This is a genomic window from Mesorhizobium sp. M0189 (assembly GCF_040322135.1).
Lineage (GTDB): Bacteria > Pseudomonadota > Alphaproteobacteria > Rhizobiales > Rhizobiaceae > Mesorhizobium.
In genome coordinates this window covers 388490-446160 of the sequence record NZ_JAMYSW010000005.1, presented here as the reverse complement: position 1 = coordinate 446160, position 57671 = coordinate 388490, and the positions used below count along the sequence as shown (strand labels likewise).

The window sequence follows — 57671 nt, the reverse complement described above, 5'->3', positions numbered from 1 at the left end:
CGCCCGCAATGGCCGCATCGTTCATGCTGTCGAGGATGTCAGCTTCGATGTCGGACGCGGCTCGACGGTCGGGCTGGTCGGCGAGTCCGGCTCCGGCAAGACCACCGCCGGGCGCGCCATCCTCAGGCTGGTGGAGCCGACCAGAGGCAAAGCGCTGTTCGACGGCGTCGATCTGTTTTCGCTGTCCGCACGTGAAATGCGCGGCTATCGGCAAAAGCTGCAGATCGTGTTCCAGGATCCATTCTCCAGCCTCAACCCGCGCATGCGCATCGCCGCCATCATCGGCGAGGCACTCGACGCGCGCGGCTTTCCGCGAGGCAAGCGACGTGCCGACAGGGTCGCCGAACTGCTGACCCTGGTCGGCCTGTCGCCTGATCACGCCACGCGCTACCCGCACGAATTCTCCGGCGGCCAGCGCCAGCGCATCGGCATTGCACGCGCGCTCGCCGTCGAGCCGGAATTCGTCGTCGCCGACGAGCCGGTCTCGGCGCTTGACGTGTCGGTGCAGGCGCAGGTGCTCAACTTGCTCGGTGAGTTGCAAAAGCGGCTCGGCCTGACGCTGCTGTTCATCGCGCATGACCTCTCGGTGGTCGAATACCTTTGCGACGAAGTGGTGGTGATGTATCTCGGCCGCGTCATGGAGCGTGGTCCGAGCCGTCTTCTCTACGCCGCGCCGCGGCACCCATACACCAAGGCATTGCTGGCGACAGCACCCGTGCCCGACCCGACCCGCCGACGCACTCACGTCGCCTTGCGTGGTGACATTCCAAGCCCGATTGACCCGCCTTCCGGCTGCGTCTTCCGCACCCGCTGTCCGGACGCAATTGCTGCCTGCGCCGGGATCATTCCGCCCGTCGACGATATCGGCGGCGGGCATCACGTGGCCTGCATCCGGCACAACCAAAAAACGATCTGATTGGAGTTTGTGTATGACTTTTTCCGAGCTCATGAAGCGACCGGAAAGCACGCCCTACGACCGGCTTTTGGCGCTTGGAATAACGCTGCCCGAGGCGCCGCCGCCGATCGCCAATTTTGTCACACACGTGCAGGAGGGCAAGCTGCTGTTCCTGTCCGGCCAGGGGCCGAGTGAGGCCGACGGCCGGGTCTATACGGGCAAGGTCGGTGCCGACGTGACCGTGGATCAGGCCTATGCCCATGCGCGGCTGACCGGTGTCAACCTCATTGCCGTCATGCACGCAGCGCTCGGCGATCTGTGCCGCGTGCGACGTGTGGTAAAGCTGTTCGGCATGGTAAACGCCACGCCGGATTTCGCCGATCACCCCGCAGTGATCAACGGCTGCTCGGACCTGCTCATTGACGTTTTCGGCGAGCGCGGCACCCATGCCCGCTCTGCGGTCGGTCACGGATCACTGCCGGGAGGGATCAGCGTCGAAATTGAAGCCGTCATCGCCGTTGATTAGTCGCATCGAATAGTCGGAGCACAAGACCATGCCTGTCGAAGATATCCGCAGCCAGTTGGGCCTCAGGCCCGTCATCAACGTCTCAGGCACGATGACCTCGCTCGGCGCCTCCATTGTCGTTCCCACGGCTGTCGAGGCTGTGTCCGGCATTCTCACCGAGTTTGTCGAAATGGCCGATCTGCATCGCAAGGCCAGCGCCGTGATCGCCGAATTGACGGGCGCGGAGGCCGGTTTCATCACCGCCTCCTGTTCCGCGGCAATCAGCCTGGCCGTGGCGGCCAGCATGACGGGCCCGGACCTTGCCGCGATCGAACGGCTGCCGGATACCGCTGGACTGAAAGACGAGATCGTCATCCAGTCCGGCCACATGGTCAGCTACGGCGCACCGATCGAACAGGCGATCCGTCTCGCCGGCGCCAAGGTCGTGCCGGTCGGTCAGGCGACCAGCGCCTCGGCGTATCAGCTCTCAGGCGCTATCACCGAGCGCACTGCTGCAGCAATCTACGTCGTGTCGCACCATGTCGTCGAGTATGGGCAAATCCCGCTGAAGATGTTCGTCGAAACCGCCCGTGCACGCGGGGTCCCGGTCATCGTCGACGCAGCGTCCGAATACGATCTGGCGGGCTTTCTCGCCAGCGGAGCCGATCTGGTGCTGTATTCGGGTCACAAATTCCTGGGCGGCCCGACATCCGGTATCGTCGCAGGCACGAAGGCGCGGGTGCGCGACGTCTACTTGCAGAACCGGGGCATCGGGCGCGGCATGAAGGTCGGCAAGGAAGGCATCGTCGGTGCGCTCGCTGCTCTCCAGGCCTGGAAAACGCGTGACCATGAGGGTATTCGCGCTCGCGAACGCCGAGCGCTCGACTGCTGGGCGCAAGCACTCGAGGGGCGGCCTGGCGTCACCGCCGCTATCGTACCCGACCCGACCAGCAATCCGCTCGATCGCTTGAAGGTGTGGGTGAATGCCGCCGAATCGCGCATTACAGCCTGGGATCTGGCCGACCGGCTGGCAGCTGGCAATCCGCCGGTGGTCGTCCGCGATCATGAAGTCGAGCACGGCTATTTCTTCCTCGATCCATGCAATTTGCATCCCGACGAAGAATTCATTGTGGCGGCACGGCTTGCCGAGGAGCTTGATGGCGCGCGCAAGTCGAATGCGATCATCGCCACACCATGGAACGAGCGTCTCATGGCCCGCGAGGCTGCGATCCTCAACTGGCCGGATTGAGGCTGGCTGTGGTAAATGCCCCGGCTGCCTTACAGTGCCCGCAAAACCGAGAATGCCATGCCCACGATAGCGCCCGACCTGCACCTGAACCCCGCCGAAGACCCGCGGGAACCCCGCCGCTCGCGCACCAGCGGTATCGACCGTGCGCTGCAGATACTCGACTATCTGCAAAAGCAGGGGCGGCCAGCAACTGCATATGAGATTGCGCACGACATCGGCGCCCCCCTGTCGACGATCTACGTCATCGTCGACGATCTGGTCGAAAAGGAACTGCTGGACCGCAAGGACGGCGGCCTGCTCTGGCTGGGTCCGCGGCTCTATCAGTACGGCCTGACCTACGCTCGCACATTGGACCTGCTCAACGTGGCAACGCAGGAGATGCACGAACTGGCTCAGAGTTCGAAAGAGACGATCCAGCTATGCGGCCGTGACGGTGACCATATGGTCGTGCTTGCGATGGAAGAGGGCAAAGATCATTTCCAGGTTACATCTCGCGTCGGGACCCGGACGCCGCTGAACTGGACCGCGTCGGGTCGGCTGCTCGTCGGCCATTTGCCGGAAGCCGAACGCCGCGCCATTTTCGCTCGATCCGCGATCGCATCTCCGACCGGACGCGCCGAGACGGACGAGGATGTGCTCGCTCGGGCGGCCGCCACAGCACTGGAGCAGGGCCTGTCGATCCAGGCTGGTGAATCTGACTTTTCAGTTGCCTGCATTGCGGCTCCCATCCGTGACAACCAAGGAGCCTGCCGTGCCACGATCTCGATCGTCGTCCCGGATGTGAAGCTGAAGCAAAAGAACCCGGATTTGATTACGATGGTCAAGATCAGTGCGCGCCGCATCGAGTCGCGGCTCGGTTGGCGAACCGACCGGCCATAACGAACGCCCGGCGCGAGTTGGCAAAATCACGGGATGGTGCGTTTCTGCACATCCCGCTCACCGAACCAGAAATGATCCCATTGGGCTCAGCAGCCCGTCCAGACGAAAATTTGACGCATTGAACCGACGGGCGCCGAGTCTCCAGCCGTTCCAATCAAGCCTGCGCTCGCATCTTCAAGCTGGCCGATCTGGTGGTTTTCGGTGCCTGACAGGCTTGAGCAGTGAAACGAGAATGTGCTCTCTGGCCTGTTGATCAGACGCTCCCGTCGTCAGGCAACCGAGTACAGCGTCATCGCTGCATCAAAGCCGCGCTGACCTCTCGGGTCGAGGGCTGCCCTGATCCCCAGGGATCCGGGGCCCCGTGCGGTGTGGCCGCGCGCGCCGAGCCTCGCGTCGCCGAAGAGGCCCGAGGCGATGTCGAAGCCCAGAGTGTACATGCCGGGCGGCTCTGCAGTGCGGGCAGCCTTAAAGGCATCCGTCGAGGTCTTCTCCGCGATCTTCGCGCCGACGGTCGCGAGGCCGAGTTGCGCATTCCGGGCGACAATGAAGAACGCTGAATCCTCGCAGCCAACGCGCTCGTCAGCATCAAGGCCATCCATGAAAAGCTGCTTTCCCGGGCCCCATAGCGTGTCTGCTCCGGGCATCGCGACGCCAATATCAAACCCGGTCTTGGCGGGGCCGTCTGGCTCTAGTTCTCGCATCCCGCTCAACAACGCGTCGCGGCTGACCATCATTTTTCCCTTGTCTGCATAAACGCTTTTCAGCCCCTTCGCGCCTTCCGGAAATGGATCGGGCGTCAGCCCTTGCGGGAAACGCCGGGCCGGCGTCTGCTTCGCGGCGAAATCAACCGGCAGGCACGCTGTTTTAGGATCGTTGATCGCCGCGGCGGCGGCTTGCGCGATGATGTCTATATCGACTTGGAAACCACGGAATGCCTCCTGAACCATCTGCAGGGTTGTCGGTGCCGTGAAGGTGAACTTGCCTGGATTGAGCGTAATGAAGTCCATCAGGTTCATCTGGTCTAGCCGGCTGCTGCGCTCCTTCGCGCACTCAACCAGAACATCCTGGGCTTGCCGGACCTGCGCTGCGTTCGGCGGGATCGGTCCATCTGCGATGGAGATTGGAGCTAGGGTGACGAAATAAGGAACGGCATTGGCGTTCGGATCGGTCTGGAATGCGTTCAGCCATTGCTGGAGAAGCCCATACATCTGGCTGGGATCCGTTACGTCCCCCATGATCAGATTGATCGGGCCGCCTTCGTGGTAGACGGTCGTGCGCACGTCTTCATGGAAATGCCTCTGCCATTTTCATCTTGGCGTCGGCAGAAAACAGCCCGTAGGACCCCGACAACTCCATCGAAACGGCTTGGGCCTCCTCGGAACTGGCTGTATCCATCTGCAGGACGGCCAGGAACATCCCGCCGCGTCCTACCCCGTTCACGAACATGTTCCCGTAGCGTGATTGGAAGAGCTCGGGATTGCTCGATATCGCCGCCGCCGAGCCGCTCAGCTTTGGTTCGTCGATGCCGTGAAAGGGCAGCGTTACTTTGGCGGAGATGAGCAGGAACAGGGAACTGCTCTGGATCTTGGAACTTTGGGCGAAGTCAAACCTTCCGGACGCGGAGAAGCACCCGCACCCGCCGCTCGCTTCGACATTGATGCTCAGCGACTTTTCGAGTTCGGCGGTGGTGTGAATACGGCGTATGTCGAATGAAGATATGGACCCCATTGCATCGTCGACGCCGGAAAATGCGCCATCGACGACATGACCCATCGGACTACCCGTCGCAAGATCGACACCTTTTCCATAGTCGTAGCCGGGAGAGTAAGGTACGGTTACTTGAGTAAGCATTTCAATCTCCTGATGGGCCTATTGGCATTACTCTTAAATAAACCAGTTCAGCAGAGTATAATCTGCATGATTCTATCTGGCCGCCAGAGTGCAGTCTAAGGGGCTAGTTGGCGGCGTCCTCCCCACATTCCTAGCAGGAAGGCTCAAGCGTCGTCGGGAGGCGCTACCCCAAGCCATCTGTCGAGTTCCCGTTTCGGAACCAAAATTACAGGGCCGGGCGCTCCGCCCCGGGAACAGCTCCCAGACGTCTTTGATGTCCATGACCTTCTCTGCAAGGTCTTCAAAGAACGGTCCGACCGGAACCGATCCATGCATGTCAAGAAGCTCGATCGGAACCGGATCGCTCGCCGAGCTTGAGTTCGGAGCAGTTCCTGGCGCGGAGAGGCCACCCTCGCCGGAGGCACCAGACATCCAAGGCGGAGCAGGCGCGATCCTGCTTCGAGTGCGGATCGCGCATGCTAGAGCTAGTCTGATACGGATTGGACGAGGATGGTGATGTCGTAACTGGCATCCGCGCCCTGCACGTTTTTCACGGTTTGGAAATCCATGATCGCGGACAGGTCGATCATCCCTATCTCGTCATCGCCTGAAAGGTCGGTCTCGATAATATTAAGGTAGAATTCACCGGCTGGAACGATCTGTTTGATGTCGAGATTGTAGTCGTTTCCCGGAGTGAAGGATCCAATCGGGAAGCGAACAGGACCCATCACTCCAACAAGGTCGTCAGAACCTGTATAATCGTTCGTCGAATGACATTTGATGCGGCTTATGTTCAGTGAGTAGGGACGCATGGTCATTGCTCCATCAACTTGTTGCGAGACGGAATGCTCACCTGCCCGAGCTTACGAATGGCTTACGGGGTGGTCACGGCCCGCTGCTTTCTGCTCGCTGAGGTGTTGTCGGCGACCGTGGACATCACCCGATGCCTGTCGCGCGGTCAGTCAATCCGGTAAATGACGTAGTAGGCCGAACCCTCAATCGCTGAGCGGGCGATCTTGGCGATTGGACCCATGCCTTGTTCTTCCTTGTCCATGGTGACGGAGCCGAGTGGATCGTTGCCATTAAGAGGGCCGTCTTCATCCCAAAGAGAGAGATTCTGGCTATACTCGAACGGCAGCACGAGGCCAGGTTCGAACGACTGGTCCGCATTGACTTCCCTGGTGGCTCCGGGAGAGGGCCAGACAGCGTCATCGACATTGCCTTCAGTCCCGGTGGTGATGAACAGGTTGTCCGGATCGGCCCGTATGGCGTCGATCGCTCCAAGAACGCTTGGCAGTGACTTGATCCCGTGCAGCAGGCTGCCGGCGAAGTCGTTCTGGATGAATTGCGGCGTCAGGCCCATGATGGCGTCGACTAGCGCCTGGTTGGCCGCGAAGTCGGTTCCGGTGGCGGGCTGGACACAATAGATGGTTTGAACGGTTGCGGTCGGCATGGTTTCCTCCATGAGTTGGAACGATGCCGACAGTGACCGAGCCGCGCTTACGTTTGGCTTACATGCTGAAATGACGCGCACCCGGCCCATCATCTGCTATAAGAGTGCAGCCTGGTGGATCTGGATGCGGCGGTGCACGGCGGCACGATAGCAAAACTTTCAATGCCAAGACCCGCGGGAATCTCGCGGCGGCCGCGCATTGCTGCACTGGTCGACAGGTGCCTGGAATCCGGCATGTGCTGGATTGCTGCCCCTGGCGGATACGGGAAGACCACCGCAGTCATCGATTACCTCCAGGAAAAGCGGGCTCCGCATGTCTGGTATCGCGTCGATGACGAGGACCAGGATATCGCCCGGCTGTTCTACTATCTGGCGATGTCGCCTGGGGCGCGGGAACTCAGCCTTCCTGTTTTCGGAACCGAATATGCGGAGGATGCTGCTGCATTCGCGCGTCTGTTCTTCCGCGCTTACTTGGCGCAGATGGTGCCGGACACGGTCATCGTCCTCGACGATATTCACCGTGCCGATACACCAGAATTCCGCGAAATTCTGGCTGTCCTGCTGCGGGAATTGCCCAACACGGTCCGGTGCATCTGCATATCGCGTACACTGCCTGGTGGGGGCGTGGCCGAACTCGCGCTCGCAGGCAAGCTGCCGGTCATCGGCCAGACGGCACTGGAATTCTCGGAGGACGAAGCACGCTGCCTCGTCGGTCTCAGGGAACCAGGCCATGAGAAGGGGATCGAGGTCGCCGCCGCCAAGGGGTGGGCGGTCGGCCTGGTCATGATCGCCAACCAGAAATCAAGTACCCCACAGTTGATGAGCGCCATGCCTCTGGGGCAGGGAAATTTCCAGGAGGTGGTCGGCAGACTGTTCCTGCAGAACGTTCCAGGCGACGACCAGAACACCCTGTTGAAGCTTAATCTGCTTCCCGAAATCAATTCCGGTCTTGCCGACGCCTTGCTCGGACCCAGAGTCGGCGGCCCGGTGCTGGAGCGGCTCTTTCAAATGCAGCTGTTGGTCACCCGAACAGGCCTCAGAGGCGGAGGATTCCAGTTCCACGACCTCCTGCGCGACTACCTGTCCAGGCTCTTCGAAGCGCGGCTGCCGCCGGAAGAGCAGGCAAGTTTGCGCGAAAGGGCAGCTCGGGTCCTGCGCGACGCAGGATTGGTCGACGCTGCCGTATCGATGGCTCTCCAAGCAGAAGCCTGGCCGCTTGCCCGCGAGTTGGTCATCGAGCACGCCGAGGCGATGCTGTCCCAAGGCCGCAGGGCTACCTTGATCGAATGGGGCACCAGATTTCCTGCTGAAGAACTGGAAGGCTGGCTTCTCCACTGGATCGGGGCCGCTCACGTTCCTGACGACGCCGCAGCCGAGCGATGGTTCTCACGGGCTTGGGAGGCGTTCGAGAAGGACGGCGATTTGCGGGGGCAGTGGCTGACCGTAATCCGCGCCGTGCTCGTAAAGACAAGCAGCTGGCGGACGCACGGGGGCCTGGACGGGTGGACGCGAAGGGCAGCCGCCATCCTTCGCGGGAGGCAACCCGATCTTGTCCCGAGAGAGCGGATGCTGGTTGGTGTCGGCATGTTGCGCGCGGTTGACTACGGCGAGGCCGACGAAGAGACCGCACAGGCAGGAGTGAAGATCGCCGACGAGCTCCTGCAACAGCTGTCGAATCCGACTGGTGAAGTTCCGGTTGACCTGAGATTGCTTGCCAGTGAAGCCCTTGTTGATCATGCGGTCTGGTCAGGGCGGCAGGACATCTTCGAACAGGCGGTCGACAGCGTCGCTTCCGAATTGAACGACCCGAAGGTGACGCCTTGGGTGCTTGGCATGTGGTTGGTCTCTTTCGGCGCCGCCAGCGGCAGGTATTTTTCATTCTCGAGGCGCGGGTTTCCATATGCCTCGGCCGAAGACGCCCTTCGCAAGGCAATCGAGATGGGCGAGAGGGAAGCCCTGAAAAGCGTCGAGTTCAGCGGTCTCTACCATCTCCAGCTGCTGCTCAAGCTGCGCAATGATTTCGCCGGCTTCGCAGATCTCGTGACAAGGCTCGGCGAAATCGCGGACAGCCGCTTCACAACTCAGGTGGCCGTAGTCGCAGATTGCCGAGCCGCCATGCATGCGCGGCAAGGCAGCTTCGTCGAAGCCTACAGGGATTGCGACACGTTCATGACCGCGATCGAAGAGGCGAACGAGCCGATGGTCGAGCGCTGGCCGCATTATGTCACCAAATTCCAGGTTCTTCTCGCCGACAGAAGACCGGCTGAGGCCGCCTCGCTGTTGGCAGATGTCGTCGATCGGCTGGACGGCGGCCCGCGGGAACGGGTGAAGATTTGCATTCTTGCCGCTGCCGCTTTTGAAGAGAAATGGAGGGGCGGAGCCGCTTATGAAGAGAAACTGACGGAGTTCATGGCAGCCCTGAGGGCCGTCAACCCGTCTGCAATCCTACTCAACCTGCCCGATCTCCTCGCCGAACTGCTGGCGGATGCACTTGACCGCGGAATTGAAGCGGATCTCTGCCATTCGGTCATTCAGACGCGGCGTCTCGTCCCGCCAATGAGACGGCCTGCTAAATGGCCATGGCCACTGAAGATCTTTGTACTGGGCGGCTTCAGGATCGAGCTCGACGGAACTCAATTCGATCTCGGATCGAAATCGCCGACGCGTGCCCTCGATATCCTGCGGGTTCTCGCCCTGGCGCGCGACCAGACCTGTCCCCTCGAAAGCATTCATGACTGGCTTTGGCCCGATCTCGACGGGGATCAAGCCAAACCGGCGTGCGAGCAAGCCCTTCACCGCCTGCGCAAGACGCTCGGCAAGGGCGACTTCATCGTCCAGAGGGAGGGGCGGATCAGTCTGCCCCCGGATAAGGTGTGGGTCGACCTTGCTGATTGGGAAGCCCGTCTCAACCGCGGTCTTTCCAGGAAAGGGGATACGACAGCCCCCGAAAAGGAACAGCTTCTGGCGAGATTCCCCGGCCCGCCACTGTCACCGGGTTCTCTTCCGTCTTGGGCGATACCGGTGGCCGACAAGGTTCGGGACGGCTATATCGACCTGGCGATCAACGTCGGAAGACATTGGGAGAATGCCGGAGAAGGTTTCCGGGCGCGAGAAGCCTATCTGAGAGCACTCGAGTACTACCCAGATTCGGAAAGAGTGTACCAAGCCCTCATCAGGGAACGTCTGTCCAGCAGTGATCCTGCCGCAGCTGTAGACGACTTCTCGCGCTACGAAAGGGCGGTTGGAGCGAACGGGGAATACAAATCCTCACACGTGATCCGCACGCTGGTGCGTCCGTATCTGAGATCTTGAACGCCCAAACCCGTAAGCCATCCGTGAGCTGCGTCTTGCCAGCGTGCTCCGAACCTCTTCTTTGCACGGCCCGATAACTTCACGGGCAATCCCAGGTCGATCGTGTGCGGGGCGGTTTTGTCTAACCAGCAATCCGGGATCGGAAACACTGAGAGACCGGAGCGATAGACTCTGCGCTTGGGCAGCGTACCTGCGTGTCCCCAGCGGCGTTCAAGACTACTCGCGCTGCGAGCGGGTGATAGACCGGCGGAACCGGGCTTTCGATGCAATCCACTTGCGTGTGGTTTCTTCCAGAGCGAATGAATCCAAAAAATTTCGATCTGTAAGCCATCCGTAAGCTGCGGTCAGAGAAACTCAATCCGTCGAAAACAAACAACCGCTTCGTCCGGCCCCTCGAGGGGCTACCCCGCTCGCGAAACCGCGCATGCAAGCAGCCCGATGAGGATCAAAACATGTCTACATGGCAGGATAGAGCATACCGGATATTAAATCTTTTCGAGGGTTCGGCCGACGAAGCTGGCGACCGGACCTGGCAGATTATGAACCACGTTCTCGACGAGAACAATCAGGACGACTACATCAGCAGAGACTTCTACAACGTCCAGCAGACCGCAGGCGGGCTGCCGGAAGGCGTCAGCTTCGAAGTCTTCCTGTCAGCGGTGTCCGGTCATGTCAGGGACGAGCTGCAAGGCGGAAGCTTCGACGAGGGGCTTGGCGATGATGACATTCGCACGGCAGGCCTCTCTTTCGACGACAACATTCGCCGGCATATCCGGTTCCTCAACGGAGTGGTCCACCAAGGCGCTCCCGGCGAGGTTCATCTCGGACTATGGGAGAGAATTCTGCAGGCCCGCGACAATGGCCGGAGTATCCACTCGCTGTATCACGATTACCTTGTCGATGCCTAGCCGGCTCAGACACTCACGGGTTTTGTCACAGGCACAGGTCCGCGGGAAGCCATCGCCCTAGTGACGCGTGCCCGGAAGGCACAGCCGCAGACTTCGGCTGGGAGATGCTCGGCAGCCAAGGAGGCGGCTGGGCCCGGCAAGGGCATTCCTGACCTGGTGATTGTCTGCTCGGCCGATGTCTGAACGAGACGTAACTTGCTCTTGGGCCAGGGCTCCCGGATCGACGGAGCGCGGGCCTTGCACATCCGCAATCTGACGTTGGTCTTTCCCCGTCCGCGTGACGATCCATGGTCCAACGCCGCAACAAACAAGGAGAGTTCTCATGCCTGGTAACGATCTTCAGGTCACCGGCGGCATCACGCAAGCACTGCTTGACGCGCTGAACCAGATACACACCGCCGTTGCGGCCCAGCTTGTGAATCCCGACGGCACGCCGTCTGGCTCGGCAGTCTACATGCACCTTCCAGTCGGCCAGCCGATCGACCCGAAGATGTATGCCAATCCCTGGACGCCCGCCGGCGGCAGCGCCTACGGCGCGGTTTCCACCACGGGCGCTTTCTCAGCACCACCCGCTCCCCCTTCTGCCGGAACGCCCGCGACGCCGGCCGGTCAGCTGGCGGCAATGCCGGCACCAGATCCCAGGCTGCAATTGGCGATCAGCAGCGCCTTCAACACGGCTCAACGGGTTGACGACATGTTGATGGTCACCAACAAGGGGGTTGCGGTGTCGTGGCCCCAGCGAACCGTCAGTATCGAGTATTTCACAGCCCTGGCCGGCATGCAGGCGGAACCGATCCCTGAGCCCTCGACCGATATCAAGAAACGCATCGCCGATGCCCAGAAGACATTGTATCTGATGGATGCCGACGGCAATTTTACCGGCTATACGCCGCGCCACACCGCCTACAGACACAACCAGAAGGTGCTGGCAGATGCACGCAGCGAGTTCGCGCTCGCTTACTCCCAAGCCATGTCCGATCCTATCCAGGGACAGGCATGGCCGGTCACCAGCGCCAGATACCAGAACGCCGTCGACCAAGCCTATAACGACTTCAAGGATATGGGCGGGCAACAGATCGACGACGCGATTGCAACCCTTCAGTCCGTCGGCGGCAGCGCCGCGGCCGCCCTGATTGCCAAGGCCCGCAAGATGTACGACGAGTATAGCGTTGGTCTCGGTGGCGCCGTGGCAATCAAGGTGCCGTGGTCGTATATCGATCCGGTCTCCTGGTGGGATCACACCAACCATGACTTCGGGGTGATGAAAATCACCGCCACATCGAAACAGTACCAGGCGAGCGGTGGCGGCGGCCAACACAGCTTCGGACACAGTTTCTACAACAACGAGTCGTCATCAACATCGGGCAGCGTCGGCTACAGCGTTCTGGGTTTCGGCGCCTCAGCCAATGCATCGCACAGCGAGACCAGCCACAACGACGGTTGGAATGCCGACCAGTCCTCCTGGCAGTCGCATCAGGACAGCAGTTCTTCGGCAACTGTCACATTCGAGTGGTTCATGGCCAGCATCGAACGGCCATGGCTGCTTGGCGACCTTTTCCACATGGACGGCTGGTATCTCGCCGGTCAGAAGAAGAATGCGATCAGCGACGGGACCATCGAAGGTCAGATCGGCGACGTGCCCAAGCTGCTCCCGATGATCCCGAAGGGTTTTCTGATTGTTCGAAACGTGAAGATTACCGCTAATTCCTGGGGCAGCATGGGCAGCGCATTCCAGAGCGCCGTCGACAGCGCTAGCGGACACACGGAAAGCAGCTCCACCTCCTATGGCGGCAAGGTTGGTTGGTGCGGTATCGGCGGATCGGTCCAACATTCCAATTCGGACAGCAGCGGCGCATTCAGCAACCAGCACGATGCATCTCAGGGTTTTTCCTTCAGCAGCAATGAACACGGTGGAACGCTTGAACTTTTCGGTTCGCAGATCGTCGGCTGGGTAGGCCAGATACAGCCGGCCGCACCGCGCAAGGACGACCCTGCACTCAGCGCCGAAGTCGTGGCCAACCCTGCGACAGCCGCCAATGCCGGAGCGCCTGCGATACCGGCTGACGCGCCCGCTGCTCCGCAAGGCTGAGGTGTCCCTGTGAGCACGAACAGCGATCAGCTCGCGATCCTTGGCCAGCAAGTGGTGGACACGTTAATCGCGACCTACAACCCCAACAATGACCCGTCGTTGGCGCTTGCCATTCATCCGGGGCAGGCGCTAGCCGATGGCATCGTGCAAAATGGCGTGACCAATCCGCTGCGGCTGTCGGAGTGGCTGGAAGACCAGTACGACTACCCGCTATGGCTGAAACGGTCCGATGCCTCCTCCGTTTCCGCCTCGTCTGTCGGCAGTCTTACCGCCAAGTCTGCCTATTTGGCGATGATCCCATGGGCGCAACCGGGGGTTCCGGTTGATGCTCCTTCCTATGCGCGCATCGCCGCGATGGTTGCCGAGGCACGAAAAGATATCGGGGACAATCCCGATGCGCTGCCATTCAGCTGCGAGCCGACAGATTTCGCCGAGCCCAGCTGCACGGCCTGGCATGTCTTCGATCAAAGGATATCCCGCACTACCGCAACCACGACCGAGACACCCGGCGCCATTAAGGCAAATCCCCACTTATGGAAGATGCGAGTGTTGACAAAAGAGGTGGTGTCGAACCTCACCGCAGTTTCCGAGGCGGTCGAACGGCGCAAGGCATTTGCCGCCGAATTAGCTGTTGTGCCAAGGGTTGAAGCGGTCAGAAAGCTGCGCATGCAGCCACATCTCACGGACTACGCTACCCAGCCAGTCGAGTTTCTCGGTATCCAGGATGCAGCAAGCACCGCGGTCAATCTGAGCCAGTTCAGCGCGAACCATCTGGGTGGCCTCACCGCTTCGCCGCTCCACGCCCGGGCGCTGGCCGCTACCCTGCCAACATTCAGTCGAATTCGCGCTGCCCGGCGACACTTCACAGCCGAGGCAGATCACGTCTCGCCGCCCAGAGAGCAGCCAAATGCTTCCAGCACGCAAATGCAGTTGGACACCTCGCTCGTGAACCGATTGGCCACAATCCAGCTTCACGATCTCATTAAAAACCCGGTCGTAACGGAGGTAACTACCTCGGACAGTGAACTGCATGTGCATTTCGAGTATTGCATGCTCACCATCACCCGGCGGATCGCCGGCACGAGATGGTGGCATCCCGACCTCGTCGACGAGGAGGATTGGTACGTACCGGGAATGAAGCGCGGCGACATGATCAAGGCTTCGACCGACGAGACCTATGCGCATTGCCTGCCTCAGGGCCTGCTTCTGGTTCGTAACGTGGAATTCAGCGGCTCGTGGACCGCCGAAGCCCGCACGACGATGCAAAACGCCGTCTCGTTTCTGGGTCCCTTCCTGATGCAGGCGCCAACCGGCTCTACATCCAGCACGTCCGACCTCGAACAGATAAGTGTGCTTGGCGTGGGCGTTCAGGTAATAGGCGAGCTTTGCTTTCCATTGCCGCCGCTCCCGCCGATGGATGATCCGGCGGAATTGGAACGTCCCGTTGTCTAAGCAATCAACGACGCTCAATGAAGACGGTAAGTGCGTTGTGGCCGGGCCGGACGAGGTGTCCCAGGCACCGGTATCATCGCGTGCACTCTGCGGTGCTGGCACGCTGCGGACTGTGGGCAAAGGTGGTCGCGGGAGCGCGCTGCCGCCTTTGCCATACCCACCGGAATACCGGTTCCGGCCTCGCTGCTGCGGCTGAACGAGCGGAGCCTATCCCGAACCTTCGCGCGCCGATTTTTACTAGCTTCCCGCCAGCGACAATCCACGGGCGCGCTCGCATAGCAGGGCAAGCAATTCGCTGCGCCTGGCTTCCGGCGTGTCGACGGGCAACACGAAACAAAGCGTCTTGTTGATGGCCCCGTCGCCATCGCGGATGGGCGCGGCCATGCACCAGGTGAAGCGGTCAGCCAGAGCGGCGGTCTCGCTGAAACCTTGCTGGCGCGCCAGAGCCACATCGCCGAAGAACTCGGCTGGCGCAATGACGCGGCCGTCGGGAAGCTTGTAGTCGCCAGGCGGAATGAAGTCCTGTATTTCCTGCGCGCTCATATGGCCGAGCAGCAGCCTTCCGGACGCCGTCCACGGGATCGGCACCTCGACTCCGACATCGCTTGAAATCCGGAACGGGCCGGGCGAGTCCCGGCAATCAAGGACGACGTATTTGTTCCCGCGCAGGCCACACAGTTGGACGGTCTCGCCCGTCTCCGCGCCTAGTCTGTCCAGGGTTTCGATGATGCGTCGATAATGGGCATTATGATGTGAGTAGGCCCAGCCGAACAGATGCATCGCCTTTCCGAAATAGACATAGCCTTCCGTCCCGACGTTCTCGAGCATTTCGGCTTCCAGCAGGCTGTTGACGATCTCATAAGTGGTCGAACGCGGCGCGCCGATCATCTTGGCGATATCGCCGACGCGCATCGGCGCGCGCTGCCGCAGAAGCGCTTCAAGCAGCGTGATGACGCGGTCAATCCCGCGGCGCCGTTCGCCATTGCGCGGCTCGGCGCGGACTTCCCTTTCGATCAAACCAGTGACGCCATCGCTCATGTGGGCCGCACCCCGCGCAAAATCATTTCGGCCCTCGTCTCAAGACGCTTGAAAGATGTCAAGGCTCAGTCTAGCATCCCATCTGTCCGATATACAGGCCTCTTGTCTGGAATATCGGACAATAAAGAGCCAGGCGCAGAGAGTCCTGACGAGAAAAAGGGCGGTTTCCGAGATGCGGCAACCGGCGGGTTTTCTCGTCTCGACCCCGCACGTCCAGGCATAACCTCAGAAGGGAACAATCATGACCAAATCATCGTTTTTCGCATCCGCCAGCGCCCTTTGCCTCGGTCTTCTCCTCAGCGTTGGCGCCGGTTCGCAGGCCAACGCCGCCGCTAAATGCATCAAGGGCGACCGCAAGGCGCCGTATACGATCGGCTGGGCCAACATCTATTCAGTTCCGACCTGGATGAAGCAGACACAGGGCACGATCGAAGCCGAAGTCGAAACTTTGAAGAAGCAAGGCTTGGTCGACAAGCTCGTCGTGACCGACGCCCAAGGCGACGCCAACGTCCAGATTCAGCAGATCCAGTCGATGATCGATTCCGATGTCGATGCCATCATCCTGATCGCTGGCTCGTCGACCGCGCCGGCGCGCGTGCTGGCGGACGCCTGCGCCAAAGGCATCGCGATCATCAATTTCGACAGCCTCGTCGACACCGACCAGGTGACCGCCAAGGTCAACACCGATTCCTCACAGTGGGGCGATCAGGCGGCCAAGTTCCTGATCGACGCCATCGGAGGCAAGGGCAAAATTCTGATCCTCAATGGCCCAGCCGGCGTTTCGGTCAGTGACGACCGGCGCAAAGGCGCCGATGCCGAGCTTAAGGCTCATCCCGATGTGAAAGTGCTTGCCGAAACGAACACGCCCTACAATGTCGCGCCCGCCCAGGAAGCGGTCACCAGTCTGCTTTTCGCCAATCCCGAAATCGACGGCATCCTGTCGCTCGGCGGCGCTCTGTCGGCGGGTGCCGTGCTCGCGCTCGACAAGCAGGGTCGCGACCAGGTGCCGATCACCGGCGAGAATGCGCGCCAGTTCCTCGAACTGTGGAAGGAAAAGGGCTTGAAGAGCTGGGCGACGATGCAGCCGAACTGGCTCGGCGCTTTCGCCACCTACACCGCCGTACAGGCGCTGGACGGCAAGGATGTGCCGGCTTTCGTCAAGATCCCGCTGCCGGTGATCGACAATTCCAACGTCGACGAATATCTCGCCCGGGCTAAGGATTTCCCGGCTGACGGTTACATCTATTCGCCGTTCGATGAGGATCTGTTCAAGAAGCTGCTGGCCCAGAAATAAGCCTGAAGGGTTGCAACATTGACAACCACGGCTACGCTTCTCGCCGCGCGGGGGGTGTCGAAGTCCTTCTTCGGCAACCCCGTCCTGCGCAACGTTTCCATCGCTCTGCAGCCGGGCCGCGTGCATGCGCTGCTCGGCGAGAACGGCGCGGGGAAGTCGACGCTGATCAACCTTTTGTCCGGCGCCCTGCGCCCGGACGGCGGGGCGATCGAGGTTGATGGACGCCCGGTATCGCGCATGAGCCCCGCTCATGCGCGGCATGCCGGGATCGCCGTTGTCCAACAGGAACTCAGCCTGACGGCCAGCCTCTCGATCGCCGAAAATATCGGGCTCGGCGCCTATCCCAAGAGATTCGGCTTGGTCGATTACACGGAACTTGCCGCACGGGCCAGGGCCGCATGTGATCTTGTCGGCCTTCGCGAACCGCTGTCTACGCCGGTGGGGCATCTGTCACTCGGCCGGCGTCAGATGGTGGAGATCGCCAAGGCGCTCTACCGGCGGCCGCGCGTGCTCATTCTCGACGAACCCACCTCATCGCTATCGGCAACCGAGACAAAAACCCTCACGGACTTGCTGGAAAGGCTTCGGGCCGAGGGCATCGCCATTCTCTACATCTCACACCGGCTGAACGAAGTGATGACACTGTGCCAGCATGTCACCGTACTGAAGGACGGCGCCTGCACGGCGGACCGCTCGCTGGAAGAAACTGATGCCGCCGGGCTGGTGCGGCTGATGGTCGGCCGCGACCCCGGCGATCTCTTTCCACGATGGCAGCCTTCGCCATCGCCAGCCAACGCCATCTCGGTTCGTAATTTTTCGGCCGGCCTGATGCGCGACGTCGATCTCGACATCAGGACAGGCGAGGTGCTTGGGATCGGCGGCCTGGTCGGGCAGGGGCAGGAAGATCTGCTGCTTGGCCTCTACGGCGCGATCCCGGCTAGGTCGGCATCCGCGACCGTAAACGCTGCTTCGGGTCTGCCGGGCGGCGTGCCGAAAGCCAATGCGCTCGGCCTCGCCTATGTCCCGGCCGACCGCAAGCGCGAAGGCCTGCACTTGATCCATCCCATCATCACCAACATGATGCTACCAGCCTTCGCAAGGCTGCCGGCGTTGAAGCTGCGCAGCCGGCGTGCCGAGCGCGATTTGGCGAGGGGACTCGCCGCCCAGCTTGCCATCAAGGGCGACCTCGATCGCCCGGCGCAGGCACTCTCAGGTGGCAACCAGCAGAAAGTCGCGCTGGCGAAATGGATGCCACACGATCCGCTTGTGCTTCTCCTCAACGATCCGACGCGCGGCGTCGATGTCGAGACCAAGCGTGAGATCTACATGATGCTTCGCAATCTCGCTGCCGCCGGCAAGGCGATCGTCCTGCTCAGTTCCGACACACCCGAACTGGTGCACCTTTGCGACCGCGTCGCCGTGGTCCGAGAAGGTCGCATCAAGGCCATGCTCGAGCGCGAGGCACTGAGCGAGGAAGTCATCGTCTCCGCCGCAATGGGCGCCGAACAGCAGAAAGTTGCGGCATGAGCACGGTTGTATCCTCAAGCCAAGCCGGCGCCCTCTACTGGCGAGTTCAGCTGCGCCGAAATGTTGGCGTGCGCAGCCTGTTTGCCGTGGTTCTGGCGTTCCTCGTTGCCTACGGCGTGTTGTTCCCCGGCCTCTTGACGGCGTCCGGCTTCGCCAAATTCACCCAGAGCTGGTTTCCGCTGGCGCTGGTCGCGATGGCCCAGGCGATCCTCATGCTCACCGGCGGCATCAGCTTGGCAATCGGCGCAATGGTCAGTCTCGGCGCGGTAATCGCCGCGACGACGATGATCGGGCCGCTGGGCGTAGCCGGCGGCACCGCCGTGGTGGCGCTGACCGGTATCGGCATCGGTGCCGCGACGGGGTTCATCGTCGTGAAACTTCGGTTGCCGGCCATCGTGGTGACGCTCGCCGGCTCCTTCATCATCGGCGGTGCTGCGTTGCTCATCCTGCCGAGGCCGGGCGGCGCCATTCCGGAGTGGCTGTCGGACCTGCTTGCCGGCAACACGCCGGCGGCATTCGTGTTGCTGGTGCTCGTCGTGCTTTTGTGGAAACTCTATCTCGCCACCCCGCTTGGGTTGAGCCTCTATGCCGCCGGTGAGAATCCGGTCGGCGCCTATCGCTCCGGCGTGCCGGTCGACGGCGCGCGGATCGCGGCCTATGCGATCAGCGGTCTGCTTTGCACAGGCGCCGGCCTGTTCGTCGCCGCGCAAACGGGTTCGGGCGACCCGGTCATAGGCACAGCCTTCACGCTGAATTCCATTGCCGCCGCGGTGCTCGGCGGAATCGGCTTCCTCGGCGGCCAGGGCACGATGCGCGGCGCGCTTGCCGGCAGCCTGCTGCTCAGCCTGATGATCAGTGTCATGTTCTTCCTCGGCTTCACGCCAGTTGCTCAGTATGTCGCCCAAGGCCTCATCATCATCGGGGCGGTCGCCATCCCGCAATTCCGCAAGGTGCAGCAATGACAGCACGGAAAGAGAGCGCGCGCGGCGGGCGGGCGTTGACGATCCTGCGCAGCCGGCCCTTCCTCACGGTCGCTATCGTTGCCGCGGTGTGGATCGCGGCGAGCTTCGCTTCACGTGGCTTCGGCGCTTATGGTCATTTGCGCTATTTGGTCGAGTTGGGCGCGGTGATCGGCCTGGTCGCGGCGGGCCAGACCTTCGTGGTGATTGCCGGCGGCATTGACCTTTCCGTCGCGGCGATCGTCACGGTCAGTGCCGTCAGCCTCCCGCTGCTCTCATTGCAGGCGGATCCGACCGGGCTCACAGCCGTTCTTGCAGTACTTGCGTTGACGACCGCGATAGGTCTCGTAAACGGGCTGGGCGTGGCGCTGTTGCGCGTTCATCCAATGATCATGACACTGGCGATGGCGACATTCCTGCAGGGCCTCCTGATCATCATCGCCGGCGGCAGCGCCGTGACCGCCGAGAACCCGCTGGTCAGCTGGCTCGGCAATGCGCGGCCAGCCGGTATTCCGGCAGGCGTGCTTTTGTGGGTGGTCATTTCCGTGATCGTTCTGACCACGATGCATGCGACATCCCTCGGCGCCCGGATTTTCGCGATGGGCGCCAATCCGCTTGCCGCGGCGCTGTCCGGAGTTTCCGTCGCCTCGACCACGCTCGCCGTCTACGGCATCAGCGGCTTCTGTTCGGGACTTGCCGGTGTGTTGGTCCTCGGCATGAACGGCCAAGGCTATGTCGGGATAGGAGATCCCTATCTCCTCGCGTCGATTGCCGCCGTGGTGCTCGGCGGCACCTCGATACTGGGCGGGCTCGGCACCTATGCCGGTACTATCCCCGGCGCGATCCTGCTGGTCACGATCACGGCGCTGATCACCGTCGTCAACGCATCGCCCGGCTGGCGCAGTATCCTGTTCGGGTCGCTGATTCTGGGGCTGCTGCTTCTCTCAGGCAGGGAGCAGGCCCGCCGATGAAATATCGTGCAGCCGGTAGATACGCCTTGCGTTGCCGAAGAACAGCGCCGTTTGCTCGTCCGCGGAAAGCTCTCCTGCAATGGCTTTGAAGCTGTCATATACTGCATCGAATGACGCATGCAGGCCGGCGACTGGGAAGTCACTGCCGAACATCGCTCGCTGCGTACCGAAACAGTCGATGCAATGCATGACAACCGGCTTCAGGCTGTCGAGTGTCCAATCATGATCGTAGGCGACCAGATCCGATATCTTGATGGCAGCGTTGTCGCACTCCGACAAAAGCCGCAGCCCTTCGCGCCACACCCGCATGCCGTCTGCATCGCGATCGATCGGGCTGCCGCAGTGGTTGAGAACAAAGAGTTGGTCCGGAAAGGCCGCTGCGAGGCGCGCCGCACCGGGGAGCTGGCGCGGAAACACCATCAGGTCGAAAACCAGCCGGTGGCGCCCAAGCAGGGACAGGCCGGCACGCCAGGCCTGATCGTCCATGATGCCGTCACGGGCAGCAAAACGGCGGGCAGGATCCGGATCCCAGCTCAGTATGTCGCGCACACCGACGACACGGTCGAATGCCGCCTGCGCCTCGACCAGCGCCGGCGCTTGGCGGCTCGCCAGCGGTATGTGAACAACATAACGGGCGGCCACGCCGCGCGACTTGTCGAGCGTTTCAAGCCACCGCGTTTCGCCGACGCATTCATCCCCGGTCCAGCCGGCTTCGACATGGACGGTTGCGACGACATTGTGCCGGCCGGCGTCGCGCAAATAATCTTCAGGAAGGTAGTTTCGCCGCAAGCGGCCAAGCTCCCCCAGACCGCCGCGTTCGCCAGCCGTTGTGGCCAGCCAGGGGTGCCGGCTGAGGCCGAGATCCCAAAGGTGATGGTGGGCATCGATGATCGGTCCGCGGTAAGGTGTTGGCACGCATCTCTCTCATGGTGTGGCCGGAATCGGAAATCGATCCGGACTTCATCCTGTAAAGGAAGGACTAGCATCGGATGACCGAAAGCTCACCCGTACTGTTGCTGGCGACCCGAGAAAATTTCCTGCTCGATGACCGTATCCGCGGCGTGCCGCCTGGCACCCTCGGCTTGGACAGCAGCCTTGTCGCATCTGAGCGCTGGCATCCAGCGGATGGGCGTATGTCGTTGCCGGTGTTGACCGTCGACGAGGGGGCCTTCATCGCCAATCGTGACCTGTTCCTGCGCTATGCGCGAGAGCAGGGCGCCGTGATCGCCCCGCATGCCAAGACCCCGATGGCGCCTGATCTTGCCCGGTCCCTGATCGAGGCCGGAGCATGGGGCACGACCGTCGCCGACATAAGGCAGGCCACGGTGATGCTCAGAGCCGGACTCTGTCGGCTGATCATCGCCAATGAGGTCGGCGGACCAGGTGGTGCGAACCGGCTTGCGGTTCTTGTCAGCGCCTGGCCAAGCGCTGAGTTCTACGTTTTCGCCGACTCGATCGCCGCCGTGAATGCGCTTGCCGAAGCCTGGCGGGCCAATGCGAGGCTGCCGCCATTGCGCGTGCTCGTCGAACTTGGTGCGGGCAGGGCAGGCGCCCGGACCACCGGCGAAGCCGAGGCGATTGCCGACGCGATTGTAGCAGCCGGCGGCCGGCTGCTGATCGCCGGCGTCGCAACCTATGAAGGTGCCGCGGCGCAGCCCGATCCTGACCGCACCGATGAGGCGATATCCGCCCTGCTGACAATGACAGCCGACATGTTCCTGCGGCTCCGCGCCCGCGTCGGCGGCGACACCCCGCTGATTGTCACGGCAGGCGGCTCGGTCTACTTCGACAAAGTGGTCGCAGCGCTTTCGCCTCTCGTTTCTAGGGACAGCAGCGCGACGCTGGTGCTGCGCAGCGGCGCCATCTTCTTCCACGACCATGGCGTCTACGACCGCTCGCTCGGCACACTCGACGCCCGCGAGGGTTTTGCAGTCGGCGGCTTCAATGCGTCCGCACGAAATTCGTTCCGTCCGGCTTTGCGCCTATGGGCCGAGGTACTGTCGCGGCCGGAGCCCGGCCTTGCGATCTGCGGCATGGGCATGCGCGACGTGTCGTTCGACCAGGGCTTTCCAATGGTCCTGACCATCTTTCGTGCCGGCAAGCAGCTGCCGATAGCGCGTGCCGAGGTCTTCAAGCTCAACGACCAGCACGCCTTCCTGACAATTGCGTCGGGCGACGACATTGCCGTCGGCGACACCGTTGAATTCGGCATCTCCCATCCCTGCACCTGCCTTGATCGCTATCGCGTGATCTTTGGCGTCGACGCGGCCGGGTATGTCAGCCACGCCTTTCCCACCTATTTCGGCTGACCATCGTCGCGCTTTCCAAAAAAAGAACGAAAGGATCCGATATGATCAAGTACTTCCAATCCGGCTCCCGCATGTCGCAGGCGGTCGTCTATGGCGGCCTCGTGCACATAGCGGGCCAGGTCGCAGACGATCGCAAGGCCGGCATCGAGGGTCAGACGAGCGAGGTACTCTCCAAGATCGAGGCGCTCCTGGTCGAGGCCGGCAGCAGCAAGTCGAAGCTCGTGGCGGTCAACATCTTCCTGCCGCAGATTGGCGATTTCGACGCAATGAACAGTATCTACGATGCCTGGGTGGATTCCGCCCGTCTGCCGGCGCGTGCCTGCGTCGAGGCGCGTCTCGCTGATCCTGACCTCCGCATTGAGGTCACCGCCGTCGCGGCTGTGTGAACCGCCGCCATGCACACCGGCATCAGCCATTCGCTCGATTTCGATCGGGACGGCAAGACGCTCAGCCATCTGAGCATCCCGTTCTCGATAGACCGTTCGCCATATTTCCAAATCAAGGTCCCGATCTGCCTCATGCGCAATGGTGAGGGTCCGTCGCTGCTTCTTATGGCCGGTAATCACGGCGATGAATATGAAGGCGAGCTGTGCTTGGCAAAGCTGGTCCGCCGGCTCGATCCAGCGCGAGTCAGGGGCCGCGTCACCATCCTGCCGATGGCCAATGTGCCGGCGGTGATGGCCGCCAAACGCTGCTCGCCGCTCGATGGCGGCAATCTCAATCGCGCCTTTCCCGGAGATCCGTCGGGCACGCCGACAAGCCGGCTCGCCAACTTTCTCGAGACAGACCTGTTCCCCCGACACGACATCGTCTTCGACATCCATTCGGGGGGCACTTCGATGGAACATCTGCCGACTGCACTCGTCGAGCGCAATGCCGATCCCGAGCGCCACAGGCGCGGGGTGGAGCTGATGCGGGCGCTCTGCATGCCCTATGGGTTCGTGGCCGACAATGGCCAGGCCTCGCCGACCTCCATGGGTGCAGCGCGCCGTGCCGGCGCCATCGGCGTCAGCGGTGAGTTCGGGGGCGGCGGCACCGCCACGGTCGACACGATGGCGATCACCGCTCGCGCGATCGACAATCTGCTGATTGCACTAGGCCTGGTCGACGGGCCAGTTGTTGGCGCGGAGTCAATGCATTCGATGCCGACGCGACTGCTTTCGCTTTCGCGGCATAGCCAAGGCCTCTACGCCGCCCGCCGCGGCTGGTTTGAACCCGCCGTGAGGGTTGGCGACAGCGTGAACGCCGGACAATTGGCTGGCTGGTATCACGATCTCGAAAGGCTCGATCTTGCCGAGGAAGCCTTGCATTTTGCCGAAAACGGCATCGTGCTTTCGCGGCGGCTGCATACAATGTGCGAGGCAGGAGACTGCCTCATGCAAGTCGCCGAACCCGTAGAAACCTAAAGGGAAAACGCACGGCGTCTAGCTGCTGCGCCACTCTGGAGAACTGAGGATATCTTATGCAGCTTTCCATGTGGACCTACCCCTGGGATGTCCAGGATCTCGGTTTCGAGATGGTCGAACGCGATCTGGTCGAACGCGCGGGACTCAACATGATCAGCCTTGCTGCCTCGTATCATGCGGGACGCTTCCTTCAGCCGCGCAGCCCGCGCCGCAAAGCCTATTTCCCGGAGGACGGCACGATCTACTTCAAGCCAACCGCCGCGCGATGGGCCGACCTCGCAATTCAGCCCAAGGTGGCGGACGTGATCTCGCAGGGAGGCGACGTGCTTGGCGAGCTCGTCCGCAGACGAGACGCCAATGGGCTCGGTGTTTCGTGCTGGACGGTGTGCCTGCACAACACCCGCGCCGGCATGCTTTATCCGCAGGTGGTTACCCGAAATGCCTTCGGCGATCCCAATTATTACAACCTTTGTCCCTCGCATCCGGATGCGCGCGCCTATGTTCGCGCGCTGGTCGCCGACGTTACGCACACCTACAAGCCGGACAGAATCGAGCTCGAAAGCCCGTCATTCATGAGCTTCGCCCACGAATATCATCACGAGAAAGACGGTGTCGGGCTGACCGCGGAAGATGACTTCCTTCTGTCGCTGTGCTTTTGCCCGTCCTGCCTCGCCCGCGCCGCTTGTGCCGGCATTGACGGCGAGGCGGCGCGCAAACTGGTCAGAGGGTGGATCGTCGAGACCTGTGATCGTGCCGTTCCGGCACCGCGTTTTCCGGACTTTCCGAACGGTAGCTTCGATACCTTCCAGCCCTGGCCAGAATTATACGACTTTCTGCTGTGGCGGTTCGAGCCGGTGACCAGCTTGGTTGCCGAGCTGCGCGACGTTGCCGATCCGGGCACACGTGTCCTCATCATTGACCTGAAGGACGGCTGGTTGGGCGGCTGCGATCTGGCGGCTCTCGGCCAGGCTTGCGACGGCGCGATCCTGTGCGCCTACGATATGCAGGCCAGCGATGTCGCAGATCTGATGGCCACTGGCCGTGCCACGCTCGGAGCAGAGAAATTCCTTGGGACCGGTTACCGGCTGTTCCATCCGGAAATGGCAGGCCCGGACATTCTCGCCGCCAAAGTGAAACCGGCGCTGGCGGCGGGCGTCGATGGCATCAATTTCTACAATTACGGCCTTGTACCTGCCGCACGCCTCGATTGGGTGAGTGCCGCACGATCTGTGTGAACAATCGATCCACTGCCGACCCAATAGGCCTAATTTTGCCTCGAGCATTGCGCGTAATGGAGAGGCGTTCGGAGGACTTCCCGCATGGATTCTCGCATTGCTTGGCCGGCGGCCAGCAGCCTAGCTGAAAATCGAGGCATGGCTGTGAGGGCCACGCGGGAGGGAGGCGGGTTATACGGTGAAGCGCATCTTCCAATTTATTCGCTCTAGCGCATATTGAAATCTATCTTCTGAGCGTATATCTCATAGCTGGAGAGGTACGCTGTGGACCAAATCGCCCGAACGCCTAAGCAACTCGGAGATGCCATCCGCCGGCGGCGCCGCAAGCTCGGCCTGAACCAGGCCACTGTCGGGGAGCACACGATGCTACGCCAAGCGACCATCTCGGCCGTCGAGAATGGAGCGCCCGGGACACAGCTCGGAACGCTTTGCGACATTCTCGCAGCGCTCGACCTTGAATTGGTTGTCCGCTCTCGGACCAGAGCAAAGTCGACCGAGATCGAGGACGTCTTTTGATGGCTCGTCCGCGGCGGCACCTCCCGCTCAACGTCTTCTTGAACAGCCGTCTCGTCGGGCGGCTGAATAGACAATCCAGCGGCGCGATCGATTTTCAGTATGATCCGTCCTGGCTTGCCTGGGAGCATGCGCTACCAGTCTCGCTATCTCTGCCCCTACGTGAAGATCGCTATATCGGTGCACCCGTCATTGCCGTGTTCGACAATCTCCTGCCCGACAGCATCCCGATTCGCCGCCGTATGGCTGAGCGTGTTCATGCCCGAGGGATAGACGCCTACGACTTGCTTGCCGCTGTCGGACGGGATTGTGTCGGCGCACTGCAATTCCTGCCGGATGATGTCGAGCCGGGCCCCGCCGGTATTGTCGACGGCAAACCCGTTGACGATATCGAAATTGCTCGTCTCGTCCGCGATCTGGCATCGGCCCCCCTCGGGCTGGGCGAGGATGAAGATTTCCGGATCTCGATCGCTGGCGCTCAGGAAGAGACTGCGCTCTTGTTCTGGAAAGGACGTTGGTACAAGCCGCTGGCGACGACTGCTACAACGCACATCCTCAAGCCACAGATTGGACGCTTGCCAAATGGCATCGACCTTTCCTTCAGTGTTGAAAACGAATTTTTCTGCCTCAAGATGACAGCCGCCCTGGGACTCCCGTGCGCCGTCGCCGCAATCGAGGAATTCGAAGGCAATCGCGTGCTCGTAGTCGAACGTTTCGATCGCCGATGGACGAGTGACAACCGTCTCCTGCGCTTGCCCCAGGAAGACTGCTGCCAGGCTCTGTCTGTGCCTCCGTCGCTGAAATACGAATCCGATGGCGGGCCTGGGGTTCCGGCTATCCTTGGTCTGATGAAGGGAAGCGACCAACCGGAGCTAGATCAAGCTGCGGTTCTGAAGGCCGTGGTCGCCTTTTGGCTGCTCGGCGCCACAGATGGACATGCCAAGAATTTTAGCGTCTTTCTTTCTCCCGGCGGCCGGTTCCGCATGACGCCGTTATATGATGTGATCTCAGCGCAGACCAGCCTTGATGCGGGACAGATCAGGCGCAACAAAATGAAGTTGGCGATGGCTATAGGCGACGCACGCCACTACCTTATCGATAGCGTCATGCCGCGCCATTTCATCCAGACCGCCGCCAAGGCAGGAATTGGTCCAAAACCCGTCACAGCGATCTTTGACGAGCTGCGCCAACGGGCGCTAGCGGCAATCGAACTGGTTTGTGCATCGCTCCCAAAGGGTTTCCCTTCGCAAGTCGCAGATGCCATTGGCAATGGGGTCAAAGCTCGCGTGCGCAGACTGGAAGAGGTGTGATGCTTAAGATCGAGGCACAACCAGACTGATAGCCATTGGGACGTCCAAATGATCTTCTTTTAGCAGCAGCAACGCCGCGCGGGATGTAATCAACCCACGGACTTGCCAGCCTGTAACTTTCTGACCAGGCCGATCAGCTGATCCAGGTCCGCGCGTGTAAGCGCAAGCATCTCCGCAGGGGGTTTGTGATATTCCCTTGTCAATTCCTCAATGGTTGCAACACCCTTGGCCGTAAGCTTGACACGTTTGACACGGCGATCGCTTGGCGACGGAACCCGTTCGGCGAGCCCCGCCTGCTCCAACCGGTCGACCAGCCAGGTCGCCGTCGAAGGGTCGCAGTGCCATTGAGCGGCCAATGCGCCGATCGGCTTGCCCGCATCTTTGTCGAGGGTGAAGAGGGCGCGCGAGTCGTTGGGCGTCAGACCCAATTTCTGCTGGATCGCCAACCGGTCCGGCGCGGACCGCATCAGGAAATCAAACATCAGGCGCCAGGCCTCGGTGGCGTGCTGCAAGCGATCTTGGCCCGGTCCCATTCCACGCTCCTTCGTGTCTTGACACATATTTGGACCAATCATATGATTTGATCAATCAAAATGTTTGGTGATCAAAGCAATGAGAGGAGATCCGAGATGACCAACACCACGGTTCTCGTCGTCGGGGGCGGCCTGAACGGTCTGACGGCGGCCGCCCTTTTGGCTCACAACGACATTCCGTGCGTCCTCGTCGAGCGCCATCCCGACACGTCAATCCAGTACAAATTTGCCGGCATTTCCCCGCGCAGCATGGAGATCTTTCGAAGCCTCGGCCTCGAGGAGGAGATTCGTGCAAATCGTACGGGGGACCAGCAGGCAGGCGCTATTGCGCGCGCCAGGAATCTCACCGATCCCGAGATTCAATGGGGCGGACCGGCGTGGCCGGATGCAAGTGCCCTCAGCCCCACGCAACCGGCGACGTGTGATCAGCACGTCCTGGAACCGATTCTGCGCCGCTACGCCGAGCGGAACGGTGCAGACATACGTTTCAGCACGGAACTGGTGGCTTTCGAACACGATGAGAATGTCGTCCGCGCGGAAATTCGCGATATCGCGACCGGCGCAAAGGACGCCATCTCGGCCGACTATCTGATCGTCGCGGACGGTGCGAACGGCTCGATGCGAGAGAGGCTGGAGATCAGCCGCAGCGGGGCAGGCGGCCTTCAGCACTGGATAAATGTCGTCTTTGACACGGACATGCCTCCGACGATCGGCGGCAAGCGTTTCACGTCGTGCTTCGTGACGGACCTCAACGGGACCTTCACGCCCAGGGAGGGTGGACGATGGCTTCTGGCGCTCCAGTACTTTCCCGAAAAGGGCGAGAAACCCCAGGATTTTGATGAAGCCAGGTGCAGGGAACTGATCATACGAGGTGCGGGCCGGTCGGATATCACGACTAGGCTTGTCGATGCGCGCTCCTGGGAAGTGGCCGCGATGACAGCGCGCCAATTCCGCCGAGGCCGCGCGTTTCTTGTGGGGGATGCCGCACATGTGATGCCCCCAACAGGCGCTTTCGGTGGCAATTCAGGTATCCACGACGCCCATAACCTTGCCTGGAAGCTTGCGATGGTAACAGGCGGGCATGCCGGTCCCTCGTTGCTGGATAGCTATGACATGGAGCGCCGGCCGGTCATCGAGGCTACGTTGGCGCAAGCGCTCGCCCGCCTTCAGAAATGGTTCGACGATCCGTCGAAGCGATTGCCTCCCCCAGTCGCGATGGTCGAGGATTACGACGTGGTATTTGGCCAACGCTACGCTGCAGGTGTCGTGGCTCAGGAAGCCACGCGGGACGATCACCCATTCCAAAAATCCACGGAGTTGTCGGGCCGCCCTGGCACGCGTTTACCGCATTTCGCGGTCGGGCGTGCCGGCCAGCGGATTTCGAGTCTCGATTTGTGCGATCGCGACCTTCTTCTCCTCTGCGCCGACGACGCATGGTGTCAGGCCGCTGACGCCGTAAGCCAGCGCCTCCGCATGCCGCTGACCTGCCACGCCTTTGCCAATGGGGGTCTGATTGATTTGGACCATCGGTGGCCTTCCGCGCTCGGGGTTGAAAGCGGCGGTGCCGCCTTGGTCAGGCCGGACGGGTTTGTCGCGTGGCGGTCAACGCACAGTGTGCCTGATCCTGTACAGATGCTGATCGAAATACTTGACGGCTTGGGTTTCCGCACGCAGGCGTGCGAACATCATCAGTGAGCGGCGGATGCCTCCGGTCTTCCGGCACGACTTCCTTGCCGATGTCGTCGCCGGGAATGCCGGCGATGTTCAGCCGTTTGCCCGTCTCGTCATGCCTCTTCCTACTCGTTGTCACCGAGTAGGGCCGCGCCAACCGCTTCGGTCCTCCCCTTGTGTCGCTAAACTCGCATGGACCATCGTGCTGGCCTTTGGCATTGGAGGCCGAATGTCGCCGTTACGGCAAATGATCAATCAACTCGTTCAGCAGGAGCAGCAACGCCCCAGCGACGACAGCCGCGGCAGCATCGTCCAGCATGATGCCGGCCCCACCCCTTACCTTGTCATGCATGATACGGATGGGCCAAGGCTTGACGACGTCGAAAAACCGGAAAGCAAGGAAGCCTGTTGCCCACCAGAGTGGGTCGAGTGGCAGCATGGAAAGTGTCACGGCGGCGCCGAAGGTCTCATCGATGACGACGATCTGCGGGTCCTCCGTCCCGGTATGGGAGATAACATGCGATGACGCCCATACGCCGACGGCGAACAGGGCCGCATAGGCAAGCACCGTCAGCCAAGGCGATGCGGGTATCAGAGCCGCGGCAACAGCCACTCCAACCATTGCGCCGGCCGTGCCCGGCCATGTTGGAGATAATCCCACGCCGACAGAGGTCGCGAGCAGGTAGGCGAACTTGGGTAGAAATTTATGCATCGAGTTTCGGCCGGCTTCCGACGGGTCGCAAGCAATCATAGTCACATCGTTCGGGTGTTGCCGCCAGACCGCCACTCGATTTGCACAACCGGTCACAAGGCATCGCCCAAACCGTGAAATGCTGTCGGGCAGCTGTCGCTGCGACCGGAAGTTCTGTTTCGCCGTCAGCTTGGCGAGCATCTTAATCCGCCGGCCACATTCGCCAAACGAGATCGCTTTTGCGGCGAGTTGAGAACGTTCCTGAGCCCGGTCTCGGCCCGCATTGGCCAACTGAAACGGTGGCGATGGTGGAACAAACCCGCAAATTGCTGGTAAAGCTCCGTCAAACGACATCATCAGAGGAGCCGCCATGATCGCCGGTCTCATGAAAAGTCGCATCGACCCGCTATGGGAGCAGGCCGCCTCTCCGCTGATCGGGATCGGCATGACGCCGAACCAGGTTACGGCCAGCGGGCTCGTGCTCGTGGCTTTGTCTTCGGCCGCCTACGCGTATCACCATTCAAGTCTTGCCTTTGGCTTGTGCCTGGCGTTTGCCTTCAGCTTCGACGCGCTGGACGGTGCGGTCGCCCGCCGGACAAATATGAGCACCAAGGCCGGTGGCTATTTCGACGCTATCGTCGACCGTTATCAGGAATTGGCCGTCTTTGCGGCAATAGGCTGGGTCGCCGATCTGTGGGCGATCGCAATGTTCGCGTTCGCCGGCGGGATTCTCACCAGTTATGCCAAGGCGCGGACGGCGCTGGAAATCCCTGTGGAAAACCATGGTTGGCCGGATTTCTTCGAGCGAATGGAACGTCTGGTGTTCATTTGCGTGCTGCTCGCCGCCGACGGAGTCGCGACTGCCATGGGCGCGGCTTCGCCCTGGATTCTGGCAGGCGGGTTCGCGTTGTACGCAGTGCTGGCCAACGCGACGGCCCTGCAACGGATCAGTCGCGCATTTGCGATGCTGAAACGAGCCGACGGGAAGCAGCCGTGAGACCGCTAGAACGCGAGCATCGTATTGACCGCCGTGGCTTTTCCAACAAAGTCGCGTCAGCGCCAGCCCAAGCCTGGGGCGACGTGGGTCAGGATCGCCTCGATGGCATGGACATTGTAGTCGACACCGAGCTGGTTGGGGACTGTGAGCAGCAGCGTATCGGCCTCAGCGATGGCTTCGTCGCCCTTTAGCTGCTCGATCAGGACGTCTGGCTCGGCGGCATAGGAGCGGCCGAACACGGCAAGCCTGTCTGCCTCGATATAGCCGAACTGATCTCCGCCCTGGTTGCCGCCGAAATAGGCGCGGTCGCGATCGTCGACCAGCGCAAAAATGCTGCGGCTCACCGACACCCGCGGCTCGCGCGTGTGGCCGGCCGCCTTCCAGGCTTCGCGAAAAGCCTTGATCTGTTCGGCTTGCTGGATGTGAAACGGCTTTCCGCCTTCATCGAATTTGAGCGTGGAACTCTGCAGGTTCATCCCAAGTTTCGCCGCCCATTCTGCGGTGGCGTTTGTGGCGGCGCCCCACCAGATGCGCTCGCGCAGGCCCTCCGAGTGTGGCTCGACGCGAAGCAGGCCGGGCGGGTTGGGAAACATCGGCCGCGGATTGGGCTGGGCAAAGCCTTTGCCCAGCAACACTTCGAGCAGCACTCCGGTGTGTCTGCGGGCCATGTCGGCATCGCTCTCGCCCTCTTGCGGGGCGTAGCCGAAGTAGCGCCATCCGTCGATCACCTGCTCCGGCGAGCCGCGGCTGATGCCTAGCTGCAGACGCCCTCCGGCGATCAGATCGGCGGCGCCGGCGTCCTCGGCCATGTAGAGCGGGTTCTCGTAACGCATGTCGATCACCGCCGTGCCGATCTCGATTCGGCTGGTCTTCGCCCCAACCGCTGCCAGCAGCGGGAAGGGCGAGGCGAGCTGGCGGGCGAAGTGATGCACGCGGAAATACGCGCCGTCCGCACCCAGCTCCTCGGCGGCGACGGCCAGCTCGACGGACTGCAAAAGCGCATCGGATGCCGTCCGCGTCTGCGATTGCGGCGAGGGCGTCCAGTGCCCGAACGACAGGAAACCAATCTTCTTCATGAAATAGCCAGCCTAGAGGGAAGACAGGTGCAGACTATGCTTCGGCGCAGAGCAAAGCATCCCGAAATCGGTACCGACGGCCCAGTTTGAGGTGAACGGTCCGTTGTTGATCAGCGATGCCGTCAATGGCGAGCCTGTTGCTGGCGCGAGCGCATCTAGGAAGGTGCCGCGAACGCGAGCACTATCGCGATGAGGATCAACAGCGGCCCCATCCATTTAAAATGGGTTCCAAAGTTGGTCCACCATGCTTGCTGGCCGGGGCGAGCTTGGAACGGGTCCGCGAGAAATCCGAAGCCGATGCCAGCCATCCACAACCCGGCGCAGAACATGATGAACTCGTCGATGTAATCCGCGACCATGTTCCGCAACTTTCGAATTATGCCGCCGCCACGTGCGCCGAATTCGAGCCGATATAGTTACGGATCGTTTCGATGATCCGGTCCTGGTCGGCCTCGCTCAGATAGGGATGCATCGGCAGGCACAGGATGCGCTTCGGCAGCTCTTCCGAAACGGCAAGGCCGGTCGGCGTGCGCGGGTAATCGCGATAGGCAATCTGGCTGTGCAGCGGTTTCACATAGTAGATGACCGACGGAATGCCCTTTTCACCGAGATGTGCCTTGAGCCCGTCGCGCTTCGGCGTTTCGATGGCGTATTGCGCCCAGGCCGAGCGGCCGCCGCCCAGATTGCGCGCCGTCTTGACTATATCGCCGAGACCTTCGGCATAGCGATTGGCGACCGCTTGCCGCGCCACCATCTCGTCCTCGAGGATGGCCAGCTTCTCGATTAGGATCGCCGCCTGCAGTGTATCGAGCCGTGAATTGATGCCGACGCGGACATTGTCGTATTGCGTTTCGCCCTTGCCGTGAAAGGCGAACGAGCGCAACTGTTCGGCCAGCGCATCGTCATTGGTGAACATCGCACCGCCGTCGCCGTAGCAGCCGAGCGGTTTTGCCGGATAGAAGCTGGTCGAGCCGACGGTGCCGAACGAGCCGCACATCTTGCCGTCAGCCGAGCCGCCGGTCGCCTGCGCCGCATCCTCGATGACCATCAGGCCTTCGCGATTGGCGATGGCCATGATTGCTTCGTAATCGGCGGCGAGGCCGAACAGGTCGACGGGAATGATTGCCTTCGGCCTCAGCCGCCCCTCCGCCTTGATCATGGCGATTGCCGCCTCGAGGCTGGCGATGTCGATATTGTAGCTGTCAGCATCGACATCGACGAACACCGGCTCGGCCTTGGTCAGCGCCACCACTTCGGCCGTGGCGGCGAAGGTGAAGCTCGGCACGAATACCGCGTCGCCCGGGCCGATGCCGGCGGCAAACAGCGGCAACAGCAGCGCGTCGGTGCCGTTGGCGCAAGCGACCACGTGCTTGGTGCCGATATAGGCGGCGAGCTTGTTTTCGAATTCGGTGACCTGCGGTCCAAGAATATAACGACCTTCGTCGACGACGCGGTCGATTGCCGCCTTCAGCCTGTCGCGGATGCGTTCGCGCTGTGCGCCAAGATCGATGAACTGCATGTCGGCCTCAAACGGTTTTAGCCAGATAACCGGCCGCTGGTAGCAGACTTGGCACGGCCGAGAAAGCCGCAGGGCAAAGCCCTGAATTGCTCAAGTGTCGCAGCCTGTTACCTCTGGTTTCCGATCTGCCCTCTTAAACGCGGGAAAATCCGGGCTTCGGCATGCTTGATATGGGCTGCGCATCCCGCCCGCCAGGTTAGGCGAAACATAAAGTGATCGCCGGCAGGCAGTCCGTGAGGCGGTTGCCAGCCGGTCAGGCGAGTTCATGCCGCCATGGCGGATTGGCGCCGGCCCGCGAGACCGTCACCGCCGCGGCCTTGGCGCCGAGCGTCAGCGCCTTATGGATGGCTTCTTTCGGCAGGCCGGCGATTGCCGTCTTCGACAGCAGGCCCTGCTCGTGCAAGGAGGCAAGGATGCCGGCATTGAACGTGTCGCCGGCGCCGACCGTATCGACCACCTCGACCTTGTCCGGCACGACCGTGACCCGGTGCTGGCTGCTGTAACCAACCGCGCCCTCGCTGCCGTGGGTGACGACGATCAGCTTCGGGCCGCGGTCCAGCCAGTTGCGGACGACGTCCTCATGCGAGCCGGCTTCGTCGAACCAGTTCAAATCCTCGTCCGACAGTTTCACGATGTCGGCCATCGCCATCATGTTGCGGATGCGCCTGAGATGCCTGGCCTTGTCGGGAATGAAGTTTGGCCGGATGTTGGGGTCGAGCATCATCACGCGGCGCTCATGCTCACGTCGCATGAACTCCTCATAGGCCGATCCGGCCGGTTCCGAGATCAGGCTGATGGCGCCGAACAGCATGGCCTCGATCTCGCTGCCGAGCTCCGGCAGGTCCTCGATGGTCAGCATGCGCCCGGCGGTGTTCTCGTCATAGAATGTATAGGTCGCCTGGCCGTTGGTGAGCCGCACGAAGGCGAGCGTGGTCGGCCGCGGCGAGGTGTGCGCATAGGTGGAACTGACCTTGCTGGCCCCCAGCGCCTCCCTGAACTGCCCGCCGAACAGATCCGACGACAGGCCGGAGAAGAAGCCGGCCGGCGCGCCGAGTCGGCCGAGCGCAATGGCCGAGTTGAAGACGGCACCACCGACATAGGGGGCAAAGGCCGCTTCGCCCTCCGTCGTGGTGCGCGGCAGCATGTCGATCAGGGCTTCGCCGCAGCAGAGGATCATGAAGTCTTGCTTTCCGGCGGATAGATCACGCCCTTGCGAATGATGATGTTGGCGTAAAGCCGCGGCTCGCTCGTCGCGACGATCGCGTGCGCGGCCTTGACCCGTGCATAGAAGTCGGCGCCGGCAAGCGCAACCACCTTGCGGCCCGGCGCATGCCTGGCGCAGATCGCTTCAATCTCATGATGAACCGGATCGGCGAGCAGGGGATCGCCTTTAGCCGAGGCGCGAAACAGCGCCTGCGGCACGGCGTCGTCGACAGGCAACACGCTCAATACGGCATCCAGCACCGGGACGAGATGATGACCGTCGGCGCGGATCAGCCGCTGTGCCTGCTGTTCGGCCGGGTAGTTGCCGTCGACCAGCGCGATCTCGTCGCCATGGCCCATGGCGCGCAACATCGCCAGAAGCTCCGGGCCGAGCAGCGCCGGGATACCGATCAGCATGCTCAGAAGCTCCGGGAAATCGTGGTCGAGCCGATGAGGAAGCGCTCCGATAGCGGCAGACTGGCGCCACCCAGCGCCCGCGCATGGATGCCGACCGTTCCCTCGCGGACGGCCGGCAGCCTCAGGCCTTCGCCGTCGATCCTGCCGATGGCCTGGATGACGGCATCGACAAGCCGCCTGCGCACGGCGAGCGGCATCCATCCGTCGATCACCGCGGCTTCGAAATCGATGACGGACGACGCCGCAACGATGGCATAGGCGAGCGCCTGCGAGGCGCTGGCGATCCAGTCGTCAAGCTCGGCACCGATCTCGCCCCAGTCCCCCGGTGATGTCCACAGATGCGAGGCCTCGACGCCGCGTGCGTTGAGCGCCTTCTCCAGCGTGGCGATCGATGCAACGTCGATCAACTGCGTCGGCTTGCCGTCAGGCCCGGGCACTGGCATTGAGCCCAGCGCGCCGGCATTGCCGGTTGGGCCGCCAAACAGCCGGCCGTTCAGCACGATGCCGCCGCCGGCAAAGGCACCGATGTAGAAATAGACGAAATCGCGCGCCGCACCCGCCGCCTGGCCGAACACGAGCTCGGCGCCGCAGGCCGAGGTGGCATCGTTTTGCAGGTAGACCGGAAATTCGCATTGCGCCTGGATGTCGGCGCGGATGTCGCGATGGCGCCATTCGTCCATGATTTCACGCGGCGCGCCGGCGGTATCGGCCCAGTTCCACAATTCGAACGGCATGGCGATGCCAAGCCCGGCGATGCGCTTGTCCTGCGCAGGAGTGAGCTCGCCGCGCATCTTCTTCATGCCGCTCGTAACGAATTCCACCGTCTCGCGCGGCGCCGGATAGCGGTACGAATGCTGCAGCATCGAGCGCACATTGCCGAGGAAATCGATCAGCACGAGCTCGGCGCTGCGCCGGCCGATCTTCAGGCCGATGAAATAGGCGCCGTCGGGATTGAGCGCCATGGGTATCGAGGGCTGGCCAATCTTGCCGCGCAACGGCGCCTGGCGAACGAGCAGGTCGTCCTCCTCCAGCTCGCGCATGATGACTGATACTGTCTGCGCCGAGAGGCCAGTCATGCGTGCGATGTCGGATTTGGCCAGGCTGCCGTGCTGGCGCACCAGCGACAGCACCAGCCGCTCATTGTGGTCCCGCATGCCGCTTTGATTGGTGCCGCGGTGCAGGCGGCTTTCGGCCGCATCGGGCGAGCCGTGCCTTGTAATGCCGGTCTCCACCCCTGTTCCTCCCGTCGTTTCCCCTCAATGCTTTTGGTCTAGAGTGAGTGAACAATCCTGCGTTGTCAATAATAAATAAGAGTGATTTAATTATTGACAGTGCTGGCGGACTGGTGTCTCTTGAGATCGGCGTCGACACTGGGAGATTTCGTCGGACGCGCTGCAGATGCCGGTTGGCCGGCATCCTAAATGGTTCAATGGGAGGAAAATCGTGACCACGTCAAAACTGTTGAAATCCACCGTGTTTGCCGCGGCCGGACTGAGCCTGATGGCGTTTGCGTCGACGGCATCGGCCGCCGGGGTCGGCGCCTGCTTGATCACCAAGACCGACACCAATCCCTTCTTCGTGAAGATGAAGGAAGGTGCCGCCGCGAAAGCCAAGGAAATCGGTGTCGATCTGAAAGCCTATGCCGGCAAGGCGGAAGGTGACAATGAGGGCCAGGTTGCGGCGATCGAATCCTGCATCGCCGACGGCGCCAAGGGCATTTTGATCACCGCCACCGACACTGCGGCCATCGTGCCGGCGGTGAAGAAGGCGCGCGATGCAGGGGTGCTGGTGATCGCTCTCGACACGCAGCTCGAGCCTGCCGATGCCGCGGATGCGACGTTTGCGACCGACAATTTCAAGGCCGGCGAGCTTATCGGCTCCTGGGCAAAGGCTACCTTGGGCGACAAGGCCAAGGATGCGCACATTGCCTACATGGATCTGATCGCCAGCCAGCCCTCCGTCGACGTCCAGCGTGATCAAGGCTTCATGAAGGGCTTCGGCATCGACCTCGGCGATCCCAAGAAGATCGGCGACGAAACCGACGCACGCAACGTCTGTCACGATCTGTCGAGCGGCAATGAGGATGGCGGGCATACTGCCATGGAGAATTGCCTGCAGAAGGATCCGGATATCAACGTCGTCTACACCATCAACGAACCTGCGGCCGCGGGCGCCTACCAGGCGCTGAAAGCCGTCGGCAAGGAGAAGGACGTCCTGATTGTCTCGGTCGATGGCGGCTGCCCCGGTGTCAAGAACGTTGCCGAGGGCGTGATCGGCGCCACTTCACAGCAATATCCATTGCTCATGGCCTCGCTCGGCATCGAGGCGATCAAGACCTTTGCCGACACCGGCAAGAAGCCTGAGCCGTCGCCCGGTCTGAACTTCTACAACACCGGCGTCACGCTGATCACCGACAAGCCTGCCGCCGGCATCGAATCCATCGATACGAAGCAAGGCCTCAGCAAGTGCTGGGGTTGATTTGATCCCCTGATCGGCTCAACTTCAAAAGAACAATAGGGAATGTGGAGCGGTTTCGGCCGCTCCACATCACAGGCGGGGAGGCCGACTTGAGCGTCGAAACAACCAGGAGCAAGGGACCGCAGGAATTCGAGACGGTCCTGGCCGCTAGCGACGCCAGCGTCGCATCATTCGAGGCGCATTCCCGCTCGACGTTGGAGAGCATCCAGCACCGCTTGCATAAAAGCCCGGCCATGGTGCCGCTGATCATCCTGCTCATCTCGGTGGTTCTGTTCGCAGTCGTCGTCGGCGGACGCTTCTTTTCTCCCTTCACCCTCACCCTGATCCTCCAGCAGGTGGCGATAACCGGCATGGTCGGCATCGCGCAGACACTGGTGGTGCTCACCGCCGGCATCGACCTGTCAGTCGGCGCCATCATGGTGCTGAGCTCGGTTGTTATGGGCCAGTTTGCCATGCATTACGGTGTTCCAGCGCCGGTCGCCGTTGCCATCGGGCTGCTTGTCGGCGCGATTTGCGGCTTGATCAACGGCATTCTCATCGCCTGGGTGAAACTGCCGCCCTTCATCGTGACGCTCGGCACCTGGTCGATCTACGCTGCCATCAACTTCATCTATTCCGGCAACGAGACCATCCGCAGCCAGGATCTCGAGGCGACGGCACCGCTGCTGCAGTTTTTCGGCGGCTCGTTCAGGATCGGCGGCGCAGTCTTCACCTATGGCGTGCTGTTGGTGCTGATCATGGGGGCAATTGCCTGGTACGTGCTCAATCACACCGCATGGGGCCGGCATGTCTACGCAGTCGGCGACGACCCGGAAGCCGCGGAACTGTCGGGGGTGCGCGTCAGCCGGATGCTGGTCACGGTCTATACCCTGACCGGCATCATTTGTGCCATCGCCGGCTGGGCCTTGATCGGACGCATCGGATCGGTCTCGCCGCAGGCCGGGCAGTTCGAGAACATCAATTCGATTACCGCCGTGGTGATTGGCGGCACATCACTGTTCGGCGGCCGCGGTTCCATCCTCGGGACCATCTTCGGTGCGCTGATCGTCGGGGTGTTCGCGCTCGGCCTCAGGCTTTGGGGGACAGATCCCCAATGGACGCAATTGTCTGTCGGCGCCCTTATCATCATCGCTGTTGGTATCGACCAGTGGATCAGGAAGATCTCGGCATGAACCAGACTCAGGAACCGATCCTTACCGCCCGCAGCCTGGTCAAACGCTACGGTCGCGTCACCGCCCTCGACAATGCCGATTTCGATCTCTATCCGGGCGAAATCCTTGCTGTCATCGGCGACAACGGCGCCGGCAAGTCGTCGCTTATCAAGGCGATTTCCGGCGCGGTCGTGCCCGACGAAGGCGAGATCCGGCTTGAAGGCAAGCCTATTGCATTCAAATCGCCGATGGAGGCCCGCGAAGCCGGCATCGAGACCGTCTACCAGAACCTGGCGCTGTCGCCGGCGCTGTCCATCGCCGACAACATGTTTCTCGGCCGCGAGATCCGCAAGCCGGGCTTTCTTGGCAGCTGGCTGCGCATGCTCGACCGTCCGGCGATGGAAAAGCGCGCCCGCGACAAGCTGACCGAACTTGGCCTGATGACCATCCAGAACATCAGCCAGGCGGTGGAAACTCTCTCCGGCGGTCAACGCCAGGGCGTGGCGGTGGCGCGCGCCGCGGCGTTCGGCTCGAAGATGGTCATCATGGATGAGCCGACGGCCGCGCTCGGCGTCAAGGAGAGCCGCCGCGTGCTCGAACTGATACTCGACGTCAAACGCCGAGGCCTGCCGATCGTGCTGATTTCACACAATATGCCGCATGTCTTCGAGGTGGCGGACCGCATTCACATTCATCGGCTCGGCCGTCGCCTGTGCGTCATCGATCCGAAGCAATATACGATGTCCGACGCGGTCGCCTTCATGACCGGCGCCAAGGTCCCGCCGGAGGCGGCGCTGGCGGCCTGAACAAGAACTTGAGGCCCGCCGCTGAGGGCGCGGTGTTTCAATGCCAAATTGCCGCAGGGCAACCCGGCTTGCGGTCGCCTGAATCCATTGAACATCCGGTGGGATGCATTAGCATTGGCGGAGATGGTGAAAGCCGCATGATCCTGGCAACGTCACGAGAGGCAGCATGACGCGCGCGATGACAACCGAAGCTCCTCTGCCCACCCTCGAAAACCCGGATCCCAAGACGCTCGCCGACGAAGTCTTGCAGGCCCTCAAATACAGGGTCGGCAAGGGCACCAACGTTGCAACCCAGTACGATTGGCTCACCGCCTCGATCAAGGTTGTGCGCGACCGCATCGTCGATCATTGGATGCAGGCGACCCAAGAGGCCTACGCCCAGCAGGAAAAGCGCGTCTATTACCTGTCACTGGAATTCCTCATCGGCCGCTTGATGCGCGATGCCTTCTCCAATCTCGGCCTGATGGACAATATGCGCGAGGCGCTGTCGTCACTTGGCGTCGACCTCGACATCATTGCTGCGCTCGAACCGGACGCTGCCCTTGGCAATGGCGGCCTTGGCCGGCTCGCCGCCTGCTTCATGGAAAGCATGGCTACCGTCGATATCCCCGCGCATGGCTATGGCATTCGCTACGCCAACGGCATGTTTCGGCAGGAGATCCATGACGGCTGGCAAGTCGAACTGCCCGAGACATGGCTCGATCACGGCAATCCTTGGGAGTTCGAACGCCGCGAACGCTCCTTCGAGGTCGGCTTCGGCGGCTCGGTGGAATCGATCACCTCGAAGGATGGCAGGCTCGAGCGCCATGTCTGGAAGCCGACCGAACATGTTCTGGCCGTTGCTTACGATACCCCGGTGGTTGGCTGGCGGGCCAACCGCGTCAACACGCTGCGTCTGTGGTCCGGCATGCCGGTCGATCCGATCCTGCTCGACAAGTTCAACGCCGGCGATCACATCGGCGCGCTCGCCGAGAGCAACAAGGCCGATGCGCTGTCGCGCGTCCTTTACCCGGCCGATTCCCACAAGGCAGGCCAGGAGTTGCGGCTCAGGCAGGAGTATTTCTTCTCCACCGCCTCGCTGCAGGACATCCTTCAGCGTCATCTCAGCCAGTATGGCGACCTGCAATCGCTGCCCGACAAGGCGGCGATCCATCTCAACGACACCCATCCGGCCATCGCCGTCCCCGAGCTGATGCGCCTGTTGATGGATGTCCACGGCATGGATTTCGACCAGGCGTGGAGCATCACCAAGCGCACCTTCGGCTACACCAACCACACGCTGCTGCCCGAAGCGCTGGAAAGCTGGCCCGTGCCGCTATTCGAGCGGCTGTTGCCGCGCCACATGCAGATCGTCTACGCCATCAACGCCGAGGTGCTGCTCGAGGCGCGCGTCTCCGACCAGTTCTCGGACGAGCAGATCAGCCGCATCTCGCTGATCCAGGAAAATGGCGATCGCCGCGTGCGTATGGGCAATCTGGCCTTTGTCGGCTCGCACTCGATCAACGGCGTCTCGGCACTGCATACGGAATTGATGAAGGAGACGGTGTTTGCCGACCTCCACAGGCTCTACCCGGACCGCATCAACAACAAGACCAACGGGATCACACCGCGGCGCTGGCTGATACAGTGCAATCCCGGCCTCACGGCACTCACCCGAGAGGCGATCGGCGACGGCTTCCTCGACGACATCGACGAGATAAAGCTGCTCGATCCTTTCGCCGAGGACGCTGCCTTCCGCGACAAGTTCGCCGCTGTCAAACGGGCGAACAAGACGAGGCTTGCCAATCTCGTTGCCGACCGGCTCGGCATCAAGGTGGACCCCTCGGCGCTGTTCGACATCCAGGTCAAGCGCATCCACGAATACAAGCGCCAGCTCTTGAACATTCTCGAAGCGGTCGCGCTTTACGACCAGATCCGCTCGCATCCGGAGCGCGACTGGATGCCCCGCGTCAAGTTCTTCGGCGGCAAGGCGGCGCCCAGCTATCACAACGCCAAGCTGATCATCAAACTTGCCAACGACGTCGCCCGGGTCATCAACCGCGACCCGGCGGTGCGCGGCTTGCTGAAAGTGGTGTTCGTGCCGAACTACAATGTCAGCCTAGCCGAGATCATGATGCCGGCCGCCGATCTTTCGGAGCAGATATCGACCGCCGGCATGGAAGCGTCCGGCACCGGCAACATGAAGTTCGCGCTGAACGGCGCGCTGACCATCGGCACGCTCGACGGCGCCAATGTCGAGATCAAGGAATGCGTCGGCGACGACAACATCTTCATCTTCGGCCTGACCACCGATGAGGTCGCCGAGCGGCGCAACAATGGTTACGATCCGCGCGCCGTAATCGAGGGATCGCCTGAATTGGCGCAGGCGCTTGCCGCGGTTTCGTCCGGGGTCTTTTCGCCTGACGATCCGGACCGTTATCGCGACCTGATCAACGGCCTTTACCAGAGCGACTGGTTCATGGTCGCTGCGGATTTCGATGCCTACGCCGCCACCCAGCGCGACGTCGATGCCGTCTGGCGCAACAGCCCGGACTGGTACGCCAGAGCCATCCGCAATGTCGCCCGCGTCGGCTGGTTCTCGTCCGACCGCACGATCCGCCAATATGCGAAAGACATCTGGCACGTGCCCGCCTGATGTGATTGCATGAGACCAGGAACAATGTGGCCCTAGTGGAGTGATTTGACCTTCGCATCCCTTGGAAGGTCAGGCGGCCTGCGACTGTCGAATTCAAAACTTCACTAGAAACACGCACTTGGTGCCCGAGGAGGGACACTGCCTGATGAGCAAGCCGCGCGCGACCGTTGCGACAAGCGGGCCGGACGGACTGGCGCCAGCCGGCGATGTCGCGGCGATTGTCGCCGGCACGCATGGCGACCCGTTCTCCGTGCTTGGCGTGCATGAGGCGGGGAAGGGCTTTGTCGGCCGCTGCTTCGTCCCTCATGCCGAGTCCGTCACCGCCTATACGCTGACCGGCAAGAAGGCCGGCGAGCTGTCGAGACGCGACGATCGCGGCTTCTTCGAGGGCAAACTGTCGCTGCGCAAACGCCAGCCGCTGCGCTATCACGCCAGGAACGCCGGCGGCGACTGGTGGCTGACCGATCCATATTCCTTCGGCCCCGTGCTCGGCCCGCTGGACGATTATTACATCGCCGAAGGATCGCATCTCAGGCTGTTCGACAAGCTCGGCGCTCATCTCATCGACCATGAGGGTGCATCGGGCGTACATTTTGCGGTGTGGGCGCCCAATGCAAGGCGTGTCTCGGTGGTCGGCGACTTCAACGAGTGGGACGGCCGCAGGCACACCATGCGCGACCGCCGCGATACCGGTATCTGGGAGCTGTTCATTCCCGACATCGGCGCCGGCCGCCCTTATAAATACGAGATCATCGGGCCGGATGGCGTGAGATTGCCGCTCAAGGCAGATCCGTTCGCCTTCAAATCCGAACTGCGCCCGGCTACCGCCTCGGTGACGGCGCTGCCGCCGGTGCATGAATGGGGCGACGAGGCGCACCGGAACTACTGGCGCAATGCCGACCACAGGCGCGAAGCCGTATCGATCTACGAGGTCCATGCCGGCTCATGGCGGCTTCACGACGACGGCAGCTTCCTGTCATGGGACGAGCTCGCCGACCGGCTGATCCCCTATGTGGTCGAGACGGGTTTCACCCATATCGAATTCATGCCGATCTCCGAACACCCCTATGACCCGTCCTGGGGCTACCAGACGACCGGTCTCTATGCGCCGAGCGCCCGCTTTGGCGATCCGGACGGTTTTGCCCGCTTCGTCGACGGTGCCCACCGCGCCGGCATCGGCGTCATCCTCGACTGGGTGCCGGCGCATTTCCCGGTTGACGAACACGGTCTGGCAAAGTTCGACGGCACCGCACTCTACGAACATGCCGATCCGCGCAAGGGCTTCCATCCCGACTGGAACACCGCGATCTACAATTTTGGTCGTCGCGAGGTGGTCTCGTTTCTTGTCAACAATGCGCTGTTCTGGGCAGAGAAATATCACGTCGACGGTCTGCGCGTCGATGCGGTCGCCTCGATGCTTTATCTCGATTATTCGCGCAAGGCTGGTGAATGGATTCCCAACGAGAGGGGCGGGCGCGAGAACCTGGAAGCGGTCAGCTTCCTGCAACGGATGAACAAGGAGGTCTACGGCCACCATCCGGGTGTGATGACCATCGCCGAGGAATCGACCTCGTGGCCGAAAGTCTCGCAGCCGGTGCACGAGGGCGGACTGGGCTTCGGTTTCAAGTGGAACATGGGCTTCATGCACGACACTCTGGAGTATTTCTCCAAGGAGCCGATCTTCCGCAAGCATCACCACAACGACATCACCTTCGGCCTGGTCTACGCCTTCAGCGAGAACTTCGTGCTGCCGCTGTCCCATGACGAGGTGGTGCACGGCAAGGGAACGCTGCTTAACAAGATGGCCGGCGACGACTGGCAGAAATTCGCGACGCTGCGCGCCTATTACGCCTTCATGTGGGGCTATCCCGGCAAGAAGCTGTTGTTCATGGGCCAGGAGTTCGCGCAACGCCGCGAGTGGAGCGAGGCGCGCGCGCTCGACTGGAACCTGCTCGATTTCCGGCTCCACCGTGGTGTCTGGCAGACGGTGCGCGATCTCAACTATCTCTACCGCTCGCGCCCGGCGCTGCATGCCCGCGACTGCGAGCCGGAGGGCTTTTCCTGGCTGATCGTCGATGACAGCGCGAATTCGGTGTTCGCTTGGCTGCGCAGCGCGCCGGGCGGCAACCCGGTCGCCGTCATTTCCAACTTCACGCCGGTGCCGCGCGACAATTACCGCGTGCCGTTGCCGCAGACCGGAAAATGGCGCGAGATCATCAACACCGACGCCACGGACTATGGCGGTTCCGGCAAGGGCAACAGCGGCCTCGTCGAGGCTCGGGCGGAAGGAGGAGGCATTTCGGCGACGATGCTTTTGCCGCCGCTGTCGACGATCATGCTCGAATTCGTCCCGGACTGAGCTATGTCTGGAGCATCTAACCTGGGAGGATAGGAATGGCTGAAACAAAACGAACACAGCCGCTGGCACGCGACGCCATGGCTTATGTGCTGGCCGGCGGCCGTGGCAGCCGGCTCAAGGAACTGACCGACCGCCGCGCCAAGCCGGCGGTCTATTTCGGCGGCAAGACCCGCATCATCGATTTCGCGCTGTCCAATGCGCTCAATTCCGGTATCCGCCGCCTCGGCGTCGCCACCCAGTACAAGGCGCATTCGCTGATCCGCCACCTGCAGCGCGGCTGGAACTTCCTGCGGCCCGAGCGCAACGAGAGTTTCGACATCTTGCCGGCCAGCCAGCGTGTGTCGGAAACACAGTGGTATGAGGGCACCGCCGACGCCGTGTACCAGAACATCGACATCATCGAGGCCTATGGGCCGGAATACATGGTCATCCTGGCCGGCGACCACGTCTACAAGATGGATTACGAATTGATGCTGCGCCAGCATGTAGAGGCCGGCGCCGATGTCACCGTCGGCTGCCTCGAAGTGCCGCGCATGGAAGCCACCGGCTTCGGCGTCATGCATGTCGACACCAAGGACACCATCATCTCCTTCATCGAAAAGCCCGCCGATCCGCCGGGCATTCCCGACAAGCCGGATTTTGCGCTGGCCTCGATGGGCATCTATGTGTTCAAGACCAAGTTCCTGATGGAGCAATTGCGTCGCGATGCGGCGGAGCCCGGCTCCAGCCGCGACTTCGGCAAGGACATCATCCCCTACATCGTCGAACACGGAAAGGCGATCGCGCATCGCTTCGCCAAATCATGCGTGCGCTCGACCGCCGAGAACGAAGCCTATTGGCGCGACGTCGGCACGGTCGACGCCTATTGGGAAGCCAATATCGACCTGACCGACATCACGCCGGAACTCGACCTCTACGACCGCGACTGGCCGATCTGGACCTACGCCGAGTTGAAGCCGCCGGCAAAGTTCGTGCATGACGAAGATGGCCGCCGCGGGTCGGCCGTGTCGTCTCTCGTGTCGGGCGATTGCATCGTTTCGGGCGCTTCGCTGAAGCGAAGCCTGATCTTCACCGGCGCGCGCATCAATTCCTATTCGACGCTGGAGGAGGTCGTCATGCTGCCCGACGTCCATGTCGGCCGCAACGCCAGGCTGAAGCGCGTGGTCATCGATCACGGCGTCAGGATCCCGGAGGGGCTGGTGGTCGGCGAGGATCCTGTCCTCGACGCCAAGCGTTTCCGCGTTTCGGAAAAAGGCATCTGCCTGGTCACGCAGGACATGGTCAACAGGCTGGGATCGTAGTGCATGCAGGTTCTGTCGGTGGCGCCCGAGATCTTTCCGCTGGTCAAAACCGGAGGGCTCGCCGACGTGACTGGCGCCTTGCCCGTGGCATTGGCCGGCAACGGCGTCAACATGCGCACGCTCGTCCCCGGCTATCCTCAGGTGATGGGCGCCTTCAGGAAAAAGAAGGCGGTTCAGCAATATCCATTGCTGCAGGGTGGGAAGGCTTCGGTGCATGCCGTCCAGATCGCCGGGCTCGACCTGTTTGTGCTCGACGCGCCGCATCTTTTCGACCGTCCCGGCGGCCCGTACGGCAACGCGGCCGGCGCCGACTGGCCGGACAATTGGCGGCGGTTCGCGGCCTTGAGCCAGGTCGGCGGTGATATTGCTGCCGGCGCCATCTCCGGCTACCTGCCCGATATCGTCCATGCCCATGACTGGCAGTCGGCAATGACACTCGCCTATATGCGCTACGGCAAGGCGGTCGGCACGCCGTCGATGATCACCGTCCATAACCTCGCCTTCCAGGGCCAGTTCGGCGCCGGCATCTTTGGCGAGCTTGGCCTGCCGGCGGCGGCGATGGCGCTCGACGGCGTCGAATATTATGGCGGCGTCGGCTTCCTCAAGGCCGGCCTGCAGGCCGCCTGGGCGATCACCACGGTCAGCCCGACCTATGCGCAGGAAATCCGCTTGCCCGAATTCGGCATGGGCCTCGACGGCCTGATCAACATGCGCTCCGTCGATCTCCATGGCATCGTCAACGGCATCGATACCGAGATCTGGAACCCGGAAACCGACACGCATCTGGTCTCCAACTACACGGCAAAGACGCTTAAGGCGCGAATGCCCAACAAGGCCGCGGTCGAGGACCGTTTCAGCCTCGATCGCGATGACAGCCCGATCGTCTGCGTTGTCAGCCGGCTGACCTGGCAAAAGGGCACGGACATATTGGCGGCCGCCGTCGACGGTATCGTCGCGGCAGGTGCACGGCTGGCAATCCTTGGGTCTGGCGACGCCGGGCTCGAAGGCGCGTTGCTTGCCGCCGCAGCCCGCCATCGTGGTCGCATTGGCGTCGTCGTCGGCTATGACGAGGGGCTCTCCCACACCATGCAGGGCGGCTGCGACGCCATCATTATCCCGTCGCGCTTCGAACCTTGCGGGCTGACGCAGCTTTACGGCCTGCGCTATGGCTGCGTGCCGGTCGTCGCGCGTACCGGCGGCCTTGCCGACACGGTTATCGATGCCAACGAAGCCGCCATCTCTGCCGGCGTGGCGACCGGCTTCCAGTTTGCGCCCCCCATTGCTGGCGCCCTGCTGCACGCCATCCGCCGCCTTGTCGAAGCGCATGCCAATCCCGCGGTGTGGGCGTCGATGCAGCGGCAAGGCATGAAGGCCGACGTGTCGTGGGACAAAAGCGCCGAAAAATATGTCCAACTCTATCGCTTGTTGCTTTCGAAAAGGGCTGCCTGACTGATGATCCGCACTGTCGCCACCAAACCCTATCCCGACCAGAAGCCCGGCACCTCCGGGCTGCGTAAAAAGGTCCCGGTGTTCCAGCAGGAGCACTATGCCGAGAACTTCATCCAGTCGATCTTCGACGCGCTGGACGGGTTCGAAGGCAAGACCCTGGTGATCGGCGGCGACGGCCGCTTTTATAACCGCGAGGTCATCCAGAAGGCCATCGCCATGGCCGCGGCAAACGGCTTCGGCAAGGTGATGGTCGGGCAGGGCGGTATCTTATCCACGCCGGCCGCTTCGCATGTCATCCGCAAATACAAGACCTTCGGCGGCATCATCCTGTCCGCCAGCCACAATCCGGGTGGCCCGCATGAGGATTTCGGCATCAAGTACAATGCCGGCAATGGCGGCCCGGCGCCGGAAAAGCTGACCGACGCGATCTTCGAAAAAACCAAGGTGATTTCGAGCTTCAAGATCGCCGATATCCGACCGGTCGACATCGACACGATCGGCACGGTCGAGGCAGGAGACATGACCGTCGAGATCATCGATCCGGTCGCCGACTATGCCGAACTGATGGAAAGCCTGTTCGATTTCAATGCCTTGCGGGCGTTGTTCAAATCAGGCTTCCGCATGCGCTTCGACGCCATGCATGCGGTGACCGGCCCCTATGCCAAGGAGATCCTCGAAAACCGGCTAGGGGCGCCGAACGGCACCGCTCGTAATTTTATCCCGCTGCCGGATTTCGGCGGCCACCATCCCGATCCCAATCTGGTGCATGCAAAACACCTCTACGACGAGATGATGGGGCCGGATGCGCCCGACTTTGGCGCGGCCTCCGACGGCGACGGCGACCGCAACCTGATCATCGGCAAGGGCATTTTCATCACCCCGTCGGATTCGGTGGCGATGCTCGCCGCCAATGCCCATCTGGCTCCGGGTTACAAGGCCGGGCTGAAAGGCATCGCCCGTTCGATGCCGACCAGCGGTGCTGCCGACCGGGTCGCCGAAAAGCTCGGCATCGGCATCTATGAAACGCCAACCGGCTGGAAGTTTTTCGGCAATCTGCTCGATGCCGGCATGGCGACGATCTGCGGCGAGGAGAGTGCGGGGACCGGCTCCAATCATGTCCGCGAAAAGGACGGCCTGTGGGCCGTGCTTTTGTGGCTCAACATCCTTGCCGCGCGCGGCGAAAGCGCCAGGCAGATCGTCACCGAGCATTGGGCGGCCTATGGGCGCAACTACTATTCGCGCCACGATTACGAGGAGGTCGAGACCGATCGCGCCAATGCGCTTGTCGACGAACTGCGCGGCAAACTTGGCTCGCTGCCGGGCACCAGCGTGCGCGGCATGACAATCGCCAGCGCCGACGATTTCGCCTATCACGATCCGGTCGACGGCTCGGTCAGCAAGAACCAGGGCATAAGAGTATTGTTCGAAGGCGGCTCGCGCGTCGTCTTCCGCCTGTCCGGCACCGGCACCTCGGGCGCGACGCTGCGCCTTTATTTCGAGCGCTACGAGCCAGACAAGAGCCGCCACGATCTCGACACCCAGGAGGCGCTTGCCGATCTGATTGCGGCGGCCGACGACATTGCCGGGATTCGCAGCCATACCGGCCGCGCCAAGCCGAGCGTGATTACGTGAGCTTGGAGCGGCGCGCCTTTCCTTCTCCCCTTGTGGGGTCCGAAGGACGGGGCGAGACCCGTGGCTCGCCCCCGGGCGGTGGATCGGCGCGAAGCGCCGAGACGGATGAGGGGTGTTGGAAGGAATGCCGTCCGCGCCAAGCTGGAGCACCCCTCATCCGTCGCCTTCGGCGACACCTTCTCCCACAAGGGGAGAAGGGGGAGCTAACCTGGCAACGCCTCAAACTGTCTACGACCTGCTGCTGTGAGCGCGCGTGAGCCAACTCGGCGCAACCATCACCAAAGAAGGCATTCGCTTCGCCGTATGGTCCTCGTCGGCTCGGCGCATCTGGGTCTCGATTTTCGACGAGCGAGGAAGGCGCGAGATCGACCGGCTTGAACTGCAGCCCGAGGGCGACGGCGTGCATACGCTTTTTGTTGCCGGTCTCGCCGCCGGCACCCGATACGGGTTCCGCGCCGATGGCGACTACGCGCCGGAACAGGGGCTCTGGTTCGATCCCGACAAGCTGCTGGCCGATCCCTATGCCGTCGAGATCGACAGACCCTATGCCTATGACGGCCGGCTCGCCGCACGCCAGGGCGAGGGGGGCGACACGGCGTCGCTGATGCCGAAGGCCATTGCCGGCGCCTTGCCGGAACCCTTGCCCGCCTTGCCGCCTCTGTTTAGGCCCGGCGGCCTCATCTACGAGGTGCAGGTGCGCGCCTTCACAAAGCTGCATCCCGACATTCCCGAGAAGCAACGCGGCACCATTGCAGCCCTCGCTCATCCTCTTGTTGTCGAGCATCTGCAAAAACTCGGCGTTGCAGCCGTGGAGTTGATGCCGGTGACTGCATCGATCGACGAACGGCATTTGCCGCCGCTCGGGCTGGGCAACGCCTGGGGCTACAATCCCGTGACCTTCATGGCGCTGGATCCGCGACTGGCGCCCGGCGGTCTGGCTGAGCTGCGCGAAACGGTCGCCGCGCTGCGCGAGGCTGGCATCGGTACCATTCTCGACCTGGTGTTCAACCACACCGGCGAAAGCGACCGGCTCGGCCCGACATTGTCGCTGCGCGGGCTCGACAACCGCGCCTACTACCGGCACGAGGCCGACGGCGCTCTGGTCAATGACACCGGAACCGGCAATATGGTTGCCTGCGATCATCCGGTCGTCCGGGAAATGGTCCTCGACACGCTTCGCCACTTTGTCCAGCACGCCGGTGTCGACGGGTTCCGCTTTGACCTGGCGCCGATCCTTGGCCGCGTCGACGGCGTTTTCGACGCCGATGCGCCGCTGCTGAACGCCATTCGCAACGACCCAGTTCTTGCCGACCGTGTGCTGGTCGCTGAGCCCTGGGACATCGGACCGGATGGCTATCAGCTCGGCAATTTTCCGCCGCCCTTCCTCGAATGGAACGACAAATACCGTGATGATATCCGCCGCTTCTGGCGCGGCGACGGCGGCATGATCGGTACGCTGGCGACGCGGCTTGCGGGGTCGTCCGATGTCTTTGCCAAACCAGGCCAGGCAACGGTCCGCAGCATCAATTTCATCGCCGCACATGACGGGATGACACTGGCCGACATCGTTGCCTATGAACACAAGCACAACGAGGCCAATGGCGAACAAAACCGCGACGGCCACGACGACAACCTGTCCTGGAACAATGGCGTCGAGGGCCAGACCGACGACCAGTCAATCGTTACGGCCCGTTTCGATGACCAACGCGCACTGCTGGCGACGCTCTTTGCCTCGCGCGGCACGATCATGCTGACGGCCGGCGACGAATTCGGCCGCACGCAGCGCGGCAACAACAACGCCTACGCGCAGGACAATGACATCACCTGGCTCGACTGGGCCGGGCGCGACCGGGCGCTGGAGCGGTACACGGCTCTGCTCGCCAAGATGCGTCGTGCCGCGCCGGCGCTTTTGGACGCAAGCTTTCTCACCGGCGAGCCTGCGGCCGGCTCGGAAATAGCTGACGTCGTCTGGCTGAGCGAAACCGGCGTGCCGCTCGACGAAGCAGCCTGGCACGATCCTAGGCGGCATCGGCTGGTCATGGTTCTCGGCGATGAGGACGGTCGCCTTGCCGTGATCATCAATGGTGACCGTCGGGCCTGCATGTTCACGCTGCCGGAACGGGCGGGTTTTCATTGGTGCCCAGCCATCGAAACGGATAGTGGCGATATCTCACGGCCGGTTTTGGGGCGAACGGTCATATTCATGATCGAAAGCAGGGCCGCGCAGGCGGGCGCAGGGGAGAGCCATGATGGGTGACAATGCCGAATGGTGGCGCGGCTGCGTCATCTACCAGATCTACCCGCGCTCCTTCCAGGACACGACAGGCGACGGTAGCGGCGATCTCCTCGGCATCACCTCGAGGCTTGCCCATGTCGCATCGCTCGGTGTCGACGCCGTTTGGCTGTCGCCTTTCTTCAAGTCGCCAATGGCCGACATGGGCTACGACGTATCGGATTACTGCGCCGTCGATCCGATGTTCGGCACATCAGAGGATTTCGACGCGCTGATTGCAGAGGCGCACCGGCTCGGCCTGAAAGTGATCATCGACCAGGTCTTGTCACATTCGTCGGATCGGCACGAATGGTTCGTCGAAAGCCGAACGAGCCGCGATAACGCCAAGGCCGACTGGTACGTCTGGGCCGATGCGAAGCCCGACGGCACCGCGCCCAACAACTGGCTGTCGCTTTTCGGCGGCCCCGCCTGGGAATGGGACGCAACGCGCAGGCAATATTACCTGCATAATTTCCTCGCCTCGCAGCCGGACCTGAATTTCCACAATCCGCAGGTGCAGGACGCCTTGCTGGAAACGGTGCGGTTCTGGCTCGAGCGTGGCGTCGACGGTTTCCGGCTGGATACGGTCAACTATTACGTCCACGACCGCTGGCTCCGCAGCAACCCGCCTTTGGCGGAAAGCGTCGCCGGCACCAATACGGCAACCAGCCCCTATTTTTACCAGGAGCATCTGTTCGACAAGACGCAGCCGGAAAACCTTGCTTTTCTCAGGCGCTTCCGGGCGTTGCTTGACGAGTACGAAGGCCGCGCCGCGGTCGGCGAGATTGGTGACGAAAGCCGTTCGTTGCAGACGCTTGCCGCCTACACGGGCGGCGGCGACAAGCTCCAAATGTCCTACACGTTCGACCTGCTTGGCCCGCAATTCTCCGCGGCGCATGTGCGCGGTTGTGTCGAGGCCTTCGAGAGTACGGTGTTCGACGGCTGGGTTTGCTGGGCATTCTCCAACCACGATGTCGTGCGCCATGTCAGCCGCTGGACAAGGCCGGGCGGCGATCCGGACAGGGTGGCGAAATTCTCAATCGTGCTGCTTTCTTGCCTGCGCGGGTCGATCTGCCTCTATCAGGGCGAGGAGCTCGGGCTGGAGGAGGCCGAGCTGGCGTTCGAGGATTTGCGCGATCCTTTCGGCATCCGCTTCTGGCCGGAGATCAAGGGGCGGGATGGGTGCCGCACGCCGATGGTCTGGGAGGCTGGCGCCGATAATGCCGGCTTTTCAACCGGCAAGCCGTGGCTTCCGGTCCCGGCAAACCATCGCGCCCGCGCGGTCGATGTCCAGGACGGCGAGCAAACCTCCGTCCTGGCGAGCTACCGGGCGATGCTGGCCTTGCGCAAGCAGCATCCGGCGCTGGTTCGAGGCTCGATCCGGTTTCTCGATGCTGAGGGCGACGTCCTTGCCTTCATTCGCGAAGGCGGTGACGAAAAGCTGCTCTGCGTCTTCAATTTTGCCGATGAGCCGGCCGGCTGGCAATCGCCGCCGGATCTGGATGTGATAGAGCCGATAGATCTTGGCAGTACTACCGGCGTCTTGCAGGAAGGAGCTCTATCCCTGCCGCCGCTCGGCTGCTTTCTCGGCCGGATCGGCTGATCTCTATTTGATCTCATTGAACGAGTACGGAGCGCCCGCAAGTCGCGCCGACAACCCGGACATCGGCCTCGCCGACATGCACGCCAAGCGCTGCAAGAACGTTATAAACCAGTGCGTCGACAGGCGCCGTCACGCCGTTCAGAACCGTTACCACCGCCGGCTTCACCGTTCCGAGCAGAGCCGTCACGTCCAGCCCGAGGCCCAGCGCATTGACCGAGAGCGACAGCCCGCTGACCAGTGACGTGGTGAGCGATTGCGTCAGGTTCTTCGTCGAAACCGTCTTTATCGTCTTGTTGGCGATATCGGTGCTGTCGAACGTCAATGTGGTCGGATCGTTGTTGGTGATCGCAAGTGCTGAAGAACCCTTCACATCGAGCAGATTGAGGGTGAGCAGCAGGAGCTTCACGCTTACCTGTGCAATCGTGGCATCGGAGAACGATTGCGGATTGCTGAAATCGGCGAAGGCCGATGGGTTGTTGTCGGCGTCGCTGGCGGCAAGGTGCAGCGAGGCCACGCCAGGCTGCGCGGCGATCGAGACCTTGATGCTATCCGGCCGGCCCGTCGGGCAGCTGATGTCGGTTAGTTTGGCTTCCGCATAGGCGACTTCGACATGCAGAGGCAGGTTGACGGACAGCAGACTGATGCCGCCGCCGAGATTGGAATTGCCGATGCCGACTGTGGTGACCAGCTTGATTCGTGTCTGCGCAGTGCGCACCACGGTGCCTTTTTCCCCGACGGCCAGCCAGGGTGAATATTGCATCGGTTCACCGATGGCGACGGCGAGCGTGGTGGAGGTAAGTCCCGGAATAGTGGCGCCGAGATCGACCTGGACCTGGTTTGAGCCATTGGCCAGCGAGGCGGCGGCACCCAGCATGCCCATCGCGCTTGCGTCGACGGAAAAGCCTGGAGACTTTTGTCCGAGGCCGAGCTTGCCGATCGAACCAAGGTCGACAAGATGATTGAGCGGTATCTTGGCCGTGTTGGTAGCCCTCGACGCGATTGTCTGTAGGACAAGTTTGCTGGCGCTGCCCGTCCCCGAAGCATTGGCCATGGCGGTCGCGATCTGGCCTACCGTCGCTTTCGAGGCCAGCACTTCGGAATAGCTGACGCCGGTCAGTTGCAACTGCACCGCAAGGGCATCGACGAACGAAAGCACGTTGACGTCGGCCGAAATCAGCGCGTTGTAGTCCATGACGCTGAGCGAGATGTTTCCGCCCAGCAGCTTACTGAGAAGCGCGTTGAGGATGCCGCCGTTGACGCTGAGAAGCCTGGATCCGACCGAGAACATCGCTTGCGGCGTCATGCTGGCAATGGCTTCGGTGCCGACAACCGGAGTAGGGATGAGCGAACTGGCGAAATACCGGGCGGGGATTTTGTGTAGAGTGACGCGAACGGCGTTGTAAGGCGTTTTACCGGCTTCGAAGCGCTTGTCGACCCCGACCGAGGACGCCGCTGAGTATCGGCCGCCGGTGACGGACACGACGGTTTTCCCAACCGTGGGAACGATTGTCTCACCCGGCTTTTGAACAATGATGCCGGGCATTCGGTTGTCACTGAGCGTGGTTACCGCCGCGGCTTCCATATTGTTGATGTTCGACGCCGCGGTGATCGCCGCCAGATCGGTCATCGCCTGGGCTTCCCTGCGCTCCGTGTAGATCGAACCTTCGTCGACAGCGAAGGCCGCCAGCCCCAGCGCGAATGGCGCTATCAGCGCAGTCATGACGGCAAAGTTCGCCTTCTTGTCGCCAACGATGGAGCGAGCGATCCGCCCGATGCCCCTCAGCAAGAACTGCGACATTTCAAATGCCTCCAATCCTGATGGTAGACCTGCGCGAGATCGTGGTTTGCGGCATCGCAAGGCTGGGCAACAGGTTCCAGATCGGCAGGTTGCTGGCATCGTACTGGATCGACACGACGAACTGATTTCCGTCGGCCGTGCTGTCCGTCGCCTGATAGGTCAGCTTGCCGGAATCGACGAACGGGTATCCACTGGCATTGTTTTTGACGAAACCCGCCACCAGCGCCTGGCGCTCGGTTTGGTTCAATCCGGCAATTGCAGTACGGGCGGCATCGGCGGCGATTTGCTGCAACGAGTTGCTTGCACCAAAATAGATACCATATGCAACCATTCCGAGTACGAGCAGGATAAAGATCGGGGAAAGCAGGGCGAATTCGACCGCGGAAGTTCCGGATTCTTCTCCAATTTTGCGTAGATTTGCCCTTATTGGGCGCAATATTTTACGCTTTAATGTGACAGTATTACTGTCTATCTTGTTCATTGCCCTTGCCCGTTGGACCATAAAGGTCGATGTGCCGAACCCATCGGGATTTGTAACCCTTGGTTGCCTAAGAACCAATTAATACATTCCGGTAAACTGAAATGATCAGCCAGATTATCGGCGTTCTGGCCAGGAAACCCAGCCAAACTCATGCTTTCGATCATTGATTGGCGGTTCGCAAAGCGGCTGCCCCGGCCCCCTTACTTTGGGTGACCCCGAGAGTCTGTTGAAATAAAAAATCTCCACGTTACTGTTTGGCCACCAGCTGCCGGAAAGGGAACCGGCTGCGCGCTCGAAAGGAACCAGCCAATCGGTTTCGGGGCGTCAACACTTAGAGACGTAGCTGAAGGGCGACGTCATTAGGGAGAACTCCATGCTGAAACATGTGCTGAAGGCGACGGTACTCGCCACGACCATGGTCTTGGCCGCCGGTACGTTCTACACGCCGGCTTTCGCCGAAACCGTCTACAACCGCGGAGCCGCCGCCGAAGCGGAGACGCTCGATCCGCACAAGACCTCGACGGTCTACGAAGCCGATATCATACGCGACCTGTTCCAGGGCCTCGTCATGCATGACCAGAAGACGAACCTCATTCCGGGCGCAGCCGAAAGCTGGACGGTGTCCGACGACGGCACTGTCTACACCTTCAAGCTGCGCAAGGACGGCCTCTGGTCGGATGGCAGCCCGGTGACGGCGGACGACTTCGTTTATTCGTTCCGTCGGCTGGAAGATCCGGCCACCGCTGCCGAATACGCTTCCATGCTCTATCCGGTGAAGGGTGCCGAGGAAGTCAACACCAAGAAGGGAAAGCCGGAGGATATGGGCGTCAAGGCGATTGACGCAAATACCCTCGAAGTCACCCTCAAGGCGCCAACGCCTTACTTCCTGGAGATGCTGACCCATCAGGCGACCTTTCCGGTTAACAAGGCGTCCATCGAAAAGCTTGGCGCCGACTGGATCAAGGCAGGCAAGCTGGTCTCCAACGGGGCCTTTACAGCGGCGGAGTGGATTCCCAACGACCATCTCAAGCTGGTGAAGAATCCGAAATTCTGGGACGCCGCCAGCGTCAAGTTAGACGTGGTCAACTACATCCCGACCGAGGATCGCTCGTCTGCGATGAAGCGCTTCGAGGCCGGCGAATTCGACAGTTACGGTGACCTGCCGACGGAACAGCTCGCCGATCTCAAGTCCAAATTCGGCGACCAGGTCCGTGTCGGGCCATATCTCGGCACCTACTATTATGCGATCAAGACCGACAAGGCGCCGTGGGACAATGTCGAACTGCGCAACGCCATCTCGATGGCGATCGATCGCGACTTTCTCGCCGAAAAAGTCTGGCAGAATTCGATGCTGCCCGGCTATTCGATGGTGCCTCCGGGCATCGAGGGCTACACGCCGGCACTGGCCAAATACGCTGACATGCCGCAGATCGACCGCGAGGATGAAGCCAAGAAAATCCTGGAGAAGCTCGGCTATACGCCCGAGCATCCGTTGAAGATGCAGATCCGCTACAACACCTCGGAAAACCACAAGAACACCGCTGTCGCCATCCAGGAACAGCTGAAGCCGCTTGGCGTCGAGGTCACGCTGCTCAACACCGATACCAAGACCCACTACTCCTTCCTTGAGCAGAAGGGCGACTATGATGTGGCGCGTGCCGCGTGGATCGCCGACTACAAGGATCCGGAAACCTTCCTTGGCATCACCCGCAAGGCCAGCGGCAACAACTATTCGAGCTACGTCAGCCCGAAATACGAAGAGGCCATGGACAAGGCCGCCGCCGCCGGCGGCAAGCCCGAAGAGCGCATGAAGGAACTCGCCAAGGCCGAGCGCATCCTCGTCGACGATGTCGGTAACATCCCGCTTCTCTACTACAGCTACCACGACATCGTTTCCTCGAAGCTGCACGGCTTCGACGACAATGTGATGGACATCCATCCGTCCCGCTTCATCAGCAAGGACTGATCCCTTAGCCAGGCCGCCGCGCAACTCGATGCGCGGCGGCGCTGGTTTGCCATCGCATCGGCCCGGGAACCGGATTCGATTTTCGACAATGTCGGTGCGAAGATTTGAAGGCTAGAGCGCAATCGTCCAGTTGGACGCGCGCTGCTCTGGATCAAGCGGGGCACCGATGCTGCGTTACGTATTTCGGCGGCTGCTGACCGCCATCCCGACGCTGTTCGTCATCGTGACCATAGCGTTCTTCCTGATACGCGTCGCGCCGGGCGGCCCGTTCAACCAGGAGCGGGGCCTGAGCCCCGAGATCAGGGCCAATCTCGAAGCCCAGTTCGGGCTCAACGACCCGCTCTGGCTGCAGTACCTCCATTATTTAGGCAATCTTCTGCGCGGCAATTTCGGCCCCAGCTACAACATGCCGGATTTCACCGTCGGCGAGTTGTTCAGGGAAGGCCTGCCTATCTCGATCCAACTCGGCGCTTCGGCGCTCGTTCTGGCGCTGCTTCTC

The 57671-nt window shown here is 61.8% G+C and carries 48 protein-coding genes (2 of these 48 running past the window's edge); 32 read left to right on the top strand and 16 right to left on the bottom strand.

All coding sequences use genetic code 11. The annotated features are described in order from the left end of the window. The 4 genes in view from NKJ09_RS13165 to NKJ09_RS13150 are tightly spaced (at most 57 nt apart) and all read left to right on the top strand, a layout consistent with a single transcriptional unit that may run on beyond the window. On the top strand, positions 1-916 hold the 3' portion of the coding sequence (locus tag NKJ09_RS13165) for an ABC transporter ATP-binding protein (RefSeq protein WP_352483667.1). It extends 77 nt beyond the left edge of the window; 916 of the gene's 993 nt are visible here — the last part of the coding sequence; its start codon lies beyond the left edge, outside the window; the stop codon is at positions 914-916. 13 nt (positions 917-929) lie between these two features. Continuing rightward, positions 930-1421 carry a RidA family protein gene (locus NKJ09_RS13160; protein WP_023718486.1) on the top strand — a complete coding sequence of 164 codons (492 nt, stop codon included), beginning with the start codon at positions 930-932 and terminating at the stop codon, positions 1419-1421. A gap of 28 nt (positions 1422-1449) precedes the next feature. Then, positions 1450-2649 carry an aminotransferase class V-fold PLP-dependent enzyme gene (locus NKJ09_RS13155; protein WP_023718485.1) on the top strand — a complete coding sequence of 400 codons (1200 nt, stop codon included), beginning with the start codon at positions 1450-1452 and terminating at the stop codon, positions 2647-2649. Between the two features lie 57 nt (positions 2650-2706). After that, a complete protein-coding gene (locus NKJ09_RS13150) occupies positions 2707-3528 on the top strand; it encodes an IclR family transcriptional regulator (protein ID WP_023718484.1) in 822 nt (273 codons plus the stop codon). A gap of 269 nt (positions 3529-3797) precedes the next feature. On the opposite strand, the gene NKJ09_RS13145 is transcribed toward NKJ09_RS13150, so the two are convergent. The 4 genes from NKJ09_RS13145 to NKJ09_RS13130 all read right to left on the bottom strand — a co-directional run bounded on the left by NKJ09_RS13145 (position 3798) and on the right by NKJ09_RS13130 (position 6811). Then, positions 3798-4808 carry a hypothetical protein gene (locus tag NKJ09_RS13145; protein WP_023718483.1) on the bottom strand — a complete coding sequence of 337 codons (1011 nt, stop codon included), beginning with the start codon at positions 4806-4808 and terminating at the stop codon, positions 3798-3800. Between the two features lie 4 nt (positions 4809-4812). Beyond that, a complete protein-coding gene (locus NKJ09_RS13140) occupies positions 4813-5379 on the bottom strand; it encodes a hypothetical protein (RefSeq protein ID WP_156948052.1) in 567 nt (188 codons plus the stop codon). A gap of 464 nt (positions 5380-5843) precedes the next feature. After that, complete coding sequence (locus NKJ09_RS13135) at positions 5844-6176, bottom strand: hypothetical protein (RefSeq protein ID WP_023718481.1); 333 nt, start codon at positions 6174-6176, stop codon at positions 5844-5846. Positions 6177-6316: 140 nt separating this feature from the next. Continuing rightward, positions 6317-6811, bottom strand: coding sequence for a hypothetical protein (locus NKJ09_RS13130; protein WP_352483666.1), 495 nt, complete (start codon positions 6809-6811; stop codon positions 6317-6319). Positions 6812-6925: 114 nt separating this feature from the next. On the opposite strand from NKJ09_RS13130, the gene NKJ09_RS13125 reads away from it, so the two are divergent. From NKJ09_RS13125 to NKJ09_RS13110, 4 genes are all read left to right on the top strand, one after another. After that, complete coding sequence (locus tag NKJ09_RS13125; RefSeq protein ID WP_023718479.1) at positions 6926-10123, top strand: AfsR/SARP family transcriptional regulator; 3198 nt, start codon at positions 6926-6928, stop codon at positions 10121-10123. A gap of 539 nt (positions 10124-10662) precedes the next feature. After that, positions 10663-11031 (top strand): hypothetical protein, encoded by a 369-nt coding sequence (locus tag NKJ09_RS13120; RefSeq protein WP_156948050.1) that lies wholly within the window; start codon positions 10663-10665, stop codon positions 11029-11031. A 277-nt stretch (positions 11032-11308) separates the two neighbouring features. After that, a complete protein-coding gene (locus NKJ09_RS13115) occupies positions 11309-13120 on the top strand; it encodes a hypothetical protein (RefSeq protein ID WP_156948049.1) in 1812 nt (603 codons plus the stop codon). Between the two features lie 9 nt (positions 13121-13129). Then, entirely contained in the window at positions 13130-14572 is a 1443-nt protein-coding gene (locus NKJ09_RS13110) for a hypothetical protein (protein WP_023718476.1), read from the top strand. Between the two features lie 237 nt (positions 14573-14809). On the opposite strand, the gene NKJ09_RS13105 is transcribed toward NKJ09_RS13110, so the two are convergent. After that, complete coding sequence (locus tag NKJ09_RS13105) at positions 14810-15610, bottom strand: IclR family transcriptional regulator (RefSeq protein WP_352483665.1); 801 nt, start codon at positions 15608-15610, stop codon at positions 14810-14812. A gap of 241 nt (positions 15611-15851) precedes the next feature. Between NKJ09_RS13105 and NKJ09_RS13100 the strand changes: the two genes are divergently transcribed. The 4 genes from NKJ09_RS13100 to NKJ09_RS13085 are packed head-to-tail and all read left to right on the top strand — an operon-like array spanning position 15852 to position 20361. Further along, a complete protein-coding gene (locus tag NKJ09_RS13100; protein ID WP_031193806.1) occupies positions 15852-16904 on the top strand; it encodes a substrate-binding domain-containing protein in 1053 nt (350 codons plus the stop codon). A gap of 18 nt (positions 16905-16922) precedes the next feature. Continuing rightward, a complete protein-coding gene (locus NKJ09_RS13095; RefSeq protein WP_023718472.1) occupies positions 16923-18431 on the top strand; it encodes a sugar ABC transporter ATP-binding protein in 1509 nt (502 codons plus the stop codon). Further along, entirely contained in the window at positions 18428-19393 is a 966-nt protein-coding gene (locus tag NKJ09_RS13090) for an ABC transporter permease (RefSeq protein WP_023718471.1), read from the top strand. Before NKJ09_RS13095 ends, NKJ09_RS13090 begins: the two co-directional genes overlap by 4 nt. After that, positions 19390-20361, top strand: coding sequence for an ABC transporter permease (locus NKJ09_RS13085; protein WP_156948048.1), 972 nt, complete (start codon positions 19390-19392; stop codon positions 20359-20361). The genes NKJ09_RS13090 and NKJ09_RS13085 overlap by 4 nt, the downstream gene beginning before the upstream one ends. Here the strand turns inward: NKJ09_RS13085 and NKJ09_RS13080 are convergent. Continuing rightward, positions 20335-21276 (bottom strand): amidohydrolase family protein, encoded by a 942-nt coding sequence (locus tag NKJ09_RS13080; protein WP_023718469.1) that lies wholly within the window; start codon positions 21274-21276, stop codon positions 20335-20337. The two genes, NKJ09_RS13085 and NKJ09_RS13080, sit on opposite strands and share 27 nt — an antisense overlap. Positions 21277-21350: 74 nt before the next feature. Here NKJ09_RS13080 and NKJ09_RS13075 point away from each other — a divergent pair, with 74 nt between their 5' ends. From NKJ09_RS13075 to NKJ09_RS13050, 6 genes are all read left to right on the top strand, one after another. Then, positions 21351-22670: an alanine racemase gene (locus tag NKJ09_RS13075; protein ID WP_352494804.1), complete on the top strand. Its 1320-nt coding sequence runs from the start codon at positions 21351-21353 to the stop codon at positions 22668-22670. A 41-nt stretch (positions 22671-22711) separates the two neighbouring features. Next, positions 22712-23056: a RidA family protein gene (locus NKJ09_RS13070; RefSeq protein WP_023718467.1), complete on the top strand. Its 345-nt coding sequence runs from the start codon at positions 22712-22714 to the stop codon at positions 23054-23056. Positions 23057-23065: 9 nt separating this feature from the next. After that, complete coding sequence (locus tag NKJ09_RS13065) at positions 23066-24076, top strand: succinylglutamate desuccinylase/aspartoacylase family protein (RefSeq protein ID WP_023718466.1); 1011 nt, start codon at positions 23066-23068, stop codon at positions 24074-24076. Between the two features lie 56 nt (positions 24077-24132). Next, the gene (locus NKJ09_RS13060; RefSeq protein WP_023718465.1) at positions 24133-25311 is read left to right on the top strand and encodes a hypothetical protein; all 1179 of its coding nucleotides are present in this window, start codon (positions 24133-24135) and stop codon (positions 25309-25311) included. Between the two features lie 264 nt (positions 25312-25575). Next, positions 25576-25827, top strand: coding sequence for a helix-turn-helix domain-containing protein (locus tag NKJ09_RS13055; RefSeq protein WP_023718464.1), 252 nt, complete (start codon positions 25576-25578; stop codon positions 25825-25827). Next, positions 25827-27134 (top strand): type II toxin-antitoxin system HipA family toxin, encoded by a 1308-nt coding sequence (locus NKJ09_RS13050; RefSeq protein ID WP_352762842.1) that lies wholly within the window; start codon positions 25827-25829, stop codon positions 27132-27134. Before NKJ09_RS13055 ends, NKJ09_RS13050 begins: the two co-directional genes overlap by 1 nt. Before the next feature lie 89 nt (positions 27135-27223). On the opposite strand, the gene NKJ09_RS13045 is transcribed toward NKJ09_RS13050, so the two are convergent. Then, the gene (locus NKJ09_RS13045; protein WP_031193803.1) at positions 27224-27667 is read right to left on the bottom strand and encodes a MarR family winged helix-turn-helix transcriptional regulator; all 444 of its coding nucleotides are present in this window, start codon (positions 27665-27667) and stop codon (positions 27224-27226) included. A 96-nt stretch (positions 27668-27763) separates the two neighbouring features. Here NKJ09_RS13045 and NKJ09_RS13040 point away from each other — a divergent pair, with 96 nt between their 5' ends. After that, the gene (locus NKJ09_RS13040) at positions 27764-29362 is read left to right on the top strand and encodes an FAD-dependent monooxygenase (protein ID WP_352494805.1); all 1599 of its coding nucleotides are present in this window, start codon (positions 27764-27766) and stop codon (positions 29360-29362) included. A gap of 214 nt (positions 29363-29576) precedes the next feature. Here NKJ09_RS13040 and NKJ09_RS13035 read toward each other — a convergent pair whose 3' ends face one another. Further along, a complete protein-coding gene (locus tag NKJ09_RS13035) occupies positions 29577-30401 on the bottom strand; it encodes a phosphatidylglycerophosphatase A family protein (RefSeq protein WP_352494806.1) in 825 nt (274 codons plus the stop codon). Here NKJ09_RS13035 and NKJ09_RS13030 point away from each other — a divergent pair. Next, positions 30400-31026, top strand: coding sequence for a CDP-alcohol phosphatidyltransferase family protein (locus NKJ09_RS13030; protein WP_051409644.1), 627 nt, complete (start codon positions 30400-30402; stop codon positions 31024-31026). The genes NKJ09_RS13035 and NKJ09_RS13030 overlap by 2 nt on opposite strands. Positions 31027-31082: 56 nt before the next feature. Here NKJ09_RS13030 and NKJ09_RS13025 read toward each other — a convergent pair whose 3' ends face one another. From NKJ09_RS13025 to NKJ09_RS13000, 6 genes are all read right to left on the bottom strand, one after another. Continuing rightward, positions 31083-32102, bottom strand: a complete 1020-nt coding sequence (locus NKJ09_RS13025; RefSeq protein ID WP_352483658.1) for an LLM class flavin-dependent oxidoreductase — start codon at positions 32100-32102, stop codon at positions 31083-31085. Between the two features lie 155 nt (positions 32103-32257). After that, positions 32258-32461, bottom strand: a complete 204-nt coding sequence (locus NKJ09_RS13020) for a hypothetical protein (RefSeq protein WP_023718458.1) — start codon at positions 32459-32461, stop codon at positions 32258-32260. A gap of 17 nt (positions 32462-32478) precedes the next feature. Next, positions 32479-33621, bottom strand: coding sequence for a DegT/DnrJ/EryC1/StrS family aminotransferase (locus NKJ09_RS13015; RefSeq protein WP_023718457.1), 1143 nt, complete (start codon positions 33619-33621; stop codon positions 32479-32481). Positions 33622-33874: 253 nt separating this feature from the next. Further along, entirely contained in the window at positions 33875-34798 is a 924-nt protein-coding gene (locus NKJ09_RS13010) for a carbohydrate kinase family protein (protein WP_352483656.1), read from the bottom strand. Next, positions 34795-35241: an RbsD/FucU family protein gene (locus NKJ09_RS13005; RefSeq protein WP_023718455.1), complete on the bottom strand. Its 447-nt coding sequence runs from the start codon at positions 35239-35241 to the stop codon at positions 34795-34797. Before NKJ09_RS13005 ends, NKJ09_RS13010 begins: the two co-directional genes overlap by 4 nt. Before the next feature lie 2 nt (positions 35242-35243). Continuing rightward, positions 35244-36473: an ROK family transcriptional regulator gene (locus NKJ09_RS13000; RefSeq protein WP_352494808.1), complete on the bottom strand. Its 1230-nt coding sequence runs from the start codon at positions 36471-36473 to the stop codon at positions 35244-35246. Between the two features lie 229 nt (positions 36474-36702). On the opposite strand from NKJ09_RS13000, the gene NKJ09_RS12995 reads away from it, so the two are divergent. From NKJ09_RS12995 to bglA, 10 genes are all read left to right on the top strand, one after another. Further along, positions 36703-37719 carry a sugar ABC transporter substrate-binding protein gene (locus NKJ09_RS12995; protein WP_023718453.1) on the top strand — a complete coding sequence of 339 codons (1017 nt, stop codon included), beginning with the start codon at positions 36703-36705 and terminating at the stop codon, positions 37717-37719. Between the two features lie 89 nt (positions 37720-37808). Continuing rightward, positions 37809-38891, top strand: a complete 1083-nt coding sequence (locus NKJ09_RS12990; protein ID WP_352494809.1) for an ABC transporter permease — start codon at positions 37809-37811, stop codon at positions 38889-38891. Next, positions 38888-39676 carry an ATP-binding cassette domain-containing protein gene (locus NKJ09_RS12985; protein ID WP_023718451.1) on the top strand — a complete coding sequence of 263 codons (789 nt, stop codon included), beginning with the start codon at positions 38888-38890 and terminating at the stop codon, positions 39674-39676. Before NKJ09_RS12990 ends, NKJ09_RS12985 begins: the two co-directional genes overlap by 4 nt. Before the next feature lie 166 nt (positions 39677-39842). Then, positions 39843-42311 (top strand): glycogen/starch/alpha-glucan phosphorylase, encoded by a 2469-nt coding sequence (locus NKJ09_RS12980; protein ID WP_023718450.1) that lies wholly within the window; start codon positions 39843-39845, stop codon positions 42309-42311. A 145-nt stretch (positions 42312-42456) separates the two neighbouring features. Next, positions 42457-44670, top strand: coding sequence for a 1,4-alpha-glucan branching protein GlgB (glgB, locus tag NKJ09_RS12975; RefSeq protein ID WP_352483653.1), 2214 nt, complete (start codon positions 42457-42459; stop codon positions 44668-44670). A gap of 35 nt (positions 44671-44705) precedes the next feature. Beyond that, positions 44706-45971, top strand: coding sequence for a glucose-1-phosphate adenylyltransferase (glgC, locus tag NKJ09_RS12970; protein ID WP_023718448.1), 1266 nt, complete (start codon positions 44706-44708; stop codon positions 45969-45971). Positions 45972-45974: 3 nt separating this feature from the next. Continuing rightward, entirely contained in the window at positions 45975-47420 is a 1446-nt protein-coding gene (glgA, locus tag NKJ09_RS12965; RefSeq protein WP_352494810.1) for a glycogen synthase GlgA, read from the top strand. A gap of 3 nt (positions 47421-47423) precedes the next feature. Beyond that, complete coding sequence (locus tag NKJ09_RS12960) at positions 47424-49052, top strand: alpha-D-glucose phosphate-specific phosphoglucomutase (protein ID WP_023718446.1); 1629 nt, start codon at positions 47424-47426, stop codon at positions 49050-49052. Between the two features lie 253 nt (positions 49053-49305). Then, positions 49306-51309, top strand: a complete 2004-nt coding sequence (glgX, locus tag NKJ09_RS12955) for a glycogen debranching protein GlgX (RefSeq protein WP_352515685.1) — start codon at positions 49306-49308, stop codon at positions 51307-51309. Beyond that, the gene (bglA, locus tag NKJ09_RS12950) at positions 51299-52927 is read left to right on the top strand and encodes a beta-galactosidase BglA (RefSeq protein WP_023718444.1); all 1629 of its coding nucleotides are present in this window, start codon (positions 51299-51301) and stop codon (positions 52925-52927) included. The genes glgX and bglA overlap by 11 nt, the downstream gene beginning before the upstream one ends. A 13-nt stretch (positions 52928-52940) precedes the next feature. On the opposite strand, the gene NKJ09_RS12945 is transcribed toward bglA, so the two are convergent. Then, complete coding sequence (locus NKJ09_RS12945; protein WP_023718443.1) at positions 52941-54725, bottom strand: pilus assembly protein TadG-related protein; 1785 nt, start codon at positions 54723-54725, stop codon at positions 52941-52943. 1 nt (position 54726) lies between these two features. Beyond that, the gene (locus NKJ09_RS12940) at positions 54727-55206 is read right to left on the bottom strand and encodes a TadE family protein (RefSeq protein WP_084642568.1); all 480 of its coding nucleotides are present in this window, start codon (positions 55204-55206) and stop codon (positions 54727-54729) included. Between the two features lie 373 nt (positions 55207-55579). On the opposite strand from NKJ09_RS12940, the gene NKJ09_RS12935 reads away from it, so the two are divergent. Together NKJ09_RS12935 and NKJ09_RS12930 are read left to right on the top strand one after the other, a co-directional pair. Further along, positions 55580-57172, top strand: coding sequence for a peptide ABC transporter substrate-binding protein (locus NKJ09_RS12935; RefSeq protein ID WP_023718441.1), 1593 nt, complete (start codon positions 55580-55582; stop codon positions 57170-57172). Positions 57173-57338: 166 nt separating this feature from the next. Further along, positions 57339-57671, top strand: partial view of an ABC transporter permease subunit gene (locus NKJ09_RS12930; RefSeq protein WP_352762835.1) — the start only. 591 nt of this gene lie beyond the right edge of the window; only the first 333 of its 924 coding nucleotides appear in the window; its start codon is at positions 57339-57341; its stop codon lies off the right edge, out of view.

What these genes read in the sequence shown, in the direction of transcription:
- NKJ09_RS13030 (WP_051409644.1), top strand. Translation starts at nt 30,400, where the DNA reads ATGATCGCCGGTCTCATGAAAAGTCGCATCGACCCGCTATGGGAGCAG.
- NKJ09_RS13040 (WP_352494805.1), top strand. Translation starts at nt 27,764, where the DNA reads ATGACCAACACCACGGTTCTCGTCGTCGGGGGCGGCCTGAACGGTCTG.
- NKJ09_RS13135 (WP_023718481.1), bottom strand. Translation starts at nt 6,176, where the DNA reads ATGACCATGCGTCCCTACTCACTGAACATAAGCCGCATCAAATGTCAT.
- NKJ09_RS13160 (WP_023718486.1), top strand. Translation starts at nt 930, where the DNA reads ATGACTTTTTCCGAGCTCATGAAGCGACCGGAAAGCACGCCCTACGAC.
- NKJ09_RS13105 (WP_352483665.1), bottom strand. Translation starts at nt 15,610, where the DNA reads ATGAGCGATGGCGTCACTGGTTTGATCGAAAGGGAAGTCCGCGCCGAG.
- NKJ09_RS13035 (WP_352494806.1), bottom strand. Translation starts at nt 30,401, where the DNA reads ATGGCGGCTCCTCTGATGATGTCGTTTGACGGAGCTTTACCAGCAATT.
- NKJ09_RS13140 (WP_156948052.1), bottom strand. Translation starts at nt 5,379, where the DNA reads ATGCTTACTCAAGTAACCGTACCTTACTCTCCCGGCTACGACTATGGA.
- NKJ09_RS13150 (WP_023718484.1), top strand. Translation starts at nt 2,707, where the DNA reads ATGCCCACGATAGCGCCCGACCTGCACCTGAACCCCGCCGAAGACCCG.
- NKJ09_RS13130 (WP_352483666.1), bottom strand. Translation starts at nt 6,811, where the DNA reads ATGCCGACCGCAACCGTTCAAACCATCTATTGTGTCCAGCCCGCCACC.
- NKJ09_RS13085 (WP_156948048.1), top strand. Translation starts at nt 19,390, where the DNA reads ATGACAGCACGGAAAGAGAGCGCGCGCGGCGGGCGGGCGTTGACGATC.
- NKJ09_RS12935 (WP_023718441.1), top strand. Translation starts at nt 55,580, where the DNA reads ATGCTGAAACATGTGCTGAAGGCGACGGTACTCGCCACGACCATGGTC.
- NKJ09_RS13045 (WP_031193803.1), bottom strand. Translation starts at nt 27,667, where the DNA reads ATGGGACCGGGCCAAGATCGCTTGCAGCACGCCACCGAGGCCTGGCGC.
- NKJ09_RS12945 (WP_023718443.1), bottom strand. Translation starts at nt 54,725, where the DNA reads ATGTCGCAGTTCTTGCTGAGGGGCATCGGGCGGATCGCTCGCTCCATC.
- NKJ09_RS13020 (WP_023718458.1), bottom strand. Translation starts at nt 32,461, where the DNA reads ATGGTCGCGGATTACATCGACGAGTTCATCATGTTCTGCGCCGGGTTG.
- NKJ09_RS13090 (WP_023718471.1), top strand. Translation starts at nt 18,428, where the DNA reads ATGAGCACGGTTGTATCCTCAAGCCAAGCCGGCGCCCTCTACTGGCGA.
- NKJ09_RS13120 (WP_156948050.1), top strand. Translation starts at nt 10,663, where the DNA reads ATGAACCACGTTCTCGACGAGAACAATCAGGACGACTACATCAGCAGA.
- NKJ09_RS13025 (WP_352483658.1), bottom strand. Translation starts at nt 32,102, where the DNA reads ATGAAGAAGATTGGTTTCCTGTCGTTCGGGCACTGGACGCCCTCGCCG.
- NKJ09_RS12985 (WP_023718451.1), top strand. Translation starts at nt 38,888, where the DNA reads ATGAACCAGACTCAGGAACCGATCCTTACCGCCCGCAGCCTGGTCAAA.
- NKJ09_RS12940 (WP_084642568.1), bottom strand. Translation starts at nt 55,206, where the DNA reads ATGAACAAGATAGACAGTAATACTGTCACATTAAAGCGTAAAATATTG.
- NKJ09_RS13010 (WP_352483656.1), bottom strand. Translation starts at nt 34,798, where the DNA reads ATGATCCTCTGCTGCGGCGAAGCCCTGATCGACATGCTGCCGCGCACC.
- glgC (WP_023718448.1), top strand. Translation starts at nt 44,706, where the DNA reads ATGGCTGAAACAAAACGAACACAGCCGCTGGCACGCGACGCCATGGCT.
- NKJ09_RS13075 (WP_352494804.1), top strand. Translation starts at nt 21,351, where the DNA reads ATGACCGAAAGCTCACCCGTACTGTTGCTGGCGACCCGAGAAAATTTC.
- glgB (WP_352483653.1), top strand. Translation starts at nt 42,457, where the DNA reads ATGAGCAAGCCGCGCGCGACCGTTGCGACAAGCGGGCCGGACGGACTG.
- NKJ09_RS13070 (WP_023718467.1), top strand. Translation starts at nt 22,712, where the DNA reads ATGATCAAGTACTTCCAATCCGGCTCCCGCATGTCGCAGGCGGTCGTC.
- NKJ09_RS13065 (WP_023718466.1), top strand. Translation starts at nt 23,066, where the DNA reads ATGCACACCGGCATCAGCCATTCGCTCGATTTCGATCGGGACGGCAAG.
- NKJ09_RS13015 (WP_023718457.1), bottom strand. Translation starts at nt 33,621, where the DNA reads ATGCAGTTCATCGATCTTGGCGCACAGCGCGAACGCATCCGCGACAGG.
- glgA (WP_352494810.1), top strand. Translation starts at nt 45,975, where the DNA reads ATGCAGGTTCTGTCGGTGGCGCCCGAGATCTTTCCGCTGGTCAAAACC.
- NKJ09_RS13155 (WP_023718485.1), top strand. Translation starts at nt 1,450, where the DNA reads ATGCCTGTCGAAGATATCCGCAGCCAGTTGGGCCTCAGGCCCGTCATC.
- NKJ09_RS12980 (WP_023718450.1), top strand. Translation starts at nt 39,843, where the DNA reads ATGACGCGCGCGATGACAACCGAAGCTCCTCTGCCCACCCTCGAAAAC.
- NKJ09_RS13050 (WP_352762842.1), top strand. Translation starts at nt 25,827, where the DNA reads ATGGCTCGTCCGCGGCGGCACCTCCCGCTCAACGTCTTCTTGAACAGC.
- bglA (WP_023718444.1), top strand. Translation starts at nt 51,299, where the DNA reads ATGATGGGTGACAATGCCGAATGGTGGCGCGGCTGCGTCATCTACCAG.
- NKJ09_RS13060 (WP_023718465.1), top strand. Translation starts at nt 24,133, where the DNA reads ATGCAGCTTTCCATGTGGACCTACCCCTGGGATGTCCAGGATCTCGGT.
- NKJ09_RS12960 (WP_023718446.1), top strand. Translation starts at nt 47,424, where the DNA reads ATGATCCGCACTGTCGCCACCAAACCCTATCCCGACCAGAAGCCCGGC.
- NKJ09_RS13100 (WP_031193806.1), top strand. Translation starts at nt 15,852, where the DNA reads ATGACCAAATCATCGTTTTTCGCATCCGCCAGCGCCCTTTGCCTCGGT.
- NKJ09_RS13005 (WP_023718455.1), bottom strand. Translation starts at nt 35,241, where the DNA reads ATGCTGATCGGTATCCCGGCGCTGCTCGGCCCGGAGCTTCTGGCGATG.